Annotated in this window: 51 protein-coding genes and 1 riboswitch (2 of these 52 running past the window's edge); of the genes, 14 read left to right on the top strand and 37 right to left on the bottom strand. The window is 62.4% G+C overall.

Going from position 1 to position 57,206, the window contains the following annotated elements; translation table 11 throughout:
* The 5 genes in view from miaA to AC07SI_RS07715 are tightly spaced (at most 3 nt apart) and all read right to left on the bottom strand, a layout consistent with a single transcriptional unit that may run on beyond the window.
* Nucleotides 1-4, bottom strand: partial view of a tRNA (adenosine(37)-N6)-dimethylallyltransferase MiaA gene (gene miaA / locus AC07SI_RS07735; protein WP_495005478.1) — the start only. It extends 968 nt beyond the left edge of the window; the window shows 4 of its 972 coding nt (coding positions 1-4); it begins with the start codon at nt 2-4; its stop codon lies off the left edge, out of view.
* Nucleotides 4-1,917: a DNA mismatch repair endonuclease MutL gene (mutL, locus tag AC07SI_RS07730; protein ID WP_065900116.1), complete on the bottom strand. Its 1,914-nt coding sequence runs from the start codon at nt 1,915-1,917 to the stop codon at nt 4-6. Before mutL ends, miaA begins: the two co-directional genes overlap by 1 nt.
* Nucleotides 1,917-3,350, bottom strand: a complete 1,434-nt coding sequence (locus AC07SI_RS07725; protein WP_201143427.1) for an N-acetylmuramoyl-L-alanine amidase — start codon at nt 3,348-3,350, stop codon at nt 1,917-1,919. The genes mutL and AC07SI_RS07725 overlap by 1 nt, the downstream gene beginning before the upstream one ends.
* 3 nt (nt 3,351-3,353) lie before the next feature.
* Nucleotides 3,354-3,824: a tRNA (adenosine(37)-N6)-threonylcarbamoyltransferase complex ATPase subunit type 1 TsaE gene (gene tsaE / locus AC07SI_RS07720; RefSeq protein WP_495005477.1), complete on the bottom strand. Its 471-nt coding sequence runs from the start codon at nt 3,822-3,824 to the stop codon at nt 3,354-3,356.
* Complete coding sequence (locus AC07SI_RS07715) at nt 3,812-4,672, bottom strand: NAD(P)H-hydrate dehydratase (RefSeq protein ID WP_495005476.1); 861 nt, start codon at nt 4,670-4,672, stop codon at nt 3,812-3,814. Before AC07SI_RS07715 ends, tsaE begins: the two co-directional genes overlap by 13 nt.
* Nucleotides 4,673-4,735: 63 nt before the next feature.
* On the opposite strand from AC07SI_RS07715, the gene queG reads away from it, so the two are divergent.
* Nucleotides 4,736-5,800: a tRNA epoxyqueuosine(34) reductase QueG gene (gene queG, locus AC07SI_RS07710; protein WP_065900109.1), complete on the top strand. Its 1,065-nt coding sequence runs from the start codon at nt 4,736-4,738 to the stop codon at nt 5,798-5,800.
* On the opposite strand, the gene AC07SI_RS07705 is transcribed toward queG, so the two are convergent.
* Nucleotides 5,797-6,414, bottom strand: a complete 618-nt coding sequence (locus tag AC07SI_RS07705) for a trimeric intracellular cation channel family protein (RefSeq protein WP_174555870.1) — start codon at nt 6,412-6,414, stop codon at nt 5,797-5,799. The two genes, queG and AC07SI_RS07705, sit on opposite strands and share 4 nt — an antisense overlap.
* 191 nt (nt 6,415-6,605) lie before the next feature.
* On the bottom strand, nt 6,606-7,148 hold the full coding sequence (gene orn, locus AC07SI_RS07700; protein ID WP_010213620.1) for an oligoribonuclease: 543 nt from the start codon (nt 7,146-7,148) through the stop codon (nt 6,606-6,608).
* A 108-nt stretch (nt 7,149-7,256) separates the two neighbouring features.
* Between orn and rsgA the strand changes: the two genes are divergently transcribed.
* Nucleotides 7,257-8,288, top strand: coding sequence for a small ribosomal subunit biogenesis GTPase RsgA (rsgA, locus tag AC07SI_RS07695; protein WP_025858074.1), 1,032 nt, complete (start codon nt 7,257-7,259; stop codon nt 8,286-8,288).
* A gap of 600 nt (nt 8,289-8,888) precedes the next feature.
* Here rsgA and motB read toward each other — a convergent pair.
* Nucleotides 8,889-9,911, bottom strand: coding sequence for a flagellar motor protein MotB (gene motB / locus AC07SI_RS07690; RefSeq protein WP_065900105.1), 1,023 nt, complete (start codon nt 9,909-9,911; stop codon nt 8,889-8,891).
* A gap of 3 nt (nt 9,912-9,914) precedes the next feature.
* Nucleotides 9,915-10,766: a flagellar motor stator protein MotA gene (gene motA, locus AC07SI_RS07685; protein ID WP_065900103.1), complete on the bottom strand. Its 852-nt coding sequence runs from the start codon at nt 10,764-10,766 to the stop codon at nt 9,915-9,917.
* Between the two features lie 167 nt (nt 10,767-10,933).
* Between motA and AC07SI_RS07680 the strand changes: the two genes are divergently transcribed.
* Genes AC07SI_RS07680 through asd form a run of 3 tightly spaced genes read left to right on the top strand, consistent with a single transcriptional unit; the run spans nt 10,934 to nt 14,219 of the window.
* Nucleotides 10,934-12,469, top strand: a complete 1,536-nt coding sequence (locus AC07SI_RS07680; RefSeq protein ID WP_495005475.1) for an HDOD domain-containing protein — start codon at nt 10,934-10,936, stop codon at nt 12,467-12,469.
* Nucleotides 12,470-12,526: 57 nt separating this feature from the next.
* Nucleotides 12,527-13,342 (top strand): thiosulfate sulfurtransferase, encoded by an 816-nt coding sequence (gene rhdA / locus AC07SI_RS07675; RefSeq protein WP_120447490.1) that lies wholly within the window; start codon nt 12,527-12,529, stop codon nt 13,340-13,342.
* A 16-nt stretch (nt 13,343-13,358) separates the two neighbouring features.
* Nucleotides 13,359-14,219: an archaetidylserine decarboxylase gene (gene asd, locus AC07SI_RS07670; protein ID WP_065900098.1), complete on the top strand. Its 861-nt coding sequence runs from the start codon at nt 13,359-13,361 to the stop codon at nt 14,217-14,219.
* Nucleotides 14,220-14,361: 142 nt separating this feature from the next.
* Here the strand turns inward: asd and serB are convergent, their stop codons facing one another.
* On the bottom strand, nt 14,362-15,576 hold the full coding sequence (gene serB, locus AC07SI_RS07665) for a phosphoserine phosphatase SerB (protein WP_065900097.1): 1,215 nt from the start codon (nt 15,574-15,576) through the stop codon (nt 14,362-14,364).
* A gap of 133 nt (nt 15,577-15,709) precedes the next feature.
* Between serB and AC07SI_RS07660 the strand changes: the two genes are divergently transcribed.
* Nucleotides 15,710-17,221 (top strand): AhpA/YtjB family protein, encoded by a 1,512-nt coding sequence (locus AC07SI_RS07660; RefSeq protein ID WP_495005474.1) that lies wholly within the window; start codon nt 15,710-15,712, stop codon nt 17,219-17,221.
* 205 nt (nt 17,222-17,426) lie between these two features.
* Here the strand turns inward: AC07SI_RS07660 and AC07SI_RS07655 are convergent, their stop codons facing one another.
* The 8 genes from AC07SI_RS07655 to AC07SI_RS07620 all read right to left on the bottom strand — a co-directional run bounded on the left by AC07SI_RS07655 (nt 17,427) and on the right by AC07SI_RS07620 (nt 26,312).
* Nucleotides 17,427-18,134, bottom strand: a complete 708-nt coding sequence (locus AC07SI_RS07655) for a PqiC family protein (protein ID WP_065900095.1) — start codon at nt 18,132-18,134, stop codon at nt 17,427-17,429.
* A 177-nt stretch (nt 18,135-18,311) separates the two neighbouring features.
* On the bottom strand, nt 18,312-20,576 hold the full coding sequence (gene parC, locus AC07SI_RS07650) for a DNA topoisomerase IV subunit A (protein WP_106805323.1): 2,265 nt from the start codon (nt 20,574-20,576) through the stop codon (nt 18,312-18,314).
* Nucleotides 20,577-20,649: 73 nt separating this feature from the next.
* On the bottom strand, nt 20,650-21,645 hold the full coding sequence (locus AC07SI_RS07645; RefSeq protein WP_120447487.1) for an esterase-like activity of phytase family protein: 996 nt from the start codon (nt 21,643-21,645) through the stop codon (nt 20,650-20,652).
* A complete protein-coding gene (gene parE / locus AC07SI_RS07640; RefSeq protein ID WP_065900089.1) occupies nt 21,645-23,552 on the bottom strand; it encodes a DNA topoisomerase IV subunit B in 1,908 nt (635 codons plus the stop codon). The genes AC07SI_RS07645 and parE overlap by 1 nt, the downstream gene beginning before the upstream one ends.
* Before the next feature lie 44 nt (nt 23,553-23,596).
* Nucleotides 23,597-24,205 (bottom strand): YqiA/YcfP family alpha/beta fold hydrolase, encoded by a 609-nt coding sequence (locus AC07SI_RS07635; protein ID WP_065900087.1) that lies wholly within the window; start codon nt 24,203-24,205, stop codon nt 23,597-23,599.
* Nucleotides 24,206-24,340: 135 nt separating this feature from the next.
* Entirely contained in the window at nt 24,341-25,156 is an 816-nt protein-coding gene (cpdA, locus tag AC07SI_RS07630) for a 3',5'-cyclic-AMP phosphodiesterase (RefSeq protein ID WP_495005473.1), read from the bottom strand.
* Between the two features lie 98 nt (nt 25,157-25,254).
* Nucleotides 25,255-25,704, bottom strand: a complete 450-nt coding sequence (locus AC07SI_RS07625) for a DUF1249 domain-containing protein (RefSeq protein ID WP_017526444.1) — start codon at nt 25,702-25,704, stop codon at nt 25,255-25,257.
* Complete coding sequence (locus AC07SI_RS07620; RefSeq protein ID WP_065900083.1) at nt 25,695-26,312, bottom strand: NUDIX domain-containing protein; 618 nt, start codon at nt 26,310-26,312, stop codon at nt 25,695-25,697. The genes AC07SI_RS07625 and AC07SI_RS07620 overlap by 10 nt, the downstream gene beginning before the upstream one ends.
* A gap of 193 nt (nt 26,313-26,505) precedes the next feature.
* Here AC07SI_RS07620 and AC07SI_RS07615 point away from each other — a divergent pair, with 193 nt between their 5' ends.
* Nucleotides 26,506-27,252, top strand: a complete 747-nt coding sequence (locus AC07SI_RS07615) for an RsiV family protein (protein WP_201143421.1) — start codon at nt 26,506-26,508, stop codon at nt 27,250-27,252.
* Here the strand turns inward: AC07SI_RS07615 and cytX are convergent.
* Nucleotides 27,221-28,510, bottom strand: a complete 1,290-nt coding sequence (cytX, locus tag AC07SI_RS07610) for a putative hydroxymethylpyrimidine transporter CytX (protein ID WP_495005472.1) — start codon at nt 28,508-28,510, stop codon at nt 27,221-27,223. The genes AC07SI_RS07615 and cytX overlap by 32 nt on opposite strands.
* Before the next feature lie 164 nt (nt 28,511-28,674).
* On the bottom strand, nt 28,675-30,579 hold the full coding sequence (gene thiC / locus AC07SI_RS07605) for a phosphomethylpyrimidine synthase ThiC (protein ID WP_495005471.1): 1,905 nt from the start codon (nt 30,577-30,579) through the stop codon (nt 28,675-28,677).
* A gap of 148 nt (nt 30,580-30,727) precedes the next feature.
* Nucleotides 30,728-30,833, bottom strand: a riboswitch (TPP riboswitch).
* A gap of 196 nt (nt 30,834-31,029) precedes the next feature.
* Between thiC and AC07SI_RS07600 the strand changes: the two genes are divergently transcribed.
* Nucleotides 31,030-32,469, top strand: coding sequence for a TolC family outer membrane protein (locus AC07SI_RS07600; RefSeq protein ID WP_495005470.1), 1,440 nt, complete (start codon nt 31,030-31,032; stop codon nt 32,467-32,469).
* A 59-nt stretch (nt 32,470-32,528) separates the two neighbouring features.
* Here the strand turns inward: AC07SI_RS07600 and waaA are convergent, their stop codons facing one another.
* Together waaA and AC07SI_RS07590 are read right to left on the bottom strand one after the other, a co-directional pair.
* A complete protein-coding gene (waaA, locus tag AC07SI_RS07595; RefSeq protein WP_495005469.1) occupies nt 32,529-33,806 on the bottom strand; it encodes a lipid IV(A) 3-deoxy-D-manno-octulosonic acid transferase in 1,278 nt (425 codons plus the stop codon).
* A gap of 23 nt (nt 33,807-33,829) precedes the next feature.
* Entirely contained in the window at nt 33,830-34,720 is an 891-nt protein-coding gene (locus AC07SI_RS07590) for a LysR family transcriptional regulator (protein WP_065900076.1), read from the bottom strand.
* Between the two features lie 121 nt (nt 34,721-34,841).
* Here AC07SI_RS07590 and AC07SI_RS07585 point away from each other — a divergent pair, with 121 nt between their 5' ends.
* From AC07SI_RS07585 to AC07SI_RS07570, 4 genes are all read left to right on the top strand, one after another.
* On the top strand, nt 34,842-35,177 hold the full coding sequence (locus AC07SI_RS07585; RefSeq protein WP_065900074.1) for a DMT family transporter: 336 nt from the start codon (nt 34,842-34,844) through the stop codon (nt 35,175-35,177).
* A gap of 66 nt (nt 35,178-35,243) precedes the next feature.
* On the top strand, nt 35,244-36,419 hold the full coding sequence (locus AC07SI_RS07580; RefSeq protein ID WP_065900072.1) for an NAD(P)/FAD-dependent oxidoreductase: 1,176 nt from the start codon (nt 35,244-35,246) through the stop codon (nt 36,417-36,419).
* Nucleotides 36,416-37,228: an aldo/keto reductase gene (locus AC07SI_RS07575; protein ID WP_065900070.1), complete on the top strand. Its 813-nt coding sequence runs from the start codon at nt 36,416-36,418 to the stop codon at nt 37,226-37,228. The genes AC07SI_RS07580 and AC07SI_RS07575 overlap by 4 nt, the downstream gene beginning before the upstream one ends.
* A gap of 41 nt (nt 37,229-37,269) precedes the next feature.
* Entirely contained in the window at nt 37,270-38,229 is a 960-nt protein-coding gene (locus AC07SI_RS07570; protein WP_065900069.1) for a metal ABC transporter ATPase, read from the top strand.
* 108 nt (nt 38,230-38,337) lie between these two features.
* Here AC07SI_RS07570 and AC07SI_RS07565 read toward each other — a convergent pair whose 3' ends face one another.
* The 6 genes from AC07SI_RS07565 to AC07SI_RS07540 all read right to left on the bottom strand — a co-directional run bounded on the left by AC07SI_RS07565 (nt 38,338) and on the right by AC07SI_RS07540 (nt 45,248).
* A complete protein-coding gene (locus AC07SI_RS07565) occupies nt 38,338-39,273 on the bottom strand; it encodes an NAD-dependent epimerase/dehydratase family protein (protein WP_065900068.1) in 936 nt (311 codons plus the stop codon).
* On the bottom strand, nt 39,266-40,690 hold the full coding sequence (gene hldE, locus AC07SI_RS07560; RefSeq protein WP_065900067.1) for a bifunctional D-glycero-beta-D-manno-heptose-7-phosphate kinase/D-glycero-beta-D-manno-heptose 1-phosphate adenylyltransferase HldE: 1,425 nt from the start codon (nt 40,688-40,690) through the stop codon (nt 39,266-39,268). Before hldE ends, AC07SI_RS07565 begins: the two co-directional genes overlap by 8 nt.
* A 103-nt stretch (nt 40,691-40,793) precedes the next feature.
* Nucleotides 40,794-41,402 carry an adenylyl-sulfate kinase gene (cysC, locus tag AC07SI_RS07555; protein WP_065900065.1) on the bottom strand — a complete coding sequence of 203 codons (609 nt, stop codon included), beginning with the start codon at nt 41,400-41,402 and terminating at the stop codon, nt 40,794-40,796.
* On the bottom strand, nt 41,395-42,099 hold the full coding sequence (locus AC07SI_RS07550; RefSeq protein ID WP_495005468.1) for a sulfotransferase family 2 domain-containing protein: 705 nt from the start codon (nt 42,097-42,099) through the stop codon (nt 41,395-41,397). Before AC07SI_RS07550 ends, cysC begins: the two co-directional genes overlap by 8 nt.
* A gap of 152 nt (nt 42,100-42,251) precedes the next feature.
* On the bottom strand, nt 42,252-44,060 hold the full coding sequence (msbA, locus tag AC07SI_RS07545) for a lipid A export permease/ATP-binding protein MsbA (protein WP_106805335.1): 1,809 nt from the start codon (nt 44,058-44,060) through the stop codon (nt 42,252-42,254).
* Nucleotides 44,061-44,069: 9 nt separating this feature from the next.
* Nucleotides 44,070-45,248, bottom strand: a complete 1,179-nt coding sequence (locus tag AC07SI_RS07540) for an O-antigen ligase family protein (protein WP_213550361.1) — start codon at nt 45,246-45,248, stop codon at nt 44,070-44,072.
* Between the two features lie 149 nt (nt 45,249-45,397).
* Between AC07SI_RS07540 and AC07SI_RS07535 the strand changes: the two genes are divergently transcribed.
* A complete protein-coding gene (locus AC07SI_RS07535) occupies nt 45,398-45,964 on the top strand; it encodes a BUD32 family EKC/KEOPS complex subunit (RefSeq protein WP_177343918.1) in 567 nt (188 codons plus the stop codon).
* Here AC07SI_RS07535 and AC07SI_RS07530 read toward each other — a convergent pair.
* From AC07SI_RS07530 to AC07SI_RS07495, 8 genes are all read right to left on the bottom strand, one after another.
* Entirely contained in the window at nt 45,953-47,038 is a 1,086-nt protein-coding gene (locus AC07SI_RS07530; protein WP_495005467.1) for a glycosyltransferase, read from the bottom strand. The genes AC07SI_RS07535 and AC07SI_RS07530 overlap by 12 nt on opposite strands.
* A 43-nt stretch (nt 47,039-47,081) precedes the next feature.
* A complete protein-coding gene (locus tag AC07SI_RS07525; protein ID WP_495005466.1) occupies nt 47,082-47,846 on the bottom strand; it encodes a glycosyltransferase family 2 protein in 765 nt (254 codons plus the stop codon).
* Nucleotides 47,847-47,897: 51 nt separating this feature from the next.
* The gene (locus AC07SI_RS07520) at nt 47,898-48,854 is read right to left on the bottom strand and encodes a glycosyltransferase family protein (RefSeq protein WP_201143414.1); all 957 of its coding nucleotides are present in this window, start codon (nt 48,852-48,854) and stop codon (nt 47,898-47,900) included.
* Between the two features lie 11 nt (nt 48,855-48,865).
* A complete protein-coding gene (locus AC07SI_RS07515; RefSeq protein ID WP_495005465.1) occupies nt 48,866-50,263 on the bottom strand; it encodes a PIG-L deacetylase family protein in 1,398 nt (465 codons plus the stop codon).
* Nucleotides 50,260-51,156 (bottom strand): antimicrobial resistance protein Mig-14, encoded by an 897-nt coding sequence (locus AC07SI_RS07510; RefSeq protein WP_495005464.1) that lies wholly within the window; start codon nt 51,154-51,156, stop codon nt 50,260-50,262. The genes AC07SI_RS07515 and AC07SI_RS07510 overlap by 4 nt, the downstream gene beginning before the upstream one ends.
* Nucleotides 51,156-52,286 carry a glycosyltransferase gene (locus AC07SI_RS07505; protein ID WP_065900047.1) on the bottom strand — a complete coding sequence of 377 codons (1,131 nt, stop codon included), beginning with the start codon at nt 52,284-52,286 and terminating at the stop codon, nt 51,156-51,158. The genes AC07SI_RS07510 and AC07SI_RS07505 overlap by 1 nt, the downstream gene beginning before the upstream one ends.
* Nucleotides 52,270-54,027: a carbamoyltransferase family protein gene (locus AC07SI_RS07500; protein ID WP_065900046.1), complete on the bottom strand. Its 1,758-nt coding sequence runs from the start codon at nt 54,025-54,027 to the stop codon at nt 52,270-52,272. Before AC07SI_RS07500 ends, AC07SI_RS07505 begins: the two co-directional genes overlap by 17 nt.
* Before the next feature lie 142 nt (nt 54,028-54,169).
* Complete coding sequence (locus tag AC07SI_RS07495; protein WP_495005463.1) at nt 54,170-54,547, bottom strand: YceK/YidQ family lipoprotein; 378 nt, start codon at nt 54,545-54,547, stop codon at nt 54,170-54,172.
* Between the two features lie 175 nt (nt 54,548-54,722).
* On the opposite strand from AC07SI_RS07495, the gene AC07SI_RS07490 reads away from it, so the two are divergent.
* A complete protein-coding gene (locus AC07SI_RS07490) occupies nt 54,723-56,807 on the top strand; it encodes a TonB-dependent receptor family protein (RefSeq protein WP_495005462.1) in 2,085 nt (694 codons plus the stop codon).
* A 152-nt stretch (nt 56,808-56,959) separates the two neighbouring features.
* On the opposite strand, the gene AC07SI_RS07485 is transcribed toward AC07SI_RS07490, so the two are convergent.
* On the bottom strand, nt 56,960-57,206 hold the 3' end of the coding sequence (locus AC07SI_RS07485; protein WP_495005461.1) for an ABC transporter permease. It continues 680 nt past the right edge of the window; only the last 247 of its 927 coding nucleotides appear in the window; the start codon falls outside the window, past its right edge — the gene reads right to left on this strand; the stop codon is at nt 56,960-56,962.

Raw genomic sequence — 57,206 nt, 5'->3', positions numbered from 1 at the left:
TCATCAACGGCCGCGCAAGAACAGTTTGTCCAGGTCGTCCAGGCCCATTTGGGTCCAGGTCGGCCGGCCATGGTTGCATTGCCCGCTGCGCTCGGTGTTTTCCATGTCGCGCAGCAAACCGTTCATTTCCGGCAGGGCCAGGCGGCGGTTGGCGCGGATGGCACCGTGGCAGGCCATGGTGCCGAGCAACTCGTTGATGTGCGCCTGGATGCGGTCGCTGGTGCCGTACTCCATCAGGTCAGCGAGTACATCGGCAACCAGGCGATTGGCCTCGGCCTGCTTGAGCAGCGCGGGAATCTGGCGGATCGCCAGGGTTTCCGGGCCCAGGCGTTGCAGTTCGAAGCCCAGCTTCTGGAACACCGCGTGGTGTTCTTCGGCGCAATCGGCCTCGCGCTGGCTCACGGCCAGGGATTCCGGCACCAGCAACGGCTGGCCGCTGAGGCCTTCGCTGGCCATGGCGATCTTCAGGCGTTCGTACATGATCCGCTCGTGAGCGGCGTGCATGTCCACCAGCACCAGGCCATGGGCGTTTTCCGCGAGGATGTAGATACCCTTGAGCTGTGCCAATGCGTAGCCCAGCGGCGGGATATCTCCTCCGCCTTCCGGCAGGGCAACGGCGCCTGGCTCGGCACCCGGCAGCGGCGCGAAAAACTCGCGATAGGCCGCCTGTGCCTCGGCCACCGGCACCGCGGATTGCGGACGCGGCGTGTATTGATACTGATAACCCGCCCCCGACCCCGCGCCCGGCGCGGTGTAGCTCGGCTGCGGTTGCGACGATTGCAGCAGGTTGCCGGCCAGGCTCATCTCGCCCTGAGGGCCGAATTCCCCGGCTTCCGGTCCGCTTGGCCGTACTACAGCGGTCACAATTGGCGCGGACAGCTGGTCGTCCGGGCGTACATCGCCCAAGGCGCGGTGCAGGGTGCCGTAGAGGAAGTCATGCACCATGCGCCCATCGCGAAAACGCACTTCGTGCTTGGTCGGGTGCACATTGACGTCGACCACCGACGGGTCGACCTCGAAAAACAGCACAAACGTCGGATGACGGCCGTTGAACAACACATCGCGATACGCCTGGCGCACCGCGTGGGCCACCAGCTTGTCGCGTACCGCGCGGCCGTTCACAAAGAAGTACTGCAAGTCCGCCTGGCTGCGGGAGAAGGTCGGCAGACCGACCCAGCCCCACAGGCGCAAGCCATTGCGCTCGACTTCGATCGGCAGCGCCTGCTCCAGGAACCCGCCACCACACACCGCCGACACCCGCCGGGCGCGCGCGGCGTCGTCATTGGCTTCGTGCAGGCTGAGGATGGTCTTGCCGTTGTGGCGCAAGTGGAACGCCACATCAAAACGCGCTAAAGCCAAACGCTTGATGACTTCTTGCAGGTGATCGAATTCGGTTTTCTCGGCCTTGAGGAATTTGCGCCGCGCCGGGGTGTTGAAGAACAGGTCACGCACTTCCACCGAAGTGCCCACCGGGTGCGCAGCTGGCTGGACCCGCGGCGCCATGTCACGGCCTTCGGTTTCAACCTGCCAGGCCTGCTCGGCGCCGCGCGTGCGTGAGGTCAGGGTCAGGCGGGCCACCGAGCTGATGGAAGCCAGGGCCTCACCCCGAAACCCCAGGCTCATGACTCGCTCGAGGTCTTCCAGGTCACGGATCTTGCTGGTGGCGTGACGAGCCAGGGCCAGCGGCAGGTCATCCGAGGAGATGCCGCTGCCATCGTCACGCACGCGCAGCAGCTTGACGCCGCCCTGTTCCACGTCGACATCAATGCGCTTGGCGCCGGAGTCGATGCTGTTTTCCAGCAACTCCTTGATCACCGAGGCCGGGCGCTCAACCACCTCGCCCGCCGCAATCTGGTTGGCAAGGCGCGGGCTGAGCAGCTCGATGCGCGAACCACTGTTCAAAACTGATTCGCTCATTACTGTGCCGCCAGTTCAGTGCCGGGGATGGTCAACACCTGGCCGACTTTCAGCTCGTCGGTCTTCAGGTTGTTGGCGCTGCGCAAGGTCGCTGCCGACACCTGGAAGCGCACGGCCAGCATGGCCAGCGTGTCGCCAGGCTGCACGCGATGATCACGCGGGCCCTGGGCGATTTTCCCGGAGTCGCGCAGCCAGGCGATATACGTGCCCGGCGGCGGGTTCTGCTGGAAGAATTGGCGCACGCCGGCGCTGATCGAACGCGCCAGTGCCTGCTGGTGGCTGGCACTGGCCAGCTTCGACGCCTCGTTGGAGTTGGAGATAAACCCGGTTTCCACCAGGATCGACGGGATATCCGGCGACTTCAACACCATGAACCCGGCCTGTTCCACGCGCTGTTTGTGCAACGAGGTCACCCGGCCGATATTGCTCAAGACCTTCTGCCCGACGTTCAGGCTGGAGGTCAGCGAGGCGGTCATCGACAGGTCGAGCAGCACGCCAGCGAGCATCTTGTCCTTGTCGTCGAGAGACACGTTGCCGGCCCCGCCGATCAAGTCGGAACGGTTTTCGCTGTCGGCCAGCCAACGCGCAGTCTCGGACGTAGCGCCGCGATCCGACAAGGCAAACACCGAGGCGCCGAAGGCCGCCGCTGAAGGGGCGGCGTCGGCGTGGATCGAGACGAACAGGTCGGCGCCCTTCTTGCGTGCGATTTCGGTACGGCCGCGCAACGGGATGAAGTAGTCGCCGGTACGGGTCAATTCAGCGCGATAGCCTTTCATGCCGTTGATCTGGCGCTGCAGCTCACGGGCGATGGCGAGTACCACGTCTTTTTCATGCTGGCCGCGCGAACCGGAAGCGCCCGGGTCTTCGCCGCCGTGGCCGGCGTCGATCACCACGATAATGTCACGCTTGCCAGCCGGGGCTGGCGGCGGTGGTGGCAGCTTGACCTGCGGTTGCGACGGGTTGACCGGCACCGCCGGCACCGTGGCCACGCTTGGCGTCGGCGCCGGTGGAGGCGCAGCATCGGCGGCGTTGTCGAACAGGTCGACCACCAGTCGGTTGCCGTACTGGGCATTCGGGGCCAGGGAGAAACTCTTAGGCGTCACGACTTTTTTCAGGTCGATGACCACGCGCAGGTCGGTCGGCGTGCGTTGAGCCGAGCGCATGGCGGTAATCGGGGTATTGGCGGTGGAGACTTTCAGCGGCGCGGCCAGGGTCGCTCCGTTGATATCGATCACCAGGCGATCAGGCGACGTCAGGGTAAAGACACTGTGCTGGACCGGGCCAGACAGGTCGAACACCAGTCGCGTGTTATCCGGCGCTCGCCACAGGCGCACACTTTTCACCTGTGAAGCCGCCAGAGCATTGACAGTCATTGCCGCAAGCAACACCCCTACGACACTAACCAACGCGCGAAAGCGCATACCTAACCCCATCAATTATTTGAATTCCAATGCCAAAGCGGCGCACCACGACTGGCCGCGCGCGCTCTGGGGCAACAACTTCAGCTGACGTCCATGCTCATGCGGCGTAATGGTAATGGTCAGGTCCGGCTTTGGCAAAAAGCCTGTGCCTTTATCTGGCCACTCGATCAGGCACAACGCATCTTCATCGAAGTAATCACGGATACCCATGTACTCCAGCTCTTCGGGGTCCACCAGGCGATAGAGATCGAAGTGGAACGCGCGAATCGCGCCGATCTCGTAAGGCTCGACCAGGGTGAATGTCGGGCTCTTGACCGCGCCCGTGTGGCCCAGGCCACGAATAATCCCACGCGACAAAGTAGTCTTGCCTGCCCCCAGGTCGCCTTCGAGAAAGATCAACCCGGCCCCGGACGAGACCTGGGCGATGCGCTGACCGAAAGCAACCATGGCCTCTTCATCGGCCAGGAAAAGGATTACTTCAGACACGGCGACTGTTCCTCCAGCAATTGACGAATGGCAGGGATCAGGTCACTGGCAGCCAGCCCCCGACCAAAGGTGCCCTGGCGATCCCCCGCCGTGGCGTGCAGCCACACGGCCAGGCAGCTGGCTTCATAAGCCGGCATGCCCTGGGCCAGCAGAGCGCCGACCAGGCCGGCGAGCACATCCCCCAGGCCCGCCGTCGCCATGGCCGGGTGACCTTGATCGCAGCGCGACACACGCCCGTCCGGACAGGCGATCAAACTGCCAGCCCCCTTGAGGATAGCCACTGCATTGAATTTCTGGCTCAACGCGCGCGCCACCTTAAGACGATCGGCCTGAACCTCGGCTGTCGAAATGCCCATCAAGCGGGCCGCTTCGCCAGGGTGTGGAGTGATCACGCAGTTGGCCGGCAGGGTGATGCTGCCGGTGGCCAGCTGATTGAGCGCATCGGCGTCCCAGACCTGCGGCAGCCGGGCATTCGCCGCGACTGACAACAAGCTTTTGCCCCAGGACGCTTCGCCCAGCCCCGGCCCAATGACGATCACCGAGATTTTTTCCAGCAAGCCCATCAACTGGTTGGCCGAACTGACGCCGACGGTCATGACTTCCGGCAAGCGCGCCAGTGCGGCGGGCACGTGCTCCAGGCGTGTCGCCAGGGACACCATGCCCGCGCCGCTGCGCAGGGCACTTTCGGCGCTCAGCAAGGCAGCGCCGCCAAAACCGCGGTCGCCACCGATCATCAGCAGGTGGCCGAACTGGCCTTTATGGGCGTCAGGGGAACGTGCAGCCAGTTGCGGCAATTGGCCGTGCAACAGCGGCTGAACGTCGGTTATTTCGTGTTTTGTCTGCGGCATGCGTCTTCAAGCTCCGATGTCTGGCAGAATTATACCCATCTAACCCGTGGTTTCCCGTGTCTCATGCCTGCTATTACCTCCGATCTGCCCGCCCTCGCCCAATCGATCAAAGACTGGGGCCGCGAGCTGGGCTTTCAACAAGTCGGCATCAGCGGCCTGGACCTGGCCGAGCATGAGCAGCACCTGCAACGCTGGCTCGACGCGGGCTATCACGGCGAGATGGAGTACATGGCCGCCCATGGCAGCAAACGCTCCCATCCCGATGAACTGGTGCCCGGCACCTTGCGCGTGGTGTCGCTGCGCATGGATTACCTGCCCGGCGACACCCAGATGGCGCAACTGCTGGCCAAGCCGGAAAAAGCCTACATCTCGCGCTACGCCCTGGGCCGCGATTACCACAAGCTGATCCGCAAACGCGTGCAGCAACTGGCCGACCGCATTCAGGCGCAGATCGGCCCGTTCGGCTTTCGCGCTTTTGTCGACAGCGCGCCGGTGCTGGAAAAAGCCATCGCCGAGAAGGCCGGCCTCGGCTGGATCGGCAAGAACACCCTGGTACTCAACCGCAAGGCCGGCAGCTATTTCTTCTTGAGCGAACTGTTTGTCGATCTGCCGCTCCCCGTGGACCCGCCGCACAGCACCGAACACTGCGGGCGCTGCACGGCGTGCCTGGACATCTGCCCCACCAATGCCTTCGTCGGGCCCTATGTGCTGGACGCCCGGCGGTGCATTTCCTACCTGACCATCGAACTCAAGAGCGCGATCCCTGAGGACCTGCGCCCGCTGATCGGCAACCGGGTATTCGGCTGCGATGACTGTCAGATCGTTTGCCCGTGGAATCGTTTCGCCCGCTCCACCGCCGAAAGTGATTTCAAGCCACGGCACAACCTGGACAACGCCGAGCTGGCCGAGCTGTTTATGTGGGATGAAGATAAATTCCTCAGCAGCACCGAAGGCTCGCCGCTACGCCGCGCCGGTTACGAACGCTGGCTGCGCAACCTGGCCGTCGGCCTGGGCAACGCACCGTCGAGCATTCCGGTACTGGAAGCCCTGAAGGCCCGCCGTGACTACCCCTCGGACCTGGTGCGCGAACACGTGGAATGGGCGCTCAAGCAGCACGCCGAGCGCTAGTGCACGTCGTCGTTGTAGACGAACTTGGGCATTTCCCAGTGAAAACGGATCGCCAGCAGGCGCAATAGAAAGCCGCTGAACAGGGTCAGCAGAATCGCCTGCTCGCTCGGCAGTTCCAGATAGAGGCAGAGCATGTAGAACCAGGCGGCGAGGAACGACACGCTGGCGTACAGCTCCCGGCGGAAGATCAGCGGGATGTCGTTGCAGAAGATATCCCGCAGGATGCCGCCGAACACGCCGGTGATCACCCCGCTGACCGACGCCACCAGCATGCCGTGGCCCATTTCCAGGGCGGTCATGCAGCCAATCAGGGTAAAGGCCACCAGGCCGACGGCATCCAGCGCCAGGAACAGCGAGCGCAGGTGGCGCATCAGCGGCGCGATAAAGATCGTCACCAGTGCGGCGACGGAGGTCAGCACCAGGTATTCGGGATGCTTGACCCAAGTCAGCGGGTAGTGGCCGAGCAGCACATCGCGCACCGAGCCGCCGCCCAACGCCGTCACACATGCGATCAACACCACGCCAAACCAGTCCATGCCACGCCGACCGGCAGACAGCGCACCGGTCATGGCTTCGGCGGTGATGGCGATGAGGTAGAGCATCAGCAGCATGATGGCGATCCTTGCAGAGAGGCCGGCAGTCTAATCATTTGCTGATGGCACCAAAAGAGGGCGCGTGGCGAAAGACCGCGTCGCGCCCTTCGCGAGCAAGCCCGCCCTCACATTTAACCGAGTTCCACCTTTGGAATGCAGTCGAATGTGGGAGCGGGCTTGCTCGCGAAGGCGCCGGGCCAGGCGCCACAGATTCAGGCCTTGATGAAGTGCTTGCGGTAATGCTGCAGCTCGGCGATCGACTCGCGGATATCGTCCAGCGCCAGGTGCGTGCTGCCTTTGTGGAAGCTGTCTTTAACTTCCGGCGCCCAGCGCGCGGCCAACTCTTTCAGGGTCGACACGTCCAGGTTGCGGTAGTGGAAGTAGCTTTCCAGCGCCTTCATGTGGGTATACAGGAAGCGACGATCCTGGCAGATGCTGTTACCGCAGATCGGCGACTTGCCCTTGGGCACCCATTTTTCCAGGAAGGCGATGGTTTCGGCCTCGGCCTCGGCCATGCTGATGCGGCTGTCGCGCACGCGCTGGGTCAGGCCGGAGTTGCCGTGTGTGCGGGTGTTCCATTCATCCATGGTGGCGAGCACGGCATCGCTGTGGTGGATGGCGATCACCGGACCTTCGGCCAAGGTGTTGAGGTTGCTGTCGGTGACAATGGTGGCCATCTCGATTATGACGTCGGTGTCGGGGTTCAGACCGGTCATTTCCAGATCGATCCAAATCAGGTTCTGTGGGTTTTGCATGGCTTGATTCTCTTGGCACCTTGGCGTAGCTGCGCAGTTTAGCAGGCAGGGGCGTGCTAGACTCGCGACCGTTTTACCCAACCTTTGCATTATCGACACGGAACACCAATGGCCAAACGCCAGCTCAATCGTCGCCAAAACTGGCGCATCGAAAAGATTCAAGGCGAACGCGCCGCCCGCGCCGCCAAACGTGAATCCTCCGCCGTGGAAGCGCTCGAGGGCGGCGACCTGGGCCCCGAACAGACAGGCCTGGTCATCGCGCACTTTGGCGTGCAGGTCGAAGTCGAGGCGCTGGAAGGCGAACTCGCCGGCCAGGTGTTCCGTTGCCACTTGCGCGCCAACCTGCCTGCGCTGGTGACCGGCGACCAGGTCGTGTGGCGTGCCGGCAACCAGGGCATCGGCGTGATCGTCGCCCAGTTGCCGCGTACCACCGAGCTACGTCGCCCTGACAGCCGTGGCCAGCTCAAGCCGGTGGCGGCCAATGTCGACATGATCGTCATCGTGTTCGCGCCGCTGCCCGAGCCCCATGCCAACCTGATCGACCGTTATCTGGTCGCCGCCGAACACGCCGGTATTCGCCCGCTGTTGCTGCTGAACAAGTTCGACCTGATCGACGAGCAGAACGCGCCCGCGCTCAATGCGCTGCTGGCGGTCTACCGCACCCTGGGTTACCCGGTGCTGGAAGTGTCGGCGCATCACGGCAATGGCATGGAACAGCTGCAACAGCAGTTGGACGGCCGCATCAGCGTGTTCGTCGGCCAGTCGGGCGTGGGCAAATCGTCGCTGGTCAACAGCCTGCTGCCGGAAGTCGACACCCGCGTCGGCCCGCTGTCGGAGCTGTCCGGCCAAGGCACCCACACCACCACCACCGCGCGATTGTTCCACTTCCCCGGCGGCGGCGAACTGATCGACTCCCCCGGCATCCGTGAATTCGGCCTCGGCCACGTCAGCCGCAGCGATGTGGAAGCGGGCTTTATCGAATTCAACGACCTGATCGGCACTTGCCGCTTCCGCGATTGCAAGCACGACCGCGAGCCGGGTTGCGCCCTGCTCAAGGCCCTGGAAGATGGGCGCGTGCAGCAGCAAAGAATGAACAGCTATCGGTCGATTATTGCGAGCTTGCCCGAAAGCAGTTATTGAGGGGCCATTTCTTGATACCTATAAATGGCAGCACCAAGCACCCTAGCCCATTGATTTAAAGGGTGCTGGCATCAAGAATCCGTGCAACTGGGTGGCCAATCGATGCAAGCCAGTTTGAATTCGAAATTCCTGATGCCCATCATCGCTCCGTCACCAGCGCAAGCTGGCAGGAGTCTGGATCCTTTTCGGGGTTGATCCAGCGGCGCAGAAGGGGCGAAGCAAGCTCCACTGCGCGTCGAATGAAGCCGCCTTCGGGCGGCTTTGCTTTTTGTGGGGCATTTACGAGTGACTCTCTACTATCACCCCAAACAAGGCGACGTTCTTCTTTGCGATTTCACACGAGGCTTCGTTGCCCCTGAAATGCTACAAAGAGCTGTGGGTGAAGTGCGACATGATTTACACCGTCAGCTTCGAGCGCCTGGATAAGCTCCATAGAAAGACTCGAGCAAAAGGTCGAGAATATTTCGTGCCCCGGCTGGACACCAACGACATCCGAGGTGTTATCAGTGGAGTCAAAGCCTATCTCCCTCTTTGATAAGAAATGAAAAACGCCCCGATCAACCGGGGCGTTTTTCATTGTTGAGGTGGGCTGCTTGCAGCCTAGGAGCCCGTTGCAGGCGCCGTAGGATCCTTCACCCCGCCATCATCGAACAGGTTCAACTTCTGGCGCAGCTCATGCGCCGGCAATGGCTCCTGGCCGGGCGGGATGGCGTTCGGGTCGGCCGGTACTTCGCCGGGCGCACCGTCGCCTGGGGTCGGAACCGGTGGCGCGGCGTGCTGGTCGCCTTCGATCGCACGCTGGGCCTTCTTGGTCAGCACGACGATGTCGATGCGGCGGTTGATCGGGTTGAACGGGTCCTTGGGATCAAACAGCTGCGAGGAGGCAAACCCCACCACGCGCGCCACTTGCGGGTCCGGATAGCTGCCGGCGACCAGGGCGCGACGCGCCGCGTTGGCACGGTTGGCCGAGAGTTCCCAGTTGCCGAAGTCACCCTGGCCCGCGTACGGCTTGGCGTCGGTATGACCGCTGATGCTGATCTTGTTCGGTACCGCCTTGATGGTGTCGGCCATCGCCAGCAGGATGTCTTCAAAGTACGGCTTCAACCGCGCGCTGCCCGAGTCGAACATCGGCCGATTGGCCGCGTCGGTGATCTGGATGCGCAAACCGTCCGGCGTGATCTCGAACGAAATCTGATCCTTGAATTTGAGCAACTGCGGGTTTTCCTCGACCTTGGTCTGCAGTTCTTGCAGCAACAGCTCAAGGCGTTCCTGCTCGACTTGCTCAGCCATGGCCTCGACGGTATCGCGCTCGATCGGGATTTTTTCCTGAGGCGATTCGGTCTTGATTTCCGGGTTGATGGTGCGCTCCGGCGCCAACTGCGGCGAGCCGCCCAGGTCGATCACGAAGGGCGTACCGCTTTCCGAGAAACCAATGGGGTCCTTGAAGTAGCCGGCGATGGCGATCTTCTGTTCGGGCGTGGCGGTGGACATCAGCCACAGCACCAGGAAGAACGCCATCATCGCCGTCGCGAAGTCGGCGAAGGCGATTTTCCAGGCGCCGCCATGGTGCCCCGCAGCGAAGCGCTTGACGCGCTTGATGATTATCGGCTGGTTGTTTTCCATGGCTTAGCGACCGCGAACCGCTTGTTCCAACTCGGCGAAACTTGGGCGATGTTTCGGGTACAGCACCTTGCGACCGAACTCCACCGCCAACGACGGCGGCATGCCCGACGCCGAAGCCACCAGGCACGCCTTGATCGCTTCGTAGAGGTTCACCTCTTCCTTGGCATCGTGGGCCAGGGAGGTAGCCAGCGGGCCGAAGAAACCGTAGGCCGCGAGAATACCGAAGAAGGTACCGACCAGGGCCGCACCCACGTGCATGCCGATGGCCTTCTGGTCGCCTTCGCCGAGGGACGCCATGGTCACCACGATACCGAGTACCGCCGCGACAATACCGAAACCGGGCATGCCGTCGGCGATGCCGGTCACGGCGTGGGAAGGATGTTCCAGCTCTTCCTTGAGGCTGAACAGCTCCATGTCGAACAGGCCTTCCAGCTCATGGGGCGCCATGTTGCCGGAGGACATGATGCGCAGGTAATCGCAGATGTAGGCGGTCATGCGCTCGTCTTTGAGCACGGCCGGGTACTTGGCGAAAATCGGGCTGGCCGCAGCGTCTTCGATGTCGGCTTCGATGGCCATCATGCCTTCGCGGCGGCTCTTGTTGAGGATCTCGTAGACCAGGCCCAGCACGTCCAGATAGAAAGAGTGGGTGAAGCGCGAGCCGAACATGCCCAGCGACTTCTTGATCACGTGCAGGGTCATGTAGCCGGGGTTGGCCTGCAGGAAGGCGCCAAACGCTGCACCGCCGATAATCAGCACTTCGAAAGGCTGGATCAGCGCGGCAATTTTACCGTGGGAGAGGACGTACCCGCCGAGCACACTTGCGATGACGACGATGATGCCGATAATTTTAGCCATAGGAGATGAGTACTTGCGCCGTCAGGTTCATGGACATATTTGGAGGAACTGAAAAACTCTTGTTCTACTTATCGGCAAAACTGCGCCAGACTATAGCCCGTTAAGGCGAAAAGCCAGTTCGGCCCGTTCCGGGCGTGTTGACCGCAAGTGATGATCGCGCCCCAATCATGGCTAATGAAACGACAGTCCCAACTGCAAAACCCAACTCCCTCGCTGCTTGGATCAAGCGCCTGGACGACGTGCTGCTGCCTGTTCCCCAGGCCAGCCACGAACGCGTGTGCAAAGCCATCCGCGATAGCCGCAGTTCGTTGCGAGACATTGCCGAACTGATGCAGAACAGCCCGGCCCTCGTGCTCAGCGTGATGCGCGAGGCCAATAGCCACACGCATGGCAGCATGACGGCACCGGCGGAAAACCTTGAAGTGGCGCTCAATCGCCTGGGCCTCAAGCGCGCCGAAGAGTTGCTGACACGCCTGCCCTCGGTCCCCGCCCAAGAGATTCCGGTGGCGTTGCGCCAATTACTGCTGGTCAGCCAGCACGCCTCGCAGCAAGCCAACGGCTTGTTCGGCAGCCGCCTGGCGCGGTTGTGGCAAGACATTCACTGGGGCAGCCTGCTATTCCTGTCGCCGCTGTGGCCGATGGCGGTGGCCTACCCCAAGCTCCTCGAAGAGTGGGAGCTGCGGGTTATCCACAAAGGCCAATCGGCGCGTGCAGTCGAGCAGGAATTGTTCGGCGTGCGCCTGCTGGACCTGTGCCTCGGCCTGACCGAAACGTGGCACCTGCCGATCTGGGTATCCCAGGGCTATACCCTGCTGCGGAACGAGCAACGCCTGCTGGTCAAGGCGTTGCATATCGCCCGCGAAGATGACCCGTTGCGCCACCAGCAATTGCTGGATGCCGACCCCAACCTGCGGCGCTGGCTGAATCAGCCGGCCAATACGGTACTGCTGGCCAACGGCCTGGCGATGTCGGCCCAGGAGTCCTGGACCTGTCCGCACACCCAGCGCTGGCAATACCTGACCGCGCTGTACCTGCAACAGCCTTTGGGCGACGTGCAGCAACAGGTGCACCAGCAAGCCGTCACCAGTGCGCGCACTACCTTGATGCCGGACCTCTGGCACCCGGCGCTGTCGCTGATCTGGCCATGGCATGTGCAGAAGATCCACCGCGGCCTCCTGCCGGCCCCGCCGCCGACCGCCGAAGCCCTGGCGGTGTGGCGCAAGCGCTGCACCGAATTGCTGGTGGAACCGAGCCGCTTCGCCAACGCCATGCACCTGACCACCTGCGCCAAGGAGGCCCTGTCGGCCAGCGGCATGCAACGGGTCATGCTGCTGATGACCGACCGCGCCCAGAGCACCTTGCGTGTGCACCAGGTCGACGGCCTGCCCAAGGACGCCGCCAACCTGAGCCTCGATGTGGTCCACAGCACGCTGCTGCAGCGCTTGCTGGAAAAGTCCGCCCAGGTGCGCCTCACGCCTGACAACCACGCGCAATTCTCGGCGCTGCTGCCGCCGATCCTGCGACGCCTGTTCACCGGCGAGCACCTGCTGCTGCGCTCCCTGAGCTGCAATGGCAAGGTCGTGATGCTGATGGTCGCCGACCAGGGCGGTGGGCCGTTCTCGGAAACCACCGTGCAGGCCTTCGGCAAAACCGCCCAATGCATCGAGAAAGCGCTGCACAGCTTTACCAACCGCAGCGCCTGATGCTTGCGCTACAATCGCCCTCTTTTATCGCCAACATTTGTGCCCAGGAGACCTCACATGCCTGACTTCTCTGGCTTGCCGCTGGTGATCGAGTCCAGCGACCTGCTCGGTCGACTGGATGCCGAACAGCTGATTCTGGTGGACCTCACCAGTGCCGCCCGCTACGCCGAAGGGCACATCCCCGGCGCGCATTTCGTTGACCCCAAGCGCACCCAACTGGGCCAGCCGCCGGCGCCCGGCCTGCTGCCCCACAAGGCCGACCTGGAAAAACTCTTCGGCGAACTGGGCCACACCCCGGACGCCACCTACGTGGTCTATGACGACGAAGGCGGCGGTTGGGCCGGACGTTTTATCTGGATGCTCGACGTGATCGGCCATCAGAAATACCACTACCTGGACGGCGGCCTGCTGGCGTGGCTGGCGGAACAACACCCGCTGTCCACCGAGGTCCCGCCACCAGTCGGTGGCCCGGTCAGCCTCACGCTGCACGAGGGCCCCACCGCCACCCGCGAATACCTGCAAAGCCGCCTCGGCGCGGCCGACCTGGGGATCTGGGATGCGCGCGGCCCGCTGGAATACTCTGGCGAAAAAGTGCTCGCGGCCAAAGGCGGGCACATCCCCGGCGCGGTGAATTTCGAATGGACGGCCGGCATGGACAAGGCGCGCAACCTGCGGATCCGCCGCGACATGCCGCAGATCCTCGAAGACCTCGGGCTGACCAGAGATAAAGAGATCATCACCCATTGCCAGACTCACCACCGCTCTGGCTTCACCTACCTGGTGGCCAAGGCGCTCGGTTATCCGCGAGTCAAAGGTTATGCCGGTTCCTGGGGCGAATGGGGCAACCACCCCGACACCCCCGTCGAGATTTAAGAGTTAAGGACAGTTAATGAAAAAGCAGTTGTTTATCCTCAGCCAGTACCTGCTGCCGCACCACCTGCTGTCGCGGTTGGCCGGCTGCATCGCCGAATGCCGCGTGCGCTGGTTCAAGAATGCCTTCACCCGTTGGTTCGCCAAGCGCTATCAAGTGGACATGTCCCAGGCCCTGGTGGAAGACGTGACTGCTTATGAGCATTTCAACGCCTTCTTCACCCGCGCCTTGAAAGATGGCGCGCGCCCGCTGGATCAAACCCCAGGCGCAGTGCTGAGCCCTGCCGATGGCGCGGTCAGCCAACTGGGTCCGATTGAGCACGGCCGTGTGTTCCAGGCCAAGGGCCACAGCTTCAGCGTGCTGGAACTGCTGGGCGGCGATGCCGCCGTGGCGGCGCCGTTCATGGGCGGTGATTTCGCCACCATCTACCTGTCGCCGAAAGACTACCACCGCGTGCACATGCCACTGGCCGGCACCCTGCGGGAGATGGTCTACGTGCCGGGGCGGATTTTCTCGGTCAACCAGACCACCGCCGAAAACGTGCCGGAGCTGTTTGCGCGCAACGAGCGCGTTGTCTGCCTGTTCGATACCGAGCGTGGCCCGATGGCCGTGGTACTGGTGGGCGCGATGATCGTGGCGTCGATTGAAACCGTGTGGGCCGGCCTGGTCACGCCGCCGAAGCGCGAGCTGAAAACCTTCCGCTACGACGAAGCCGCACGGGCGCCGATCCACCTGGAAAAAGGTGCGGAATTGGGTCGCTTCAAGCTGGGTTCCACCGCGATCGTGCTGTTCGGGCCAGATCAGGTGAAGTGGGCAGAAGAACTGGTGGCAGGTTCGCCGGTGCAGATGGGCCAGGGTATCGCACTGCCGAAAGCCTGATCTGAAGCTGACGAAAATCAACATGCAGGAGCCGGGCTTGCCCGCGATGACGGTGTTTCAGTCAACCCATCTGTGACTGAAGTACCGCCATCGCGGGCAAGCCCGGCTCCCACAGTGACCGCATTCCTGCAGTTGAATCAGCTTATAGCTGACCGTCGCGATCACGGAAACCCAACAGGTACAGCACCCCGTCCAGCCCCAGCGTCGAGATCGCCTGCTTGGCCGATTGCTTGACCAACGGCTTGGCCCGGAACGCCACACCCAGGCCGGCAATCGCCAGCATCGGCAAGTCATTGGCGCCGTCGCCGACCGCAATGGTCTGCTCCAGGCGCAAACCTTCCTTGTGGGCCAATTCCTTCAGCAGATCGGCCTTGCGCTGCGCGTCGACAATCGGCTCCACCGCCACGCCGGTCACCTTGCCATCCACCACTTCCAGCTCGTTGGCGAACACATAGTCGATGCCCAGCTTGGCCTGCAATTGCTTGGCGAAGTAGGTGAAGCCGCCGGACAGGATCGCGGTTTTGTAGCCCAGGCGCTTGAGCTCGGCGAACAGCGTTTCGGCGCCTTCAGTCAGGCGCAGCGATGCACCGATGGCGTCCAGCACGCTCACATCCAGGCCCTTGAGCAGCGCCAGGCGCTCCTTGAAGCTGGCACGAAAATCCAGCTCACCGGCCATGGCGCGCTCGGTGATCGCGGATACTTGCTCGCCGACGCCGGCCGCCTTGGCCAGTTCGTCGATGACTTCAGCTTCGATCAGCGTGGAATCCATGTCGAACACCGCCAGGCGACGGTTGCGCCGGAACAGCGAGTCTTCCTGGAAGGCGATATCGACATTCAGCTCCTGGGCGACGCTGAGAAATTCGGCGCGCAGGGCCTGCGGATCGGCCGGCTCACCGCGCACGGAAAACTCGATGCAGCCCTTGCCCTGGTCGGCTGGGGTGTCCAATGGCATGCGACCCGACAGACGGTCAATATGGTCGATATTCAAGCCATACTGCGCGGTGATGGAGCTGACACGCTGCAATTGCTCGGCCGTGACCTTGCGGGTCAGCAGGGTAACGATGTGGCGTTTCTTGCCCTGGCCGGCCACCCAGTGCTGGTAATCGGCTTCGGACACCGGGGTAAAACGCACCTGCTGATCGAGCTTATAGGCGGTAAACAGGATGTCCTTGAGCACCGAGGACGCCTGTTCATTGCTCGGGATCTCCACCAGGATGCCGAACGACAAAGTGTCGTGGATCACCGCCTGGCCGATGTCGAGAATGTTCACACCACCCTGGGCCAGAACACCGGTAATGGCTGCGGTGAGACCCGGTCGGTCTTCACCGGTGATGTTTATCAGGACAATTTCGCGCAAGGCGCACCCCCAGGCTGGAAAAAAACCGCATTCTACCCACTTTCAGTGACCATCGGGCACAGCCAGCGCTTTGCCGGTCTTGGGCCTGTCGCTATACTGCGCGTCAACTTCACGGACCAAGAGCCGAGCTCAAGTGAACCGGCCCACGCCAGTAAAAACCGACAACTTCTTCCTGCTGATCTTCCGGGCACTGCGCCACCGCCGTGTACCGATCGCATTACGCATCGCCAGCCATAACGTGATCCTGGTCGCTCTGGCCCTGGTGATCTACGCCTGCGTGATGGGTTTGCAGTTCAAGCAGGCCATGCACGAGCAAGCCGACGCCCTGGGCGAAAGCTTGACCACCCAGACCGCCACCTCGGCGACTGAGCTGCTGGTGTCCAACGACATCCTCAGCCTCAACGTGCTGCTCAACAACCTGACCAAGAATCCGCTGGTGGCCCACGCCGCCATCTACAGCGTGGACAACCGGATCATGGCCGAAGCCGGGCAACGCCCGAAGAACGGCCTGCTGGGTGAAGCGGAGGGCTTGTACCAGAGCAATATTACCTTTCAGGATGTGAAGGCCGGCCAACTGCGCATCAGCCTCGACATGCAACAGTTCCAGCAGCCGATGACCATCAGCCTGCAGAGCATGGGCATCCTCAGCGCGATCCTGCTGGCATTGGCCCTGGCCTTGAGCCTGCGCCTGGGTCGGCATATCTCCACGCCGCTGATGCAACTGCGCATCTGGCTGCGGGATATCGACGAACACACCCCGGCCACCGACCGCCAGGACGAAATCGGCGACCTCGCCCGCCAACTGCACGCCAGCTTCGCCCCGGAACCGGTGGTACCCGAGGTCGAGCCCGAGCCGGAATACGACGACGAACCCGAGTTCGAAGTGCGCGACCTGCGTGACCCGGGCTTTGACGAAAGCGCCCCGGTAGCGGGCTTGAAACCGGCGACACGCCAGGCCTTCAAAGCCGAAGAAGACGAACTGGACGACGAAGACCCGTTCGCCGACCTGCGCGATACCACCTCGGCCACCAGCGCGCCCAAGCCGGCGCCGGTGCGCAGCAGCGAACCCCAATACAGCGCCGTACTGGCCGTGCAACTGGGCGCCCAGGACCAACTGCGTCGCCTCCCCCGCGCTCGCCTGACCGAGCTGCTGGAACGCTACCGCGACTGCCTGGACCAGGCCGCCTCGCTGTACCAGAGCGAACTGCACACCTTGAACGATGGCAGCACGCTGATGCTGTTCCACAGCGAAGACAGCGGCGAAGACTACCTGACCAACGCCATTTGCTGCGGCGAGCTGCTGCGCGCCCTCGGCCATGAGCTGCAGATCGAAGTGGCTGACAGCGGCATCACCCTGCAACTGCAGCTGGGCCTGACTGTCGGCGATGATCTGTTCGGCATGAGCCAGATCGACCTGCTGCTGACAGAAATCGCCCAGGACGCCCTGGCCCTGTCCCAGCACAGCCGCAACCTGCTGCTGGTGGAGCGCAAGATCAGCGAAGACACGCTGATCCGCCAGCGCGCGCGCATCCGTCCGATTGCCAGCCCTGAAGGGGCAAGCTGTGTGGAGCGCTTGATGGAGCCGTATCCGTCGATGCTGGAGCGGCAGTTGGCACGGATGCATGAGACCCGCGCGAAGGGCTGACGAACGTTGCTTGACCGACTATAGGATCGGGCTTGTGTGGGAGCGGGCTTGCTCGCGAATGCAAAGGATCAGCCAATCAATTCGTTGACTGACACACCGCTTTCGCGAGCAAGCCCGCTCCCACATTGAGTCCACGGCGTGACTCAAATCGCAGACAAAAAAAGGCCCGCTGAATCAGCGGGCCTTTTTTTGTCTTCGGTTCAGATCAGAACCTGAACACTTCCATATCCGTACGAATCGGCGTAGCCATCGGCATCTTCGGCTTTTCCGGCGCTGCCGGCTTGGCCTGTACCGGGGCTTGCTTGCGCGGGGCCTCGGCAATCGGCGGCTGGTTGGCCAATGGCTTGAGGGCCACCGACAACTGCTGTGCCAGATGCTGCAGCAACACGCCCTGGGCCTGGACCTGGGACGCAGTGGTGCCGGTGTGCTCCTCCTGCAGGTGCACGATGCGGTTATCGCGCACCTGGCCGCGACGGTCGATCAAGCGCCATTGCGCATCGAGGATCGCCGGCTGCGAAGCGCCGGAGTCGAGCCGGGTGATGGTCAGCAGGACCTGCACATCCGGGGTAAAGCCGGTTGGCGCGGGCGCGAGCACCACACGCTGGCTGTCCAGGTGACCCGCGACCTGGCGCAACATCAGCTGGTTGATATCGGAGGACAAACTGCCCGCCCAACGACCATCGGTGGAACCTTGCAGGCTGCCGTCGTTCTGACGTTGCAGCAGGGTTTCACGTTGCAGGTAGTCAGCCACGACCACCGGACCCAGCAAAACCGCCATGCCAGCGGTTTGCGCTGGCTGCGCCGGACTTCCGCTGTCCAGCTGGTACAGCGACACCGGCTGGTGTGTGCTGCAACCCGCCAGCCCCAAAAGGCCAGCGAGCATGAAAATAAAAGGAAGGCGTGGAGCAGTCATCATCCCATCCAGGTGGCTGCCACAAGGCGAACCACAATGTAATACTTAAAAATAACCTAAACACGCTCGGCCACGCCGGCGCTGGAAAGGCCATATCATCCGTGAATATGCGCCATGACTCCAGCGCCAAAGCGTCGATCTACGCGTTAAATCGTAGATCGAGGGCTCTAAACCACCTTAAACAGGTGTTTCCACCAACAAAGCATCCACCCGCTGGAAGCCACGCGGCAGTTTGTTGCCACGACGGCCACGCTCGCCCTTGTAGTGCTCCAGGTCGTCTGGGCGCAATGACAATGTGCGCTTGCCGGCCTGGAGAACCAGGGTGGCACCTTCCGGGATCACCGCGATGTCGGTCACGTACTCTTCGCGACTGGCCACCCGCTCACCGGGAATACCAATGATCTTGTTGCCCTTGCCTTTGCCCAACTGCGGCAGATCGCTGATCTTGAACACCAGCAGGCGCCCTTCGGTGGTCACCGACGCCAGCCAATTGCTCTCGCGATCGTCCACCGGCCGCGGCAGGATCACCTTGGCATTGTTCGGCAGGCTCAACAGCGCCTTACCCGCCTTGTTCTTGGCCTGCAGGTCTTCACCCTTGACCACGAAGCCATAACCCGCGTCGGAGGCGATCACGTACAGCGCATCGTCGTCCGGCAGCAGCACACACTCGAAATTCGCCCCTGGCGGCGGCGTCAGCCGGCCGGTCAACGGCTCGCCCTGTCCGCGCGCCGATGGCAAGGTGTGGGCCGGCACCGAGTAACTGCGCCCGGTGGAGTCGATAAACACCGCAAACTGGTTGGAACGCCCGGCAGCGGCGGTCTTGAAGCCATCGCCGGCCTTGTACGACAAACCAGTGGCGTCAATATCATGCCCTTTGGCGGAGCGAACCCAACCCTTTTCCGACAGAACGACGGTAATTTTCTCGTTCGGCAGCAGCTCTGTTTCGGTCAGGGCCTTGGCTTCAGCGCGCTCGACAATCGGCGAGCGGCGGTCGTCGCCATAGGTTTCGGCGTCCTTGATCAGCTCGCTGCGCACCAGCTTCTTGAGCTTGGCTTCGCTGCCCAGCAGGGCCTGCAGCTTGGCTTGTTCCTTGAGCAGCGCGTCCTGTTCGTCGCGCAGCTTCATTTCTTCCAGCCGCGCCAACTGACGCAGGCGGGTATCGAGGATGTAGTCAGCCTGGATCTCACTCAGCTCGAAACGCGCGATCAGCTCGGCTTTCGGGTGCTCGGCGGTGCGGATGATGTGGATCACTTCATCCAGGTTGAGGTAGGCAATCAGCAAACCGTCCAACAGGTGCAGGCGGCGCTCGACCTTGTCCAGGCGGAATTGCAGCCGGCGACGCACGGTCTGGATACGGAATTCCAGCCACTCCACCAGCAGGTTGCGCAGATTTTTCAGCTGCGGCTTGCCGTCCAGGCCAATGATGTTGACGTTGACGCGGTAGCTGGACTCCAGGTCAGTGCTGGCGAACAGGTGCTGCATCAGCACTTCGTGGTCGACCCGGCTGTTGGTCGGGATGATCACGATGCGGCAGGGGTTTTCGTGGTCGGACTCGTCACGCAGGTCGGCGACCTGCGGCAATTTCGACGGCTTGGCCTGCATCAGCGCGGCGATCTGCTCCAGCACCTTGGCGCCGGACACTTGGTGCGGCAGCGCGGTAACAATAATGTCGCCATCTTCGATGTGGTACACCGCGCGCATGCGCACCGAGCCCTTGCCGGTCTCGTACATCTTCAGCAAGTCGGCGCGGGGGGTGATGATTTCCGCTTCGGTCGGGTAGTCCGGACCCTGGATATGCTCGCAGAGCTGCTCCACGGTGGCCTTGGGCTCATCCAGCAAACGGACGCAGGCGGTGGCGACTTCGCGCAGGTTATGCGGCGGTACGTCGGTGGCCATGCCGACCGCAATACCGGTGGTGCCATTGAGCAGGATGTTCGGCAAACGTGCCGGCAATACCAGTGGCTCGTCGAGTGTACCGTCGAAGTTCGGGCCCCAGTTCGCGGTACCCTGGCCCAGCTCGCTGAGCAGCACTTCCGAATAACGCGACAGGCGCGCTTCGGTGTAACGCATGGCCGCAAAGGATTTCGGATCATCCGGCGCACCCCAGTTACCCTGGCCGTCCACCAGCGTGTAGCGATAGCTGAACGGCTGGGCCATCAGCACCATGGCTTCGTAGCACGCCGAGTCGCCGTGGGGGTGGAATTTACCGAGCACGTCACCGACGGTACGCGCCGACTTCTTGTGCTTGGAATCGGCGTCCAGGCCCAACTCACTCATGGCGTAGATGATGCGCCGCTGTACTGGCTTCAGGCCGTCGCCGATATGCGGCAAGGCACGGTCCATGATCACGTACATGGAGTAGTTGAGGTAGGCATTTTCGGTGAAGTCAGCCAGCGACCGGCGTTCTACGCCATCTAAGCTGTCTGCGAGGATGTCACTCATGCGGGCCTCATCATTATTGGGTAAGGCGCAGCGGAACTGCCGCTGCGCTGATTCGATTCAAAAAGGGCGTGGCTCATGGCTGGGCGCTCCAGCCACCGGCCGGGGCGGCAAAACGATAGACCACCGGGCGCTTTTCACCATCGGCGCGAGGGCCGAAATTGTTGTCGATGCCGATCCACGCACCGTCCGCGTCCACCACCAGGGCTTCGGCCAGGCCGTAAGGCTGGGCATAGCGGCGCTCGGGCGTCAGGGTCTCGTCGGCGAACGACCAGCACAGCTCGACTTTGGCCGTGACCGCATCGCGCCGGCAAATCTGGAACGCGTTGCGCTCCAGGGTAAACAGCTTGCCGTTGAACAGGGCCAGGTCGGCAAAATCCTTCGAGACGGCCTTGGCATTGGTGAACTGCGCCGGCTGCACTTCCTGCCCGGCCTCGCTCAACAGCACACAAGGGCCATCACAGTCCCACAGGCTTTGCGGGCGCTTGATGGAAATCAGGCCGCGCCGCTCACGCTCGGCAGCCAGCCAGATCTGGTTGCCCTCGGGGTTCACCGCCAAGCCTTCAAACAAGGCATTGAAGTGCAGCAACATGCCACTGGCGCGAGCTTCACGGACCATGCCCGGGGCAATTTTCAGCCACTCAGGCGCACCGTCCACCGGCACTTGCAGCACAGCGGCATGGGCTTCGCTGACAATGTAGCGGTTGCCCGCGGCATCGCAGCTGATGCCCTCAAAATCCAGGTCGCCACCACGAATGAACGAAGCAGCCTTGGTGCGCGAACGCAAGCCCCAGGGCAACCCGGACTCCGGCACCGGCGGCACCTCGATCTTGACGGTTTCGGCCTGCCAGGTCGGCGCGCTGATATCCAGGCGATAGATCTGGTCGTCGTCGCGATCGGAAACCGTCCACAACGCCTTGCCACACAGCGCCAACCCCGACAGGTTACCGCCGCGCATGCCGTCCACCGCGTGTTCGGACACCAGTTTCAGCTCTGCCACGGGCGCGGCGATCACCGGAGTGGCCGCCAACCCGCTCAACATCAGGCTCGCCAGGGCGAAACCTGTGCGCATCAGCCCAGAACCTCGGCCAGGTTGCCTTTGGATTCCAGCCAGGACTTGCGGTCCGGCGCGCGTTTTTTCGCCAGCAGCATGTCCATCATTTCCGAGGTTTCGGCGAAGTCTTCGCCCAGCGTCAACTGCACCAGGCGCCGAGTGTTCGGGTCCATGGTGGTTTCGCGCAGTTGCGGTGGGTTCATTTCACCCAGGCCTTTGAATCGCGTGACCTGTGGCTTGCCGCGCTTCTTCTCGGCGACCAGGCGGTCGAGAATGCCATCGCGCTCGGCCTCGTCGAGGGCGTAGTAGATTTCCTTGCCCAGGTCGATACGGTACAGCGGCGGCATGGCGACGTAGACGTGACCGGCGTCGACCAACGGGCGGAAGTGCTGCACGAACAGCGCGCACAGCAAGGTCGCGATGTGCAGGCCGTCGGAGTCGGCGTCGGCGAGGATGCAGATCTTGCCGTAGCGCAGCTGGCTCATGTCTGCAGCGCCCGGATCGACGCCGATGGCGACGGCAATGTTGTGCACTTCCTGGCTCGCCAGTACTTCGCTGCCATCGACTTCCCAGGTGTTGAGGATCTTGCCGCGCAACGGCAGGATCGCCTGGAACTCCTTGTCCCGCGCTTGCTTGGCGGAACCACCGGCGGAGTCACCTTCGACCAGGAACAGTTCGGACCGCATCGGGTCTTGCCCGGCGCAATCGGCGAGCTTGCCGGGCAGCGCCGGGCCTTGGGTGATGCGCTTGCGCTCGACCTTCTTGCTGGCCTTCAGACGGCGGCCGGCGTTGTTGATCGCCAGTTCGGCCAGGGCCAGGCCCAGTTCCGGGTGTTCGTTGAGCCACAGGCTGAAGGCGTCCTTGACCACGCCGGAGACAAACGCCGCCGCCTCGCGGGACGACAGCCGCTCTTTGGTCTGGCCGGAGAACTGCGGCTCCTGCATCTTCATCGACAGCACGAACGCGATGCGCTCCCACACGTCTTCCGGCGCCAGCTTCACGCCGCGCGGCAACAGGCTGCGGTATTCGCAGAACTCGCGCATGGCATCCAGCAGGCCCTGGCGCAAACCGTTGACGTGGGTACCGCCCTGGGCGGTCGGGATCAGGTTGACATAGCTTTCCTGCACGCTGTCGCCGCCTTCCGGCAACCACAGCAGCGCCCAGTCGACGGCTTCTTTATTACCGGCCAGGCTGCCGCAGAACGGCTCATTGGGCAGGCGTTCGAACTCGCTGACGGAATCTTCCAGGTAGGAGCGCAGACCGTCTTCGTAGTGCCACTCGACCTTCTCGCCGGTGCCTTTGTCTTCAAAGGTTACCAGCAGGCCCGGGCACAGCACGGCCTTGGCCTTGAGCACGTGCTTGAGGCGGCTGATGGAGAATTTTGGCGAATCGAAGTATTTCGGGTCCGGGGCGAAGTACACGCTGGTACCGGTGTTGCGCTTGCCCACGGTGCCGATCACAGCCAGGTCGGTGGCTTTATAGCCATCGGCGAAGGTCATTTCGTATTCGTTGCCGTCGCGCTTGACCTTGACCCGCACCAGGGTCGACAGGGCGTTGACCACCGAAATACCCACACCGTGCAAGCCACCGGAGAACTGGTAGTTCTTGTTGGAGAACTTGCCGCCGGCGTGCAGCTTGGTGAGGATCAGCTCGACGCCCGAGACGCCCTCTTCCGGGTGAATATCCACGGGCATGCCGCGACCATCGTCGGACACTTCCAGGGAGTGGTCAGCATGGAGAATGACATGCACCGACTTGGCGTGGCCGGCCAAGGCTTCGTCGACGCTGTTGTCGATGACTTCCTGGGCAAGGTGGTTCGGCCGACTGGTGTCGGTGTACATGCCGGGGCGTTTGCGCACCGGGTCGAGGCCCGAGAGGACTTCGATGGCGTCGGCGTTATAAGAGCTAGCGCTGGGAGTGGCCATGGGGTCTCGTCGTGAGTCGTTCGATTAAAAAGTGACCTGCGACTTTACAGTGCTGCAAAGTCGAAGGATTGATACTGATCTGCGCCAATGCCGGCAAAGCTGAGCAGCGCCGGCAATTGCTGGGCGAAGCCCTGGTAACCATGGTCGCCACCGGCCTGGATGCGCAAGGCACAGGCTCGGTAATACTGTTGGGCGAGGCGATAATCCAGTGTTTCATCGCCGGTCTGCAACCACACCTGATACCGCGCGGCATCCTGGGGCGCCGGTACTTCCAGCTCGGCCAGCGCCGCGACGTGATCATGGGTCAATTCCCAGGTTTCATCGGTGTAGAGGTTCTTCTGGGTGCCCAGGTAACCGTCGAACATCCGGTGGGGGCTGACCGCCGGGTTGACCAGCAGCGCCTTCAGGCCATGGCGTTCGGCAAGATGGGTTGCATAGTAGCCGCCGAGTGAGCTGCCGACCAGCAGTGGCCGCCCCAGCAGGGCAATGGCTTCCTCCAATTGAGGAATTGCCTGACGGGGATGGTGATGCAGGGCCGGCACACGCAGCTGGTCGCCCAGGCCAAGGTTGTCCATCACGGTCACCAACTGGCGGGCCTTGTTGGATGCGGGCGCGCTGTTGAAACCGTGGATATACAGGATCGAAGCGGACATGCCGGGCTCTCCATGCTTGCGCCAAAAAAGGCGCAGTTTACAGGGATCGGGGTGGCATGTGAGTCCCTCTATCTGAAGGACACAGAAGATCCACTGCGGGCGCTGGCTTGCCGGTGATGGCGGTGTTTACCGCCGTTAATAGCCGTTGCTGCCGTAATCGATGGTAAAGGCGAAGCCTTCGACGCGCTCTACGCCGGTCTCCAACCGTCCGTCGGCATGCAGGCGCAGCCAGCGGTAGCCCGGCGCCTGCTCGCTGACCTGGAAATCCTCACTGCCCGGCGCGAACTGGATGCAGGTCGACGGTGAGGCCAGCAGGCGTACGCCATTGCGCTCGCGGTCGATCTCCTGGTGCACGTGACCCCAGAGCACCGCCCTGACCTGCGGGAAACGGTCGAGCACGGCAAACAAAGCCTCGGGGTTGCGCAAGCCGATGGGCTCCATCCACGCGCAACCGATGGGCACCGGGTGATGGTGAAAGCACACCAGGTGATGGCGGTTCGGGGCTTCGCTCAAGGCCTGAGCCAGCAGTTGCAGCTGCTGGTCCTGCAGGTAACCCGGCACAGAGCCAGGTACCGCGGAGTCCAGCAAGGTAATGCGCCAATGGCCGACATCCACAACCGGCTCCAGCAGCGCGCTGCCAGTGGTCGCCTGAGCCATGATCTGCGGCTCATCGTGATTGCCCGGAATCCACCGCGCCGGAGCGCTGATCTGCGCGCTGAGGTCACGAAACTGCTGGTAAGACTCCAGTGTGCCGTCCTGGGACAGGTCACCGGTGGCCAGCAGCAAATCGATCTGCGGCTGCTGCTGGCGCACCAACTCGATCACCCGCTGCAGGCTTTCACGGGTGTTCATGCCCAGCAGCGTACCGTCGGCCTCGGCAAACAGGTGGCTGTCGGACAGTTGCACCAGCAACGCCGGCGCATCAGGGTTCAAGGTGGATACGCTCGGCAAGGCGCTCTCCCAAGGCAATCACAGGAATGGAGGGTTGGCGTGATTATGCTGGGGCAGGACGCAAAGAGGAAACCTAAGGAAGCTGACGCAGTTCACATCTACCGCACAACTTCAAACTCATGGCCCAGGGCCAGGCAGTGGCTCAACCATTCGCCGAGGAACACATTCAGTTGTGCTTTCTCATCGGGCTGGTGCATGAACACGTTGGGGTAAGGATAGATGCTGCGAAAGCGTCGTGCATGTTCCGCGCTGATCACTTCGGCCATTCGCGCGTCGTGGTACACCTGCACTTCCAGCTGTGGCACCGGCAGCCAGGGCAGGCTGTGCTCCTGGCGCACCCGCAAGGTGGTGGTGTACGGACAGTTGACGATGACTTCCAGCGCCAGCACGCCGAGCATCTGGTCCCCATGGGTGACACCGATGCGCCGCGCCTCTGGCGTGTGGCGCATGTCGGGAAGCAGGCGCATCAGCCGCGCGTAATTAGCCTCGCAGGCGGCTTGCAACCCGATCAGGTCGACTCGATAGCGTTCACGTGCCTTTACTGCCATAACCCCCTCACTTCCGCGCGATTAAGCGCAAGCCACTGCAGGGCAATGATGCTGGCTGCATTGGAAATTCTGCCGTCGCGCACCGCCTGCAGGGCATCTTCGAAGGCCCAGGTGGTGACGCGGATGTCTTCAGCTTCTTCTTCCAATCCATGGACGCCACCTACACCGGCGCTGTTGCAGCGGCCCAGGTACAAGTGCACATATTCAGTACTGCCGCCGGGCGACGGGAAATATCGCGTGATCGGCCACAGCGCCGAGAATGTCAGCCCAGCTTCCTCCTCGCCCTCGCGGTGTGCAACCTCCTCGGGTTGCTCGTCCTTGTCGATCAGGCCGGCGACCATCTCGATCAGCCACGGGTTGTCGGTACGACCCAGGGCGCCGACGCGAAACTGCTCGTTCAGCACCACTTCGTCGCGCTGTGGATCGTAGGGCAGCACACACACGGCGTCGTGGCGAACGAAGACTTCGCGGTTGATCACCCGGCTCATGCTGCCGTCGAACTTCTCGTGGCGCAGTTGCATGTGATCGAGCTTGTAGAAGCCCTTGTGGAGATTATCGTGCTGAACAATTTCGATTTTGCTCGGCTTCGATTTTGCAAAGTCCGTCATGTCCCATCCTCGTTAAGCCTGCGCATTTGGCGCCATCCTAACGCGCTCATGCCCGTTGGTGCAGCCCCTTTCCGGTTGCCGGGATAGACGGCGAGCGTCAAACACACTCTAATCAGCTTAGTGGCGAACTGACTGCCCTGCCGGTAGTCGAAGCTCCACAAATTTCGCTCTTATCGATAGACGAAGGACATCCATGTCGCTTTTAAAAATCGCCTCCGTGGCCTGCATCGCATTGACCCTTGGTGCCTGCCAAAGCCTGTTCCAACCCAGCTATCGTGCCCCCCTGGAAGCCACTCGCGACGCCACCGAGCAAAGCAAGCCAGGCTGCGCCAGCACCGACTGCCCGCTGGTGAATATCGACACCGTGCACTTTGCCAAGGAACCCAAGCTGGACGCGTTGATCGAACAACGCCTGCTGGAAATGACCCGCACCACCCCGAGCGACCCGCTGCCGACCAGCCTGGAAACGTATCGCGAGCAGTTCCTCAAGACCGCCGCGCCACGCAACAGCATGTACTTGCAGGCCAAGGTACGCGAACAGCATGACGGCTTGGTGATCATCGAACTGTCCAGCTATCTGGATCAGGGCGCGACTCACGGCGAGCCCGGCCGCGCGTTCATCAACTATTCGCGCCAGCAGCAAAAAGCGCTGTCGCTGACCGACATGCTGCTGCCCGGCAAGGAAGAGGCTTTCTGGAAAGCCGCCCAGGTCGCGCACAACAGCTGGCTGATCAGCACCCGCCTGAGCCTGGAGCCGGAGTATGTGAAAACCTACCCCTTCCAGAAAACCCCGAACGTGGCGCTGACCTACGGCGGCGTGATCCTCAAGTACCCGACCAACACCATTGCGCCGTATGCCTTGGGCCACGTCGAGTTACAGATTCCGTACTCGCGCCTGGACGGCATCATCAAGCCTGAGCTGGTGCCTGTGCGCCACTGAAGGCCCGGCCCAAAATAAACTGCAACAGCCCTGCCAGCACCAGTGCCGGCAGGGTCGCGCCGATGTCCGGGTAAAGGTTGGCCAGCACGTGGTAGGTCGCAATACCGCCAAGCCAGGCCAACAACGCCGGCCAACGCAGGTTAGCCAGCGCACCCTGGCCACGACGGCGCAGGATGAAGTGATCCACCAGCACCACGCCGAACAGCGGCGCGAACACCGAGCCGATCAGCAACAGGAAGTTCTGGTACTGGGCCAACGGCGCAAAACAGGCGATCAGGGTGCAGATCACACCGATGGCCAGCGCCAGGTGCTCGACCTTCACACGCAGCAGCATCCCGCTGGACACCGCCGCCGAATGGATATCGGCGAAGGCGTTTTCCGACTCGTCCAACAGGATCAGCAACAGCGGAATCCCCAGCCCAGCACCGGCCAATGCCAGCAACAGCGCATTCACTTCGCCGCTCGGCGCAAACGCCAGGGTGTAGGCCACGCCCAGGCTCATCAGCCAGAAATTGCCGATAAAGAAGCCCAGGGCCGTGCCGCCGAATACGCTTTTTGCACGCTTGCCGAATCGCGAGTAGTCGGCAATCAGCGGCAACCATGACAACGGCATGGCGATCGCAATATCAAAACCCACTGCAAACGGCATCGACCCGTTGCCAGCCTGGGCCCAGAGTGTGGCGAGGTCGAACTTGGCGAACAGGTTCCAGGTCAGCCACAGGCAGGCGGCGAGCAGCAGCCAGATGCCCCACTTGCGCAGGATCTGCCGTACGAACGTCAGCGGCCCGCTGACCGCAAGCAAAGTCGCCAAACCACCGAAAAACAGCGTCCACAGCAACGGGCTGGCCAACAGGCTGCCGTCGCTGAAGGCCCGCGCGCCCAACAGGCTGGCGGCATCGCGCATCACAATGATTTCGAACGAACCCCAGCCGATCAACTGCAGCAGGTTAAGCAGCGCCGGCAGGCTGGCGCCCTTGGCCCCCAGGCTGAGCTTGAGCGCAGCCATTGCCGACAGGCCGGTGTCGCTGCCGATCACGCCGACGGCGGCCAGCAACAGCACGCCGACCAGGGTACCGAGGAAAATCGCCAGCAACGAGCCGGACAAGCCCAGGCCGGGTGCAAGCAACGCGCCGGTCTGCAGGACCATCAGGCCGATGCCGAGGGAGAACCACAGGGAGAACAGGTCGCGGGCGCCGAAGACGCGTTTGTCAGCAGGCACTGCAATGTCGGGGGAGTAGGTGCTGGGTTGAATACTCAAGGGGGTTATCTCTGAGGAGTATTTGTTGTTTGGGGGGATCGCTATCGCGGGCAAGCCCGGCTCCCACAGGGGACCGGCTGGACACAAAAGCTGTGTACAACGCGATCAACTGTGGGAGCCGGGCTTGCCCGCGATGACGGCGGTGCAGGCACCGCCGCCTCGGATCAGACCTTTTTGTAAAGCTGACTGCCTTCCTGCTTGAACCGCTCCGCCTGCTCGGCCAAGCCTTTGGCCACGTCCACATCCACCGCTTCGATGCGCTGGTTGGCCGCGTACTCACGCACTTCCTGGGTGATTTTCATCGAGCAGAACTTCGGCCCGCACATCGAGCAGAAATGCGCGACCTTGGCCGAGTCCTTCGGCAGGGTTTCATCGTGATACGAACGCGCGGTGTCCGGGTCGAGGCCGAGGTTGAACTGGTCTTCCCAACGGAACTCGAAGCGCGCCTTGCTCAAGGCGTTGTCGCGGATCTGCGCGCCGGGGTGGCCTTTTGCGAGGTCGGCCGCATGCGCAGCGATCTTGTAGGTGATGATCCCGGTTTTCACGTCATCCTTGTTCGGCAGGCCCAGGTGCTCCTTGGGCGTGACGTAGCAGAGCATGGCGCAGCCGAACCAGCCGATCATCGCCGCACCGATGCCCGAGGTGATGTGGTCATAGCCGGGCGCAATATCGGTGGTCAGCGGGCCGAGGGTGTAGAACGGCGCCTCGTCGCAGCACTCCAGCTGCTTGTCCATGTTCTCCTTGATCAGTTGCATCGGCACGTGGCCGGGGCCTTCGATCATGGTTTGCACGTCGTGCTTCCAGGCGGTCTTGGTCAGCTCGCCGAGGGTTTCCAGCTCGCCGAATTGCGCGGCGTCGTTGGCGTCGGCAATAGAACCGGGGCGCAGGCCATCGCCGAGGGAGAAGCTGACGTCATAGGCCTTCATGATTTCGCAGATTTCGTCGAAATGCATGTAGGTGAAGTTCTCTTTGTGGTGCGCCAGGCACCACTTGGCCATGATCGAGCCGCCACGCGAGACAATCCCGGTGACGCGCTTGGCGGTCAGCGGCACATAGCGCAGCAGTACGCCGGCGTGGATGGTGAAGTAGTCCACGCCCTGCTCGGCCTGTTCGATCAAGGTGTCGCGGAACAGCTCCCAGGTCAGGTCTTCGGCGGCGCCGCCGACTTTCTCCAGGGCCTGGTAGATCGGCACGGTACCGATCGGCACCGGCGAGTTGCGGATGATCCACTCGCGGGTTTCGTGGATGTGCTTGCCGGTGGACAAGTCCATCACCGTGTCCGAGCCCCAGCGAATGCCCCAGGTGAGTTTCGCCACTTCTTCTTCGATGGACGAACCCAGTGCACTGTTGCCGATGTTGCCGTTGATCTTCACCAGGAAGTTACGGCCGATGATCATCGGTTCCAGTTCGGTGTGGTTGATGTTGGCCGGGATGATCGCGCGGCCACGGGCGATTTCTTCGCGCACAAATTCCGGGGTGATGATTTTCGGCACGCTGGCGCCGAAGCTGTGGCCGGCGTGTTGCTGGTCGAGCAGGCCGCTGGCGCGGGCCTCTTCGAGCTTCATGTTTTCGCGGATGGCGACGTATTCCATCTCGGCGGTGATGATGCCTTTGCGCGCGTAGTGCATCTGGGTGACGTTGGCGCCGGCCTTGGCGCGGCGCGGGTTCTTCACGTGGGCAAAGCGCAGCGCGGTCAATTCGGCATCGCTGAGGCGCTGCTGGCCGAAGTGCGAACTGAGGCCGGACAGGCGCTCGGTGTCGCCACGCACTTCGATCCACGGCGAACGCACATCGCCGAGGCCTTTGCGCACGTCGATGATGACATTGGGGTCGGTGTAGGGGCCGGACGTGTCGTACACCACCACGGGCGCGTTGATTTCACCGCCGAAATCGGTGGGGGTCACGTCCAGGCTGATTTCACGCATCGGCACACGAATGTCCGGGCGGGTGCCTTGCACGTAGATTTTCTTCGAGCGGGTAAACGGCTGCACGGAGCCGGAGTCGACCTTGGCCGATTCACTCAAGTGCACGGTGTTTTTCAGTTTTGTACTTTTTATTTCTGTGCTCATCACGGGCTCTCCAACTATCCAGGTGGTGGATTTTTGTCGGAGCGAACCTGTGACGGATGGACGCACTGAAACCAGTGCTGTGCTTGGTGCACAAGAGCTGTTCGATTGTCGAACAACATCCCGGACGAAGCACAAGAGGACTCGCCGGGTGACGAGAAATCTTGTTCCCTACGCAGGCGTTAACCTGATCAGGTTCAACGGGATCCGGTATTTACCGATCTCAGCCTTCCAACAAGGCACCCCGACAAGAACGCGGCCAGTCTAGACCATGCCGTGGGCAAATTGCCAATAGCGGTGCATTCAGCGTGATGAATGGCGTGATTGCGGGATTGTTGCGCCGTGTCACCCCCACTACACTCGATTGCCGCCACAGTGCTTGACGCCAGGAATGGCCAGCCTTAGCCTTGGGCGCTAAATTATCACCGTAATATTTATTCTAGGGATCGCCTCATGCTGCGCAAACTCTCACTGGCTCTCGCCGTGTCTTGTGCGACCAACGGAATGGTCTGGGCAGCTGAAGCGCCCTTGTCCGCCAAAACCGATCTGGTCAGCGTCTACCAGGAAGCCGTGGATAACAACGCCGACCTGGCCGCCGCCCGCGCCCAATACGGCGCGCAAAAAGAAGTCGTGCCCCAGGCACGCGCAGGCTTGCTGCCGAACCTGTCGGGCGGTGCCGATATCAATAACGTGCGCACCCAGATCGACACGCCCGCCGCCACCGCCAACCGCGACGCGCACTCCTGGCGCGCGACCCTGAGCCAGCCGCTGTTCCGCGCCGACCGCTGGTTCCAGCTGCAAGCGGCCGAGGCCACGAATGAACAGGCCGCCCTGCAACTGTCGGCCACCGAACAGAACCTGATCCTGCAAAGTGCCGAAAGTTATTTCGCGGTGCTGCGCGCCCAGGACAACCTGGCCTCGACCAAAGCCGAGGAAAACGCCTTCAAGCGCCAGCTGGATCAATCCAACGAACGCTTCGATGTCGGCCTCTCGGACAAGACCGACGTGCTGCAATCCCAGGCCAGCTACGACACTGCACGGGCCAACCGGATTGTGGCGCAGCGCCAGGTGGACGATGCATTCGAAGCACTGATCACCCTGACCAATCGCCAGTACAACTCGATCCAGGGCATTGTCCACACCTTGCCCGTGCTGCCGCCGCTGCCGAATGACGCCAAGTCGTGGGTGGAAACGGCCGGCCGCCAGAACCTGAACCTGCTGGCCAGCAACTACGCGGTCATCGCCGCCGAAGAAACCCTCAAGCAGCGCAAGGCCGGCCATGCGCCGACCCTGGATGCCGTGGCCCAATACGAGAAAGGCGACAACGACGCCCTCGGTTTCAGCAACCCGAATGCCTTCGGCACGCCGTACCGTGGCGATGTGGAGCAGCGCACCATCGGCTTGCGCCTGAACATCCCGATCTACAGCGGCGGCCTGACCAGCTCGCAAGTGCGTGAGTCCTACTCGCGCCTGGGCCAGACCGAGCAGCAACGCGAAGGCCTGCGCCGCCAGGTGGTGGAAAACACGCGCAACCTGCACCGCGCGGTGAATACCGATGTCGAACAGGTGCAGGCGCGCCGCCAGTCGATCATCTCCAACCAGAGCGCGGTGGAAGCCACGGAAATCGGTTACCAGGTGGGCACGCGCAACATCGTCGATGTGCTGGATTCACAGCGCCAGCTGTATTCGTCGGTGCGCAACTACAACAACAGCCGCTACGACTACATCCTCGACAACCTGCGCCTGAAGCAAGCGGCGGGCACCTTAAACCCCGGGGATCTGCAGGACCTGGCGCGCTACCTCAAGGCTGACTACAACCCCGATCGCGACTTCCTGCCACCGGACCTGGCCAAGGCCGCCGCCGAACAGCTCAAGGCCCGCCCTGGCTATTAACCACACCGCATAACCCATGCAGGCGCTGGCTTGGCTGCGCCTGCATTTGAGTTGTGTGGTCAGTGGTTCAGGAGTTTGCCCAAGCCATCCAGCAAGCGCTGCAGCGCGCCCTGGTTGGCCTGCATCACCTTGAGTCCCGCCTGCGCCATCTTGCGGGCATCCTGCGGCAGTTCGAACAACTGGCGCACAGCTTCGGCCAGGCCTTCGGCGTCATCCACCTCTCGCAACGCCCCGGCTTCGCGCATCATTGCGGTGATTTCGAGGAAGTTGAACACATGTGGCCCCATGATCACCGGCTTGGCCAATGCCGCCGGTTCCAGCGGGTTGTGTCCACCGGTCGCGACCAGGCTGCCGCCGACAAACGCGCTGTCGGCCAGGGCATAGAGAAACAACAACTCACCCATGGTATCGCCAAGCAATACCGAGGTTTGCGCGGTCACCGGCGAGCCGCTGGAACGGCGCACCGTGACGAAGCCCTGCTGCTCACACAGCTCGAACATCGGTCCGAAGCGCTCCTGATGGCGTGGCACCAGGATCAACAGCGCATTGGGATAGCTGTCGAGCAACTGGCGATGGGCAGCCAGCACCACTTCATCTTCGCCTTCATGGGTGCTGGCCGCGATCCAGACCGGACGCTCGCTGGCGCCCCATTGCTCGCGCAGCGCAGCAGCACGCAGCGGCAGCTGGGGGTCGATGGTCAGGTCGAACTTGATCGAGCCGGTGACTTCGACGGTGTCCGGCCGCGCGCCGAGGCTCAGGAAGCGCTGGGCCTCGGTCTCGGTCTGCACCGCGAACAAGCTCATTTGCGACAGCATCGGCGCCGTCAACTTGGCAAATTTTGCATAGCCCTTGGCCGAACGTGCCGACAACCGTGCATTCGCCAACGCCACCGGGATCCCGCGCTGGGCGCAGGCATGAATATGATTGGGCCACAGCTCGGTTTCCATGATCACCGCCAGCTTCGGCTGCACCCGGTCAAGGAAACGCTTGGCCGCGCACGGCAAGTCATAGGGCAGGTAGCAGTGCTGCACACGCGGTTCATTGGCGAACAGCGCCTGGATACGCTCGGAACCGGTCGGCGTCATGCAGGTGACGGTGATCGGCAGGGTCGGATAACGCGCCAGCAGCCCGCGCACCATCGGCGCGGCGGCAATACTTTCGCCCACCGACACGGCATGCACCCAGATCCCGCCCGGCTGCAGCACCGGCAAGCCATAGGAAAACCGCTCGCCGATGCGCTTGGCATAGGCAGGCGCCTTGCGCGCACGCAGCCACAGACGTAAAGCCACCAACGGCAGCGCCAGGTAAAACAGACAGCTGTAGAGAGTTCTATTCATGGCGGCGGAGTTTATCGGCTTTTTCAGTCGATCGCCTGCAAGCGCTCGGCAAAACGTTCGGCAAGGAAGCGCGCAGCGGGCCCGAGGTGCTCATCGCGACGCCAGACCAGCTCCACCACCAGCGCCGGCGGCGTCCATTCGCTGTGCAGTTCCACCATCTGCTGCTGATAGGTCGGGTATTGCACGATATGTCGGGGCAGCCAGGCCCAGCCCAGGCCACTCATCAGCCACTCGGCCAATACGTAGAAGCTGTCGGCGCGCCACACCAGCGGGCTGGCGGCTTCGCTGCCGGGGTAGACGCTGGTTTGGGTCGACATCAGCAACTGGCGAAACTGCGCCAGGCGCTGGCATGTCACGTAGTTTTCCGCAGCCAGCGGGTGGTTCACGCCGCACACGGTGACCATTTCCACACTGCCGACCACGCGCCGCTCCAGCGCCTCGGGGATCTGGTCGTGATAGAACAACAGGCCCAGATCGGCCTTGCGCTCCACCAACTTGCGCGCCACATCGCCCTGGGCGGCGCTGGACAATTGCACCTCCAGCAGCGGGTACTGCCCCGCCAGCGCCTCGAGGCTATCGAGTATCGGCTGGAACAACATGGCTTCGTCCTGGGCCAGGCGCAGGCAGGCTTCTTCCCCGCGGGTCAACGACAGCGCACGGCCGTTGAGCCGCTCACACTGGCGCAAGACTTCACGCGCTTCCTCCAGCAACACACTGCCCGCCTCGGTCAGGCGTGGCTGACGGCCACTGCTACGCTCAAACAGGCTCAGGCCCAGGTCCGCCTCCAGCAAGGCAATCGCATTGCTCACCGCCGATTGCGCCTTGCGCTGGTCGCGCGCCACGGCCGAAAACGAGCGCTGTTCGGCGACACTGACAAACAGGCGCATCTGCTCCAGATTCCACTGCACGCTCATGGCTCAACCCATCTTTATTTCGGATAGGTAATGACTTTACCCCATCTGCCAGGCGTCTAGAATGCCAGCACTGTAGAAGCCGAACTCCTACACATCAGAACTCATCTCCGAGGAATACCCCATGAATGCCGCCTACCTCTACCTGGCTATTGCCATCTGCTCGGAAGTGATCGCGACCGTCTCCATGAAAGCCGTCAAGGGTTGGAGCACCCCCCTGCCGCTGGCACTGGTGATCGTCGGCTACGGCATCGCATTCTGGATGCTGACTTTGGTGGTGCGCACCGTGCCGGTGGGCGTGGCGTATGCGGTGTGGGCAGGCATGGGCATCGTGATGGTCAGTGTCGCGGCGCTGTTTATCTACGGGCAGAAGCTCGACGTTCCGGCCATGCTGGGGATGGGCCTGATTGTGCTGGGCGTGGTGGTGATTCAGCTATTCTCGAAAACCGCCGGGCACTGACACCCATCATCGCCGCATTTCGATCCCTGTATACTGCGCCTCTTGTCTTGAACACTGAGGTCGCCCATGCCATCCGTTATTTCCACCGACGTGCTGATTGTCGGCGCCGGAGTTGCCGGCCTCTGGCTGAATGCGCGCCTGCGCCGCCAGGGGTTTTCCACGGTGCTGGTGGAAAGCGCCACCTTGGGTGGCGGACAAAGCGTGAAGTCCCAGGGAATCATCCACGGCGGGGCTAAATACGCCCTGCACGGCGCCCTCACCGGCGCCTCCGAAGCGATTGCCGATATGCCGCGCCGCTGGCGCGAGGCCTTGGCCGGCAGCGGTGAGCTGGACCTGTCCGGCGTGCGCCTGCTGTCCGAAGCGCATTATCTGTGGTCCCCCGGCACGATCGCCGGCAACCTCACCAGCTTCTTCGCCAGCAAGGCCGTGCGCGGCCGTGTCGACCAGGTCAAGGGTGATGAGCTGCCGCCAGCCCTGCAGGACCGCCGCTTCAAGGGCAAGGTCTATCGCCTGGCCGAGCTGGTCATCGACGTACCGAGCCTGATCGAACGCCTGGCGCAACTGGCCGGTGACGGCTTGCTCGCCGGGCAACACATCGAGCCATTGCTGGAAGGCGATACCCTGGTGGGCCTGAAGGTCGATGGCCGCGAGATCCGCGCCCAGCGCATCGTGCTGAGCGCCGGCAAAGGCACTGCCGACCTGCTGGCCGCCCTGGGCCTGAGCCAGCCGGCCATGCAGACACGCCCATTGCACATGATCATCGCCAAAGGCCCCGGCTTGAAGCCGCTGTATGCCCACTGCCTGGGCGGCGGCACCAAGCCGCGCATCACCGTCACCACTCACCCCGCTGCCGACGGCAACTGGGTGTGGTACATGGGCGGCGATATTGCCGAAGCCGATGGAGTGGCGCGCACACCTGAAGAGCAGATCGCCACTGCGCAAAAAGAACTCGCGCAATTGCTGCCATGGATCGACATGCACCAGACCCGCTGGGCGACCCTGCGTGTCGACCGTGCCGAGCCGCTGCAATCAGGCCTGACACGCCCCGACAATGCCTTCGTCGCCGAACAGGGCCGCCTGCTGGTGGGCTGGCCGACCAAGCTGGCGCTGGCGCCGGACTTCGCCGATCGGGTGATCAACAGCCTCGAACGCGACGGCATCCACCCAAGCGCCTCCGAACCCCTGCCTGAGCTGCCTAAACCCGCCATCGGCGTACCCGCCTGGGAGCAACTGTTGCCATGAGCCTGCCGACCCTGCACGACCTGCATCGCCCTCTGGGCAGCACCGGCCTGTTGGTTTCGCCACTGGGCCTGGGCACCGTCAAGCTCGGCCGCGACCAAGGGGTGAAGTACCCCAGCGGGTTCACGATTCCCGATGATGACGCTGCGCGGATGCTGCTGCGCCAGGCCCGACAGCTGGGCATCAACCTCATCGATACTGCGCCGGCCTACGGGCGCAGCGAAGAACGCCTGGGGCCGCTGCTGCGCGGCCAGCGCAAGGACTGGGTGATCGTCAGCAAGGTCGGTGAAGAGTTTGCCGAGGGCGTGTCCCATCACGACTTCAGCGCCGCCCATACCCGGATGTCGATCGAGCGCAGCTTGAAAAGACTTGAAACGGATTTTATCGACCTGGTGCTGGTGCATTCCGACGGCAATGACCTGCATATCCTCAATGACTGCGAGGTCTACCAGACCCTGGCGGCGTTGAAAAAAGAAGGCAAGATCCGCGGTTTCGGGTTCTCCGGCAAAACCGTCGAGGGCGGCGTAAAGGCTCTGGAACAAGGTGATTGCGCGATGGTCACCTACAATCTGAACGAACAGGCCGAGAAAGCCGTCATTGATTATGCAGCGGCCCATGGCAAAGGCATCCTGGTGAAAAAAGCCCTGGCCAGCGGCCACGTGTGCCTGGAACCTGGAGTGGATCCAATTCGGGCGAGTTTCACGTTGTTGTTTGCGCAAACGGGCGTCGCCAGTGCTATTGTCGGGACCATCAATCCGCTGCACCTGGCCCATAACGTGGCGACCGCTGCCCAAGTCATTCGTCAACTCTGATGCCGCCGACGCGGCCGACCCCGTCGCAAGAAGGAGCCGACATGCCGCGAACGCTCATAAGAAAAAACCCCAGCAACTTCAAAACACTGCCGCTGCACGTCGAAGCCACACCCGAAGGCCTGAGCTACCAGAGCGTGGGCATGCCGCTCAACTTTGCCCAGACCCTGCAACGCCGCAAGCCGGTAGACGTTCCGGACGCCGAGCGCTTCGCCCTTGAACTGGCCAACCTCGGCGTGTCGGTGCGCCTGACCCTGCACTGGCAAAACAAGGACTACTGGGTGCTGGTGCGCCAGCGCCGCCAGGACCGGGGCGACGTCGTGCTCAAGCTGATCTCCGGCTATGTCCCCGCCCATGAACTGAACCTGCCGCTGCACACCGCCATCCAGGAAATTGCCGAAGAGTGCCTGCTGGAAACACCCGAAGGCTGGCTCAGCGGGCGCTTCAACGACACCTGGCTGCCGGCGCCCTACTCTGCCGCGCTGCATTATCGCGAGGCGCTGCCGTTTCGCTTGAGCCCCCTCTCCGGCGCCGCGCGCCCGGTGCGGTGTGCGACAACCCAACTGATCGAGCGCCCACGGGCCTATGTGCACTTGCCGACCGCGTCGCTGCAGTTGATTTACGACTTGCGCCTGGAAGTGCCCAAAGAAGCCAAGTCCCTGAGCCTGTTCCATGTGGATGAGCGCCTCGAAGGCGATCAGTTGGTGGCACGCCTGGACCGCCAGCGCCCGGATTTGTACCTGATGCCTTTAAAGGACGGCCAGCCGCTCGCCGAGCTGTACACCGTCAAGAAAGATCAGCTGTACCCCGCCAGCACTCGTGGTTTGTACCTGGCCGAAAGCTTCGCCCAGCAGGAAGGCTGGCTGGTGCGCGAGGAGCGGATTCGCTGGAAGGATTGGCTCAGGCAGCAGGGCCTGGCGGAGCCGGAGAAGGAGTCGAAATTGAAGCGCCTGGCACGGCGCGTGCTGCGCAAGATCGTGCCAAAGAAAAAAGCCAAGGGCTAACGCAAACCCAATGTAGGCGCTGGCTTGCCTGCGATGGCATCACCTCGGTGCACATGATGTCCCCAGGCGCCCGCATCGCCGGCAAGCCAGCGCCCACATTGATTGCATTCAGCCGTTGAGCAAGCGCTCCAAACCAACCTTCAACGGTGTCGGCTCGGGCAGTTTGAAACTGGCCAGCAAACGCTGGTTATTTGCCCGCGAGTGCCGAATGTCGCCTGAGCGCGCCGGCCCGTAAGTCACGACAGGCAGCTTGCCCACCGCTTCTTCCAGCGCCTGCAGCACTTGCTTGAGGGTGGTGGTGCGATTCCAGCCCACGTTGATCGCACCCAAGGGCGCGCCCGGGGCTTCGATGGCCTGCACCAGCACGTCCACCAGGTCTTCCACGTACATGAAATCGCGGGTTTGCTCGCCATCGCCGAACACGGCAATCGGCAAGCCCTGCTGGACACGCTCGCTGAAGATACTGATGACGCCGGAGTACGGCGACGATGGGTCCTGGCGCGGCCCGAAGATATTGAAGAAGCGGAAAATCACCGGCTCCAGGCCATGCTGGCGACGGTAGAAATCAAAGTAATGCTCGCCGGCCAACTTGTCGGACGCATAGGGCGTCAACGGCGCCTTGGTGGTCTCTTCGTCGATCGAAGCACCCTCGCCGTTGTTGCCATACACCGCCGCGCTGGAAGCGAAGACCACACGCTTCACGCCCGCCTGGCGCATCGCTTCGCAGACATTCAGGCTGCCGACAAAATTGCTCTGGTGCGTGCTGACCGGGTCATCCACCGAAGCCTGCACCGACGCTACCGCGGCCAGGTGCACCACCGCCGTGGTGCCGATGGCGGCACGCGCCACCAGCGCAGCATCGGCGACGTCGCCTTCCAGCAGCTCGACGCGCGGGTTGTCCAGCGGCAGGTTGCTGCGCTTGCCGGTGGACAGGTCATCCAGCACCCGCACTGCATAGCCTTTGGCAAGCAGCGCATCGACCAGATGCGAGCCAATGAAACCGGCGCCGCCGGTGATCAGGACCCGCTTATCAGCGTTACTCATTGTTGCGGATCTTCTCGACAATGGCCGTGGTCGAGCTGTTCTCGACCAAGCCAAGCACTTTGACCTTGCCGCCGTAGGCGCTGACGATATCGGCGCCCACAACCTGGTCGACGGAGTAATCGCCGCCCTTGACCAGCACGTCCGGCTTGACCTGGGCCAGCAGGTTTTCCGGGGTGCCTTCAGGGAAGCTGATCACCCAGTCCACCGCGCCCAGGCCGGCCAATACCGCCATGCGCCGGTCGACACTGTTGATCGGGCGGCCCGGGCCCTTGAGGCGGCTGACCGACGCGTCATCGTTGACCGCGACAATCAGGCGATCACCCTGGGCGCGAGCCTGCTCCAGGTAGGTCACATGGCCAGCGTGGAGGATGTCGAAGCAACCGTTGGTGAACACAATGCTTTCGTTGTGGGCGCGTGCATCGTCAATTGCCAGCAGCAATTGCTCGATGGTCAGTACGCCACGTTCGGAGCCTTCGGAACGCTGGATCGCGCGGCGCAGCTCGGGCGCGCTGATGGCAGCCGTACCCAGCTTGCCGACCACGATGCCCGCCGCCAGGTTGGCAAGTGCCACCGCGTGGGGCAGCTCTTCGCCGGCGGCGATGGAGGCGGCCAGGGTGGAAATCACGGTGTCACCGGCGCCGGTGACGTCGAACACTTCACGGGCCCGCGCCGGCAGGTGCATCGCCGGGTGGCCAGGACGCAGCAAGGTCATGCCGTGCTCGCCACGGGTCACCAGCAAGGCGCCGAGGTCGAGATCAGCCATCAACGCCGCGCCCTTGGTCACGAGGTCGTGCTCATCGACGCAACCGCCGACGATGGCTTCGAACTCGCTGAGGTTCGGGGTGATCAGGCTGGCTCCGCGATAAATCGAGAAGTCCTTGCCCTTGGGATCAGCCAGTACCGGGATATTGCGCGCCTTGGCGGCCTGGATCAGCATCTGGTGGTTCTTCAACGCACCTTTGCCGTAGTCGGACAACACCAGCACCTTGATGCCTTCGAGCAACTCGTCGACCTGGCCACTCAAGGCCAGGGCGTCGGTGGCGAAGGGTTCTTCGAAATCGATACGCAGCAATTGCTGGTGCCGGCTCATGACCCGCAGCTTGACGATGGTCGGCTGGTGGGCAATGCGCTGGAACTGCGCACGCACGCCGGCACCGCGCAGGCTGTTGGCCAGGCTGTCGGCGGCTTCGTCGTCGCCGGTCACACCCACCAGGGAGGCCGGGGCGCCGAGCGCGGCAATGTTAAGGGCAACGTTGGCAGCGCCACCCGGACGGTCTTCGATTTGCTCGACCTTGACTACCGGTACCGGCGCCTCAGGGGAAATCCGTGAGGTACCGCCATGCCAGTAACGGTCGAGCATGACATCGCCGACCACCAAGACAGGGGCTTGATCGAATCGCGGCATGGACAACTTCATGGAGCAACCCACATACAAAATGAACAGGGGCGCGATATTAGCACAGGGTGAGCGCCGCCTAGTTCGAGAGCTTTATCGACAATGCATCATGCGCGAAAACTGATCATTTTTTGAACAGAGCCGCGAGAACCTGCTCCACGGCGTCAGCCAACTCGACCTCATCGGTATTGATTTCGCAGTCGGCGGCACGCGGCGCTTCATAAGGGCTGTCCAGGCCGGTGAACGCCTTGATCCGCCCTTCCAGCGCCGCGCGGTAGAGGCCCTTGGGATCGCGCCGCGCGCACACAGCGAATGGCGTGCTGATATACACCTCAAAAAACTGCCCCGGCCCGAACAGTGCCTTGGCAGCGGCTCGGTCGGCACTGAACGGCGAAATCGCCGAGACGATCACGATCAACCCCGCGTCCACCATCAACCGCGCCACTTCACCAATGCGCCGGATGTTTTCCTTGCGGGCCGCATCACTCATGCCCAGGTCGTTGCACAGGCCGGTGCGCAAATTATCGCCATCGAGCACAAAGGTGTGTCGCCCCTGCTCGTTGAGCTGGACCTCCAAAGCATTCGCCAGGGTCGACTTGCCCGAGCCGGACAACCCGGTCAGCCATACGCAACAAGGCTGCTGGTGCTTGAGCGCCGCCCGTGCGGCCACCGACAGCGACAAGGCAAAGGGGCGGATCGATGCAGAACCATGGGACAGCGACTGGCTATTCATAACCCAGGACCTCGTAATCACGTTGATAGGCGCGCCGGACCAGGCGGCGCGTGCGCAAGGAACAGAACTCCCTGACCGGCTCGCTGCGCCGCCCGAGTGAAACATTCAGATGGGGCAGCGAGGTCGCCACGCCGAGGTGTTCGCACAGGTGCTGGAAGTCTTGCTCCAGCGACTCCTGACGCCCGAGAAAGTCCATCGCCATTTGCCCTATGTGATCGACCAGGAAGTCGGTCTGGGGCGCGAAATGCAGTTGGCGACGCAGGTTGTCCGGGTGCAGCCAGCCGGCAATGAAATGGTCGAAGTCGCGGTAGCTGGACACCAGCGCCTGGGCCTGCAGATCACGCGCGCCCATGTGATTGCTGCGCAAATAGGTATAGGCCGAGTAGGCGCGCTCCAACGGGTCACGCACGAAGGCGAACTTGAAACTGCGCTCGCAGTGCTCGGGAAATTGCTGCTGGTACCAGTAATACGGCAAATGCCCCGGCCAGCGCCCATCCAGCAGCGCCGAACAGACGCTGCTGCCGGCGCATTTGGGCACGTGGATAAACACGCAGTTGTGTCGCTCGAAGGCAGGGGGAAGGACGGTCACCGCCGACAGGGATTTGTTCACTGCCTGGCGATCCACCACCGACAAACGCCCCAGCAGAAACGCCCGCTGGGGCTTGGGAAGCAGTTTCCACAACAGACGTTGCAACATTCCATTACCCACGCAAGAAGGTTAGCCCTCTCGTTCGTCATTCGAATCGAGAAGGCCAACATAACAAACGATAGGCAGCGAATTATTTGGCTTTGGTCAAGCGTGTATTGAGCCTGATACAAAAAACGGGGCGCATTGCGCGCCCCGGTGTGTCAGGTGATGTTCGCCGTCGCCGGCTCGTCCAGGCCCATGGCGTGCAGGCGCGAGTAATAGCCGCCCATGGCCAGCAGTTCGAGATGCGTACCACGCTCGACAATTTCACCGTGGTCCATCACCAGAATCAGGTCGGCTTTCTCGATGGTGGACAAGCGGTGCGCGATGACCAGGGTGGTGCGGCCTTTCATGACCTTGTCCAGCGCCGCCTGGATATGGCGCTCCGACTCGGTATCCAGCGCCGATGTCGCTTCATCCAGAATCAGCAACGGGGCGTTTTTCAGCAGGGCCCGAGCGATTGCCAGGCGTTGACGCTGTCCACCGGAAAGCAACACGCCGTTTTCCCCGACTTCGGTGTCCAGGCCTTTTGGCAGCTCGGAGATGAAGTCCATGGCGTAGGCATCCGCCGCTGCTTTTTCAATGTCTTCGCGCGGCGCATCCGCCAGGTCGCCGTAGGCAATGTTATTGGCCACGGTGTCGTTGAACAGCGTGACGTGCTGGGTCACCTGGGCAACATGTCGGCGCAGGTTGCGCAGGCGGTAATCTTCGATCTCCACCTCGTCCAGCAGGATCTCGCCGGTCTCGTGATGGTAGAAGCGCGGGATCAGGCTCGCCAGGGTCGACTTGCCACTGCCCGAGCGCCCGACCAGTGCAATCATCTGCCCCGGCGCGGCACTGAAGCTGATGTTCTTCAGCACTTCGCGATCGGTACCGGGGTACGTAAAGCTCAGGTTGCGCACGTCCAGGCGACCGCTGACGCGGTCACGCTCCACGGTGCCGCTGTCGACTTCAGGCACTTCATCCAGTTGCTCGAAGATGCTCTCGGCACCTGCCACGCCTTTCTGGATCGTCGAGCTGACTTCCGACAGCTGGCGGATCGGCTTGGGCAGCAGGCCCGCGGCGGTAATGTAGGCCACCAGGTCACCTGCCGTGGCGTCACCGCGCAGCAACAGGACCAGGAACATCAGCGCAGCCATGGCGGTGTAGATCACCAATTGCAGCATCGGCGTATAGACCGCGCCGGTCTTGTTCATGCGCAGTTGCTTGTCGGTGTTGCCCTGGCTGGCGGCGGCAAAGCGGCGCTCCTCGTAGCTTTCGCCACCGAAGCTGCGCACCACGCGGTAGCCCTGGATGGTTTCGGAGGCCACGTGCGTCACGTCGCCCATCGCTACCTGGATCTTCTTGCTCTGCTTGCGGAATTTCTTGCTGGTGCTGCCGACCATGACGGCAATCAGCGGCAGGATCGCCAGCATCACCAGGGTCAGCTTCCAGTTCATCCACAGCAGGTAACCGAACAGGAACACCACCGTCAGGCCTTCGCGGATCACGACTTTGATCGCATCCGTGGCAGCCCCGGTGACCATGGTCACGTTGAAGGTGATCCGGGAAATCAGGTGCCCGGAGTTGTGCGTGTCGAAATAACGGTTGGGCAGCACCAGCAGCTTGTTGAACAGCTGGACGCGCAAGTCATGCACCAGCCCCAGGGAAACCTTGGCCAGGTAGTAGTTGCCCAGGAACGAGCCGAGGCCCTGCCACGCCGCGATCAGAATGATCAGCAGTGGCACGGCCATCAGCAGCTTCAAGTCCTTGAACAATGGGATCTTGGGCAGGAACACCACGTCGGGGTTGCTCAGGCCATCCACGAAGTACTTGAGGATCCCGGCGAGCATGGGCTGGGTGGACGCAAAGATCACGAAGCCCACGATACTCAGCAGGAACATGCCCAGGTACGGTTTCACATAGCCCAGCAGCCTGAAATAAATTTTCAGGCTGGATTCCTGGTCCGCTTTGGGCGGTGCGTCACTCATGTGTCGAGCTCACTGATTGGGTAGGACGCGAACTTTATCACAAGCGTCGGGTTTGGCCCGAGCCCAGACCAACACACTGGCCAGCGCAATCGGCAGCCACGAGATGAACCACTCGGCGCGGGGCGTGCCCGTCAGGCTCGCAGCATCGAACTGCATGGCCAGGAACGAAAACACCCACATGCCGATGATGCCCTTGCCGTAGAGCGTGTCGCGGGCCTTCCAGGCTTGCCACAACACGCCGAACCACAGCCCGCACCAGAGCAGCAGGCCCGGCAGGCCCAGCTCGATGGTGACATGCGTGAACAGGTTGTGGGCGTGATCGAAATAGAGGTTATCGGCAAAGACCTTGTAGTCCCCACCCAGGCCCAGACCGGTCCACGGATGCTCGCCGATCATGTGCACGGCGGCCATGAAGATCTGCGGCCGATAGGAAACCCCACGGGCCAGCATCAGCGACTCCATGGCGAAGAACACCGCCACCGCCGCCACGACCGCAGCGATAGCAATCACGGTGCTACGTCGGTCACGGCACCAGGCCGGCATGGCGACCACGGTCAGCAACAGCGCCAATGCCGCGCCACGGCTCTGGCTCAACACCACGAAGAGCCCCAGCAATCCGATGGACAGCACCCACGCCACTTGCATCCAGCGACCACGCGGCAGCCAATGCAGCAACCAGATCGCCGCCAGGCCGATCACGTAGGCGCCCAGGATCGGGTGACCCAATTGCCCCAGCCCTTCGAGGCGGGCAGACCAGGCGTTATGCTCGACCCCATAAAACTTGATGATCGCCACCAGCGACGACACCGCCAGCCCGAAACCGCCCCACTGCATCACGCGAATGATGCGATCGCTCTGACCACAGGCCAGCACCGGGAAAAACAGCAGGAACACGCCGATATACAGCAGGCGCTTGGCCTCGCGCGAAGGGTCCTCGGCATTGGTCCACGTCAGGCTGATCGCGCCCCAGATGGCCAGCGCCGCGATCATCAGGCACATCCAGCGCTGCTCGCGCCAGACCTCCTTGAGACGCTCACGCGCCGACCAGGCGAACACGATGGCCGGCAACCAGAGAAACAGCGTCAATCCTTGTTGGTAAATCTTGTTGGTTGGCGCAAAGGCAATCGCCAGCAGAAACCAAAGCAACCCGAAAATCATCCATACCTGCGCCCAACGACTTGCTTGCATCACCCGCTCCTGAATACGTTCAACCTGCCAACCCGGCATGGTTAAAACCCAAAACTTTCGGCATTATTACCGATCACTGTGCCCGCGACTCCCCACAAGGCTTTCCAACGATGCAATGTTCAAGGCTTGCCCAAGCCGATTTAAACACGATGATTGAAGGCGCCAGAGTCCTGGAGAAGGACAGCTACGGGCCCAAAGTCTACCTGCTGTCTGACGGAAATATCCTTAAACTGTTTCGTCGTAAACGCTTGTTTTCATCTGCACTGTTTCGTCCGTACTCCAAGCGTTTCATCGACAACGTGGCGCAATTGCAGCAGCGCGGCATCCCGACCTTGACTGTGCTGGCGTACTTCCAACTGGCCGCGCCCGGCATGACCGCCGTGCTGTATCGCCCGTTGCCGGGGGAAACACTGCGGCAGATTTCCAATAAAGAAGGTTTTGACTGGCAATCGAATCTCGATCCGCTGGTGGCACTGATCCGCCGCCTGCACGCTGCCGGCATCTACTTCCGCTCCCTGCACCTGGGCAATATCGTGGTGACGCCGGAGAATGAAATGGGGCTTATCGACGTGGCCGACATGCGCTTCTTGCGCGCCCCGCTGAACCCGGAACTCGCACGACGCAACTTGCAGCACTTCGCGCGCTATATTGCACGCGAGAAGCTGAACGATTGCTTTCCAATGCATGCACTGGAGCAAGCGCTGCTAGCGGCATGAGAACAGCCGCCGGGAGGTTTCACTGAAGTCTTTCCAGGCTTGCTCCGGCGCCAACGCCTGCGACTGAGCCTCGACCACCGCCGTGGCAGAGGCAGCGAATGCCCGCGCCATCAGGCCGGCCCAGGCCTCTGCATCTTCCGAAGGTGCATACCAGCCGGCATCCGCCACCTGCTCGCGGAACACCGCCAGCTCGCTGGTCAACACCGGCACACCGGCCATCACAGCCTCTTGCAGGATCAACCCGAGGCCTTCCTGGGTGGAGGGAATAGCCACCCAGTCGAACGCACGGTAAAGCGTCGCCGCGTCAGACAGATGCCCTGGCAGTGACACTTTGCCCTGCAAGCCAAGCTGCTCGATACGGGCTTCAAGGGCAGGCCGGGCCGGGCCCTCGCCGAGGATCACCAGGCGCGCGCCAGGCTGCTTGGCCGACACGTTGGCAAATGCCTCCAGCAAACAGCCAAAGCCTTTGCCGTCCACCAGCCGGCCTACCGCACCCAGCACCGGCGCGTCTTCCAACGGCAGGCCCAGGCGCGACCGCGCCTCTTCCCGCGAAAGCGCGGCAGCGCGGAAAGCAACCGGGTCAAAAGCACTGCGCAACACCGCCACCGGCCGCTGCAGATAGCGCTCAAGCGAGTCCGCCAGGGTTTGCGACACCGCCGCCAGCGTCAATTGCGTGGCCGGGAATTGCTCGAACAGTTGCTGGTCAGCCCGTCGCAGGCGCGTGGCGCCATGAAACACCACGACTGCACGCACCTGCGGCAGACGCTTGAGCACAGGCAATATCACCCGGGCCACGCCAATCCCATCCAGCAGCACCACCTCTACCCCGTCGGGCAGGGCCTTCTCAAAGCGCGCGCGCATCCAGGGCATCATGAGCTTCCACACATGCCGCCCCTTGAGCCGGGCGGAGGAAAGCTTCCACTCGCGGGCCGGTTCACCGCCGTCCGCACTGCCTTGAAGCAGCCAGGTGTCAATCGGTGCACGGCTGAGCGCGTGCGACAAAATCTGTTGATGAACCTTCTGCACTGAGGCAAATGCAGAGCCACCGGCCCACATGATGTTGAGGATACTCATCGAAAAAAAAGACCTTATGCGGCGTTGTGGTGGCTTGTTGCACTTAACTATTGATCAACCAACCGATACCGACACCCAGTATCAGCATGAGAGCCAGCTTGATCCGCTCTCGCCGCTTGCGCTTGGCCTTGGTCGAGCGCTCTCCCGCCGTTGCCACGTGCAAACCGAAACCGGTGTGCAGGACCGCATCGCCCTCGAGGGTAACCGCTGGCAGATTCAACTCTGCGTAACGCCTGGAAAGCCCTTTCTCGCCTTCGAACCCTGAAAAGGGTGCGCACAATTGGTACTCCTTGAGTCGCCGCAGGCCCGGGTTCAGCGAAAATCCTTGCCACTCGGGCTTATCCGACAGCAAGGGATAACACGGCACCCCGCCAATCACTTCGCGCGACCCCAGGTGGATATAGGGGCTGTGCACCTGCAAGTCGTAAACATAGTTGCGCAACCAGACTTGAAGAATGTCCGGGCGCTGCTCCAGTACTACCTTGGAATCCTCGACAAACCCGGGTCGATAAAACGCCCAATCATCTTCGCAATGGAATATGTAGGGGGTCTTGACCGACGCGTAGGCCAGGTCGATAGATGCCAACTGCCCAAGCTTCGGACGATTGATCAAGAATGTGCAACGACTGCGCCAATGTTCAGGAATTGCCTGGCGTACGGCTTCATCACCGGAGTCTTCGGTGATGAAGACTTCACGTATTGCCGCCGTATTGAACAGATCGAAGCTCTCCAGCGTGCGCCTCAACAAATCGAAGCGACCGCAACTGGTCACTACAAGCGTTATGTCGCTTTGATCGGAGAATTGCATTCAAGCCTCGATAGTATCATATAGCCATCATTTATGGCTATTTGGCCACTCTCAAACGCCCAGTGTCAGACGCAACCTCTCCAGTAAGCTCAGCGGCGCACGTGGCCGCAGGGGTGGCTGGAGCACTTCGACAATGCGCTGGCCAATCCGGGCGAAACTGAACTGACTGACGGCCAGGTCCTGCCCGTTGCGCGCAATGTCTGCCGCCAGCTGCGGGTCGGCCCGCAAGACGGCGAGTTTTTCCTGCAACTGCGGGATGTCCTTGTAGAACACCACATTGACCATGTCCTTGAAACCAAGCGCCTGGTTTTCCTCGGCGCCCTGATCAAATGCAAGCAGTACACAACCGCAGGCCATGGCCTCGAAATTCTTGATCATGTACTCGCCCATGCCGACGTCGGCACTGACGAAAAAACGAATGCGGTTGAGGGTCGCGCAGTATTCCTCACCAGATTTGGTGCGCGTCACCACCAAAGGTTCAACCCGCGCCAGTTCATCCAGCAATGCCTTGCGGCCGCTGTAGGCCACACTGTTGGTACTGCCGACAAACGCCAGCTCGATGTCGCGTTCGCGCCCTTGCGCCTGCAACAGCGCCTGATCATAGCCCTTTGGCACGAACACGGCGTCAAAGCCTTCCGCGCGCAGGCGCTCAGTGACCATATGCCCGGAACTGATCACCCGCGCCCACGGCAGGCGGCGGTAGTGGGCACTGAACTTGCCGGTATATTTACAGGGAATGTAGTTCTGGTAGGCGTCGTGCTCAAGGATCACCAGGTTGGGGATCGTGCGGATAAACCCGGCCTGGCGGATTTCCTGCTTGAAGCGCAGGAAGAACACGATGCGATCGTAACGGGTCACATCGACTTCGCGGCGGAAATAACCACGCAGGTTGCGCTGCTCATCGCTGCTCAGCCAACGGATATCACACTCGCAGTGCTCGGCCACGCCCTCGTAAAGACGGTCGAGGATAGCGCGCTGCTCTTTCTGCACCAGAAACAAAACTTTCATGACTTTCCCTTTCACAAACGCCAGAACAACTCATGCCGTCGTACGGCCTTGCGGAAAAATTCGTTCTCACCATACGGCGACCGCGCACGGCCCGCCAACACACGTTGCAACCAGCGTCGCACCCGGCGCTTGAACGGCGGCGCGGGCTGCAGGTCATGCATCATGCCCAGCGCCATGGCCTTGTCGCGCTGCTGCGCCAGCGACAGCGACAGGCTGCACGGCCACAACTGCAGCGCGTCATCGAACAGCGGCGGCAGTGCAATCCCGGCACCCGCGTCACCCATGGGCCAGCGGTCGTTGTCGTGCAGATGATTGGCGTAGCCCAGCACGGTGGTCGGCTGCCACTCCAGGCCTTGCAGGGCCTCGAGCACCGCTTGCTGCGCACAGATGTGATCCGGGTGCGGGTCGAGGACAGGGTGAGGCAGCACGATCACTTGCGGACGTGCGGTCAACAACAACTGGCGCAGATCAGCCAGCAAATTATTCCAGGTCGGCAAGCCGTCCTGGTCCGCCGGCAGCGGGAACGCGTTGAACTGGCGAAACAGGCGGATATCTTCCAGCTCGGCCTCGCGCGAAGCGACAGGCTGATCGGGCGTGGCGCGCATCGCCGGCAATTGCAGGCAGAAATAGCCCAACTGCACGCAATGCGCCTCTGGCACACCGGCCCAACGCGGCACGGCGATGCTGTCCCACGCGCGCAAACGTCCCTTGATCCGTGCGGCTTCAGCCGGGTCCAGGCCCATCTGCTGATAGTGCTCGGCTTCGATTTCACCCGCCGTGAGGGTCACGATCCATGGGTTCTCGGCCTGGCTGTACAGCCCGAAGGCGGCCAGCTCGGCATCGTCGGCATGCGGCGCGATGACCATCACGCGTTGCGCCGAGTAGTCCGGCGTAGCCCAGGCCCACAGGCGGGGCGCGCCCTGCAGCGTGCAAAAGCGCCCGCGCAGGCGCAGCTCACCGGCCATCAGGGCCGGGGCCAAACCACTCAGATTCAGATAACGCAGGCCATTCACACCGCGCTCGAAGGCTTGCCGGTCGACGCTGTCAGCGCCGCAAATCTCAATCGCCGGGTCGAGAAAACGTCCCAGCCAGCCGCTCTTGACCTTGATGGCCAACACCAGCGTCGCATCAGCTTCCAGCGGCCCATCCACCCGCAGCCGGCCCCCCTCGAAACTAACCCCCGCTACCTCGGCATCCACCGAAAAACGGTACTGGTAATCTTCGTTGGGCGCATAGAACAAATGGTCGGCAAACCAGGCTTCATGAGCCGCCCAGGCCAGCACGCCCAGTACCAGCGGCAGCCACCAGGCGACGCCGACGCCGATCGCCACCAGCAGCACCAGGCCGATCAGCACGCCGATGCGTTTGTTGCGCCGATGGCGCTTGAGCAATTGCTGTTTGCGGCTCATACGGTCAGCACCGGCACGGGGTTGCACCAACGATCCTTGTATTCCCGGTCGGCCCGCCCGAACGAAAACCGCAGCGGCTTGCCGGCTTCACGGGCGTGCTCCCAGGCACTCTGGGTGTTGAGGAAACTGAGCACACTGCCCGGGCTGAAAGCGCGGGTTTGCGGATCGACACCGCCGTTGACGTACTCCACGCTGATCCACTCGGGCGACTCGACCCGATACACCAGCTGGACCGCAATTGGCGCGTCGTTGAGGAAAATCACCGAGCCGATCAGCCATTCGCGCAGCAGCTCGATCACCTCGGCCATGCGCTCGGCACCCGTGGCGACAAAGCCCCAGCGCCGCAGAAACAAATCGCAGTAGATCGCTGCCAGTTCCTGGCTGGAAAACTCGCTCACCGGCCGCACGACACCACCGGCCTCTTCCAGGAGGCGCAGCTCGCGGCGCTGGTTGTAGCGAAATTTCTTCGACAGTTTCTCGGGCGTGCGGGCCATGGCCAATTGCTCGGCCTGTGGCTTGAGCCCACTGAAGCGGCCTTCGTTCAGCGCCGACAGGTAGCGCGCGCGGTGACGCAAGGGGGCCTGGGTGTCAGGCGCGGCAGGCAGGATCAGCTCGGCGTTGCCCAGGTCGAACAGGCCCTTTTTGCCGCGCTGCTTGAGCACGTCCTTGGACAAGGCCAGGTCGCGCCCCCAGGTGGCGATGCACGCCTGCAATTTGCCGCCCTGCTCCCAGGCCAAATAGCGCACCGGGATGTCAGCCAGGCCGGCCAGGCGTTCGATCACCTGCGGATGAGTGGCGACACTGCCGCCAAAACGCTGCCAGGCGTCGCTGTAGACGGGCGCGTCGACGACGGACCAGCCACGCTCGCGCCAGCCTTGGAATCGATTGAGCATCAGGCCCCCGCGGTCAGTTCAATAACGTGCGGCAGTTGCCAGAAGGTAGCGCGTACCGCCTGATCCGAGAAACGCTCGCGCAGACGCTCCAGCATCATCTCGGCGCACTGCCGTTGCTGGTGTTGGTCCATCGCCGCCAGGTGCCGCAGCCCCTGAGCGAGGTGTTCGGCATCGCCGAAGGGAAATAGGATCCCGACCCCCTCGACCACTTCCTTCGCTCCGCCACAGGCCGTGGCCAGCAACGGTACGCCGGCCGCCATGGCCTCCAGCAGTACCATCCCGAAGGGTTCATGATCGGAACTCAGCGCAAACACATCGAATGCGCGGAAATACCGGCGCGCATCCGGCACCTGGCCGAGGAACAGCACCTTGTCGGCAATCCCCAGCTCCCGGGCGAGCTCCTTGAGGTCTTGCTCCAGGCGCCCGCTGCCGAGGATCGCCAGGCGGCTTTCGCCGGGCAAGTGCGCCAGTGCCAGGGCAAAGCCCTTGAGCAGCGTGGCCTGGTCCTTGTCCGGGTGCAGGCGACCGACATTGCCGATCACCCATTCGTCCGGCGACAACCCCAGCGCATCACGGGCCTCATGCACCGGCACCTGAATAGCCTGCAAGGCGTCGACATCGATACGGTTGTACAAAGTCTGGATACGTGCGGCAGGCCAGGCTGGCAGGCAGCGACGCATGTCGTCACGCACGGCGTCGGACACCCCGAGCAGGCTCAGGCGCTTGCGGAAAAACCCGGCAAACAGCTTGCGGCTGCGACGCTGGTAGTCACCAAAGGCATGATGCACGCCAATCACCGGCAGCCGCGTCGCCAGCAAGGCCACGTAGATCGGCTTGAAACGGTGGGCAATACAGAAACTGAAACTGCGCGAGGCGGCAATCTTGCGCAACTGCGCAATGGCCGCCAGCTTCAGGCCGCGCACGGCCTTGGAGCTGAACTCCATGAACAACACTTCATCGCTGGCACACCCGGCGGCCACCTCGGGGTCGGCGACCCCGGTGAGGAACACCGTGGTCACCTTGTAGCCAGAGCCTGCGAACAGACTGGCGTACTGCCGGGCGCAGTCCAGGAACGGCCCGTCATAGCCGTGGCAGAACTGCAGGACGTGGCGTTCAGCCGAGCGCGTCATAAGGGTCCACGCCGTCTTTGACGACCAGGATGTCTTCCATGATCAGGTACTGCAGGTCCGAGCCGAAGAACATGTTCAACGCGTCGGTCGGCGAGCAGATCATCGCTTCGCCACGACGGTTGAGCGAGGTGTTCAGCGATACGCCGTTACCGGTCAGTACTTCCAGCTCTTTCATCATGTCGTAGTAGCGCGGGTTGTACTCGCGCTTGAGCACCTGGGCACGGGAGGTGCCATCTTCATGGACCACTTCCGGCACGCGGGTCTTCCACTCTTCCGCCACTTCAAAGGTGAAGGTCATGAACGGCGCAGGGTGATCGACCTTGATCATCTGCGGAGCCACGGTGTCGAGCATCGACGGGCAGAAAGGCCTCCAGCGCTCGCGGAACTTGATCTGGTGGTTGATGCGGTCCGCCACGCCGGTGGCGCTTGGGCAGCCGATGATCGAACGACCACCGAGGGCACGCGGGCCGAACTCCATGCGGCCCTGGAACCAGGCCACCGGGTTGCCGTCGACCATGATCTTGGCGATGCGCTGCGGCATGTTCTCGATCTTGCGCCAGTTCGGCTTGCTCTCGTGCCTGGCGCACGCGGCGATCACGTCTTCGTTGCTGTAGGACGGGCCGAGGTAGACGTGTTCCATCTTCTCCACCGGTACACCACGGGCATGGGACACGTAGGCCGCTGCACCGACGGCAGTGCCGGCATCGCCCGACGCCGGCTGCACGAACAGCTCCTTGACGTCGTCACGGGCAATGATCTTCTGGTTCAGCTTGACGTTCAGCGCACAGCCGCCGGCGAAAGCCAGCTTGCCGGTGTCTTTGAGGATGTCGCCCAGGTAGTGGTCGATCATCTGCAGGGCCAGCTTCTCGAACAGTGCCTGCATGCTGGCGGCGTAGTGGATGTACGGCTCGTCGGCGATGTCGCCTTCGCGCTTGGGACCCAGCCACTCGATCAGTTTCGGCGAGAAGTAGAAGCCCTTGCCTTTCTCTTTATAGCGGCGCAGGCCGATGACGTTGGCGTAGTCGGTGTTGATCACCAGCTCGCCGTTCTCGAAGGAGGCCAGGCGCGAGAAATCGTACTTGCTGGCGTCGCCATACGGCGCCATGCCCATCACCTTGAACTCGCCGTCGAGCATCTCGAAACCAAGGAACTCGGTGATCGCGCCGTACAGGCCGCCGAGAGAGTCCGGATCGTAGAATTCCTTGATCTTGTGGATCTTGCCGTTTTCGCCGTAGCCGAAGAAGGTGGTGGCGTACTCGCCCTTGCCGTCGATCCCGAGGATCGCGGTCTTCTCCTGGAAGCCCGAGCAGTGGTAGGCGCTGGAAGCGTGGGCCAGGTGGTGTTCAACCGGCTCGATCTTGATTTTCTTCGGATCGAAGCCCAGTTGCTCCAGGCACCAGACGATCTTGTTGCGATAGCGCTTGTAGCGACGGTTGCCCATCAGGATCGCGTCGAGCGCGCGGTCCGGTGCATACCAGTAACGCTTGGCGTAGTGCCAGCGCGCCTCGCCGAACAGGCTGATCGGGGCGAACGGGATCGCCACCACATCAACGTCGGAAGGCTTGATGCCGGCCTGTTCCAGGCAGAACTTCGCCGATTCGTAGGGCATGCGGTTCTTTGCATGTTTGTCGCGTACGAAGCGCTCTTCTTCGGCGGCCGCGATCAGCTTGCCGTCGATATACAAGGCTGCGGAAGGATCATGGCTAAGGGCGCCGGACAGGCCAAGAATCGTCAATGCCACAGGGGTCTAGCCTCTTTTAGTCTGCATGCAGGCGGGTTGCGCCTGAAAAAAGTGTGTTTCCCACCTGGGCAGGAAACAGCTAAAGGGCGGGATTATAGCTCAAAAGCAGTAGGAAGCTGTTAGCGGCGAGCGGCAAGAGGGACTAGCGGAAGATCTCGATGCTGCCGTCCTTGTTCTGGCGGTAGATCGTATAGGGCAGCACCAACGTGTCCAGTACGCCGGAGGCGGCGAATTCGATGGCGATGACCGGGAAGGCATTGCCGGCGGCGTCGGACACGCTTTGATCCTTGAGGCTTTTTTCAGGCCTGGGCTCGCCATTGAGCGAACAAAACCCGTAGATCACCCCGCTGTAGATGCGCGGAACGTTCTCGCAGTGGCTGCGCGAATCCTTGAGGTTCTGGCTGGCCACGGCGTCCGGGCGGAACACGGTGTTGATCGTTCCGCAACCGGCCAGCGCCAGCACCGCTGCCAGGCACGCGACTATCGACGTACTCCTCACGTACAACTCCTTTTGACCCATCGGCCATTGTCATGGGTGGGGCTGACCACGCTAACATCGGGCCGTGTGTGAGCACAGCGCCAACGCGCCGACGGGTTCCGTAGGCCGATTCCTAAATGAAATAAATCGCCCGAGTCACTAAACTCGCGCCCTTTTGCGCGTTTACACCCTAAGCGCCACGGATTCCGGCTGAACCATGACCCCGCTCACTCGCTTCACCCTGTTGCTGCCCGGCCTGCTCGCCCTGTGCGACACCGCCCGTGCAGACGACACCGCCCTGATCCTCGACCCCAGCGTCGTCACCGGTTCACGCAGCGCCAGCCCGACGTTCGACCTGCCGTACTCGGTGGACGGCATCAGCCGCGAGCAGATCAGCGACGGGCAATTGGGCATCAATGCCTCTGAAGCCCTGTCCCGCGTGCCTGGCCTGGTGGTGCAAAACCGCCAGAACTATGCGCAGGACCTGCAGATTTCTTCCCGCGGCTTCGGCGCGCGCTCGGCGTTCGGCGTGCGTGGCATCAAGCTGATTGCCGACGGCATTCCCGCCAGCACCCCGGACGGCCAGGGCCAGGCCGCGACCTTCAACCTCGACACCGCCGAACGTATCGAAGTGCTGCGCGGGCCTGCTGCCACGCTGTATGGCAGCAACGCCGGCGGCGTGATCCAGATGTTTTCCCGCGACGGTGAAGGCCCGCCGCGCATCGGCGCCGAAACCCTGGTGGGCAGCGACGGCCTGAACAAAAACCACTTGAGCGCCGAAGGCGCCGCCAATGGTGCGGGCTTCGTCCTCGACGCCTCGCGCATGGACACCAACGGCTATCGCGACCACAGCAGCGCGCGCCGCGACCAGACCTTCGCCAAACTCAATTTTCAGCCCGATGACGACAGCAAGCTGGCGCTGATCTACAGCAGCCTGGAGCAGAACGGGACGCAGGACCCGCTGGGGCAGAAATGGCAGGCGTATAAGGCAGACCCTCGCTCCGTGGACCCCGCCGCGTTGCAGTACAACACGCGCAAAAGCATCGATCATCAGCAATTGGGGATGAATTACGAGCGCTACATCGGCGATGCGACGTTGCAGGTGAATGCGTATACGGGGCGCAGGAGTGTGATTCAGTATCTGTCGATCCCCAAACTCACCCCGTCCAACGAACGCGGCGGCGGCGTGGTGCAATTCGACCGCAAGTTCTACGGCGGCAGCGTACGCTGGATGCAGCCCATCGACAGCGCGCCGGGTGAGCTGACGATCATCACCGGGCTGGACTTCGACCAGAGCGAAGACAGCCGCCACGGCTACCAGAACTACAGCGGCACCACCCTTGGCGTAAAGGGCCAGCTACGCCGCGATGAAATCGACACGGCGCGCAGCCTCGATCCCTACCTCCAGGCCAACTGGGCCCTCGACCGCTGGACCCTGCAAGCCGGCATCCGCCACAGCACCATGCAACTGGACGTCGACGATCAATTCCTGAGCAATGGCGACGCCAGCGGCAGCAAGACCTACCAGAAAAACACCCCGTCGATGAGCGTGATGTACGCGTTCACGCCCGAGTTGCACGGCTACGTCAGTGCAGGCAAAGGTTTCGAAACCCCGACCCAGGCCGAATTGGCCTACGCCCCAGGTAATGTCGAGGGCTTTAACTTCGGCCTGAAGCCGTCCGAAAGTACCCAATATGAAGTGGGCCTGAAGGCCCAACTGAACGACACGCGGATCAACGCGGCGGTGTTCCAGATCACCACCGAGGACGAACTGGTCGTCGACCAGTCCCTGGGCGGGCGCACCAGCTACCAGAACGCCGGCCGCACCCTGCGGCGCGGTTTCGAACTGGGCATCGAGAGCCAGTTGGCCGACCACTGGAGCACCAGCCTCGCCTACACCCGCCTGCAAGCCACCTATGACAGCGACTTCATCGGCGGCGGCAAGCCGGTCGACAAAGGCAACTACCTCCCCGGCGTGCCGCAAACCACCCTGTTCGCCGAACTGAACTGGAAGCCACGGGACTGGGTCAGCACCGCCATCGAAGGCATGTACCGCAGCAAGGTCTACGTCGAAGACACCAACCAGCAACACGTCGCCCCCGGCTACAGCGTGTTCAACTGGCGCGCCCGTTTCGAGCAGAAAGTCGAGCACTGGACCTTCCACCAGACCCTGCGCCTGGATAACCTGCTCGACCGCCAGTACGTCGGCTCGGTGATCGTCGGCGACGGCAATGGCCGCTACTACGAAGCGGCGCCCGGACGCTCCTGGTATGCGGGAGCCGGCGCGCAGTACCAGTTCTGATGCGCCCACCGAACTCAAGCAGCCTGCCCGCTGCGCCGAAAGCGTTTGCACGCCTTTTTCAGCAAGCGATGCCCATGAAGCGCATCGCGTCACGTGTGGAAAACGGCACCTACAAACCCCGCATCATCCGGGTCAAGGCTGAATAAACCCGGCTAGTTGCGCTCCAGCACACGGCGACTGGCAAAGCTGAAGGTCAGCACCACAAAAATCAGCACGCCGGTCGCCACCTGCTGCCAGTAGAAATTCCAGCCGATCAGCAGCAGGCCGTTGGCGATCACGTTGATAAACAGCACCCCCAGCAAGGTGCCGGGGATATTCGCCCGGCCCTGTCGGCTCAACGTCGTGCCGATGAACACCGCGCCAATCGCATTGAGCAAAAACGCATTGCCGGACAGCGGC

It is taken from the genome of Pseudomonas sp. GW821-FHT05D12 (genome assembly GCF_059419825.1).
This window is presented reverse-complemented; position numbering and strand designations above follow the sequence as displayed.

Excerpts from the sequence above, each read along its gene's own strand:
- mutL (WP_065900116.1), bottom strand. The coding sequence starts at position 1,917 with ATGAGCGAATCAGTTTTGAACAGTGGTTCGCGCATCGAGCTGCTCAGC.
- msbA (WP_106805335.1), bottom strand. The coding sequence starts at position 44,060 with ATGAGTGACGCACCGCCCAAAGCGGACCAGGAATCCAGCCTGAAAATT.
- AC07SI_RS07620 (WP_065900083.1), bottom strand. The coding sequence starts at position 26,312 with ATGACGGACTTTGCAAAATCGAAGCCGAGCAAAATCGAAATTGTTCAG.
- AC07SI_RS07530 (WP_495005467.1), bottom strand. The coding sequence starts at position 47,038 with ATGAGTATCCTCAACATCATGTGGGCCGGTGGCTCTGCATTTGCCTCA.
- hldE (WP_065900067.1), bottom strand. The coding sequence starts at position 40,690 with ATGAAGTTGTCCATGCCGCGATTCGATCAAGCCCCTGTCTTGGTGGTC.
- thiC (WP_495005471.1), bottom strand. The coding sequence starts at position 30,579 with ATGAGCACAGAAATAAAAAGTACAAAACTGAAAAACACCGTGCACTTG.
- orn (WP_010213620.1), bottom strand. The coding sequence starts at position 7,148 with ATGCAAAACCCACAGAACCTGATTTGGATCGATCTGGAAATGACCGGT.
- AC07SI_RS07550 (WP_495005468.1), bottom strand. The coding sequence starts at position 42,099 with ATGTTGCAACGTCTGTTGTGGAAACTGCTTCCCAAGCCCCAGCGGGCG.
- queG (WP_065900109.1), top strand. The coding sequence starts at position 4,736 with ATGCCTGCTATTACCTCCGATCTGCCCGCCCTCGCCCAATCGATCAAA.
- AC07SI_RS07645 (WP_120447487.1), bottom strand. The coding sequence starts at position 21,645 with ATGCGCACAGGTTTCGCCCTGGCGAGCCTGATGTTGAGCGGGTTGGCG.
- AC07SI_RS07515 (WP_495005465.1), bottom strand. The coding sequence starts at position 50,263 with ATGAGCCGCAAACAGCAATTGCTCAAGCGCCATCGGCGCAACAAACGC.
- AC07SI_RS07570 (WP_065900069.1), top strand. The coding sequence starts at position 37,270 with ATGCCGCGAACGCTCATAAGAAAAAACCCCAGCAACTTCAAAACACTG.
- AC07SI_RS07625 (WP_017526444.1), bottom strand. The coding sequence starts at position 25,704 with ATGGCAGTAAAGGCACGTGAACGCTATCGAGTCGACCTGATCGGGTTG.
- AC07SI_RS07725 (WP_201143427.1), bottom strand. The coding sequence starts at position 3,350 with ATGGGGTTAGGTATGCGCTTTCGCGCGTTGGTTAGTGTCGTAGGGGTG.
- AC07SI_RS07600 (WP_495005470.1), top strand. The coding sequence starts at position 31,030 with ATGCTGCGCAAACTCTCACTGGCTCTCGCCGTGTCTTGTGCGACCAAC.
- AC07SI_RS07490 (WP_495005462.1), top strand. The coding sequence starts at position 54,723 with ATGACCCCGCTCACTCGCTTCACCCTGTTGCTGCCCGGCCTGCTCGCC.
- AC07SI_RS07510 (WP_495005464.1), bottom strand. The coding sequence starts at position 51,156 with ATGCTCAATCGATTCCAAGGCTGGCGCGAGCGTGGCTGGTCCGTCGTC.
- waaA (WP_495005469.1), bottom strand. The coding sequence starts at position 33,806 with ATGAATAGAACTCTCTACAGCTGTCTGTTTTACCTGGCGCTGCCGTTG.
- motB (WP_065900105.1), bottom strand. The coding sequence starts at position 9,911 with ATGGAAAACAACCAGCCGATAATCATCAAGCGCGTCAAGCGCTTCGCT.
- AC07SI_RS07525 (WP_495005466.1), bottom strand. The coding sequence starts at position 47,846 with ATGCAATTCTCCGATCAAAGCGACATAACGCTTGTAGTGACCAGTTGC.
- AC07SI_RS07590 (WP_065900076.1), bottom strand. The coding sequence starts at position 34,720 with ATGAGCGTGCAGTGGAATCTGGAGCAGATGCGCCTGTTTGTCAGTGTC.
- AC07SI_RS07655 (WP_065900095.1), bottom strand. The coding sequence starts at position 18,134 with ATGACTGCTCCACGCCTTCCTTTTATTTTCATGCTCGCTGGCCTTTTG.
- parE (WP_065900089.1), bottom strand. The coding sequence starts at position 23,552 with ATGGCCACTCCCAGCGCTAGCTCTTATAACGCCGACGCCATCGAAGTC.
- AC07SI_RS07535 (WP_177343918.1), top strand. The coding sequence starts at position 45,398 with ATGATTGAAGGCGCCAGAGTCCTGGAGAAGGACAGCTACGGGCCCAAA.
- asd (WP_065900098.1), top strand. The coding sequence starts at position 13,359 with ATGAAAAAGCAGTTGTTTATCCTCAGCCAGTACCTGCTGCCGCACCAC.
- parC (WP_106805323.1), bottom strand. The coding sequence starts at position 20,576 with ATGAGTGACATCCTCGCAGACAGCTTAGATGGCGTAGAACGCCGGTCG.
- AC07SI_RS07520 (WP_201143414.1), bottom strand. The coding sequence starts at position 48,854 with ATGAAAGTTTTGTTTCTGGTGCAGAAAGAGCAGCGCGCTATCCTCGAC.
- AC07SI_RS07635 (WP_065900087.1), bottom strand. The coding sequence starts at position 24,205 with ATGTCCGCTTCGATCCTGTATATCCACGGTTTCAACAGCGCGCCCGCA.
- AC07SI_RS07680 (WP_495005475.1), top strand. The coding sequence starts at position 10,934 with ATGGCTAATGAAACGACAGTCCCAACTGCAAAACCCAACTCCCTCGCT.
- AC07SI_RS07575 (WP_065900070.1), top strand. The coding sequence starts at position 36,416 with ATGAGCCTGCCGACCCTGCACGACCTGCATCGCCCTCTGGGCAGCACC.
- AC07SI_RS07540 (WP_213550361.1), bottom strand. The coding sequence starts at position 45,248 with ATGCAAGCAAGTCGTTGGGCGCAGGTATGGATGATTTTCGGGTTGCTT.
- AC07SI_RS07505 (WP_065900047.1), bottom strand. The coding sequence starts at position 52,286 with ATGACGCGCTCGGCTGAACGCCACGTCCTGCAGTTCTGCCACGGCTAT.
- AC07SI_RS07495 (WP_495005463.1), bottom strand. The coding sequence starts at position 54,547 with ATGGGTCAAAAGGAGTTGTACGTGAGGAGTACGTCGATAGTCGCGTGC.
- rhdA (WP_120447490.1), top strand. The coding sequence starts at position 12,527 with ATGCCTGACTTCTCTGGCTTGCCGCTGGTGATCGAGTCCAGCGACCTG.
- AC07SI_RS07615 (WP_201143421.1), top strand. The coding sequence starts at position 26,506 with ATGTCGCTTTTAAAAATCGCCTCCGTGGCCTGCATCGCATTGACCCTT.
- cysC (WP_065900065.1), bottom strand. The coding sequence starts at position 41,402 with ATGAATAGCCAGTCGCTGTCCCATGGTTCTGCATCGATCCGCCCCTTT.
- AC07SI_RS07580 (WP_065900072.1), top strand. The coding sequence starts at position 35,244 with ATGCCATCCGTTATTTCCACCGACGTGCTGATTGTCGGCGCCGGAGTT.
- motA (WP_065900103.1), bottom strand. The coding sequence starts at position 10,766 with ATGGCTAAAATTATCGGCATCATCGTCGTCATCGCAAGTGTGCTCGGC.
- AC07SI_RS07565 (WP_065900068.1), bottom strand. The coding sequence starts at position 39,273 with ATGAGTAACGCTGATAAGCGGGTCCTGATCACCGGCGGCGCCGGTTTC.
- rsgA (WP_025858074.1), top strand. The coding sequence starts at position 7,257 with ATGGCCAAACGCCAGCTCAATCGTCGCCAAAACTGGCGCATCGAAAAG.
- AC07SI_RS07715 (WP_495005476.1), bottom strand. The coding sequence starts at position 4,672 with ATGCCGCAGACAAAACACGAAATAACCGACGTTCAGCCGCTGTTGCAC.
- AC07SI_RS07585 (WP_065900074.1), top strand. The coding sequence starts at position 34,842 with ATGAATGCCGCCTACCTCTACCTGGCTATTGCCATCTGCTCGGAAGTG.